General features: G+C 69.4%; 47 protein-coding genes (1 of these 47 only partly in view). 38 read left to right on the forward strand and 9 right to left on the reverse strand.

Annotation, left to right across the window (positions count from 1 at the left end; genetic code table 11):
• The first annotated feature begins 8 nt into the window (after positions 1–8).
• The 13 genes from AC3WQY_RS17955 (at position 9) to AC3WQY_RS18015 (ending at position 21,239) form a co-directional block, all read left to right on the forward strand.
• A complete protein-coding gene (locus tag AC3WQY_RS17955) occupies positions 9–2,897 on the forward strand; it encodes an adenosylcobalamin-dependent ribonucleoside-diphosphate reductase (protein ID WP_492709917.1) in 2,889 nt (962 codons plus the stop codon).
• 67 nt (positions 2,898–2,964) lie between these two features.
• The gene (locus AC3WQY_RS17960) at positions 2,965–3,570 is read left to right on the forward strand and encodes a YdeI/OmpD-associated family protein (RefSeq protein WP_492709877.1); all 606 of its coding nucleotides are present in this window, start codon (positions 2,965–2,967) and stop codon (positions 3,568–3,570) included.
• A 389-nt stretch (positions 3,571–3,959) separates the two neighbouring features.
• Positions 3,960–5,177 (forward strand): saccharopine dehydrogenase family protein, encoded by a 1,218-nt coding sequence (locus tag AC3WQY_RS17965; RefSeq protein ID WP_492709878.1) that lies wholly within the window; start codon positions 3,960–3,962, stop codon positions 5,175–5,177.
• Positions 5,178–5,182: 5 nt separating this feature from the next.
• The gene (locus AC3WQY_RS17970) at positions 5,183–6,703 is read left to right on the forward strand and encodes an aldehyde dehydrogenase family protein (protein WP_492709879.1); all 1,521 of its coding nucleotides are present in this window, start codon (positions 5,183–5,185) and stop codon (positions 6,701–6,703) included.
• Between the two features lie 14 nt (positions 6,704–6,717).
• Positions 6,718–8,115 carry a DUF1329 domain-containing protein gene (locus AC3WQY_RS17975; RefSeq protein ID WP_492709880.1) on the forward strand — a complete coding sequence of 466 codons (1,398 nt, stop codon included), beginning with the start codon at positions 6,718–6,720 and terminating at the stop codon, positions 8,113–8,115.
• A 31-nt stretch (positions 8,116–8,146) separates the two neighbouring features.
• On the forward strand, positions 8,147–9,781 hold the full coding sequence (locus AC3WQY_RS17980; protein WP_492709918.1) for a DUF1302 domain-containing protein: 1,635 nt from the start codon (positions 8,147–8,149) through the stop codon (positions 9,779–9,781).
• A gap of 14 nt (positions 9,782–9,795) precedes the next feature.
• The gene (locus AC3WQY_RS17985) at positions 9,796–12,189 is read left to right on the forward strand and encodes an efflux RND transporter permease subunit (protein ID WP_492709881.1); all 2,394 of its coding nucleotides are present in this window, start codon (positions 9,796–9,798) and stop codon (positions 12,187–12,189) included.
• A 14-nt stretch (positions 12,190–12,203) separates the two neighbouring features.
• Positions 12,204–13,181 carry a WD40/YVTN/BNR-like repeat-containing protein gene (locus AC3WQY_RS17990; RefSeq protein WP_492709882.1) on the forward strand — a complete coding sequence of 326 codons (978 nt, stop codon included), beginning with the start codon at positions 12,204–12,206 and terminating at the stop codon, positions 13,179–13,181.
• Positions 13,182–13,212: 31 nt separating this feature from the next.
• The gene (locus AC3WQY_RS17995) at positions 13,213–14,616 is read left to right on the forward strand and encodes an amidase (protein ID WP_285233697.1); all 1,404 of its coding nucleotides are present in this window, start codon (positions 13,213–13,215) and stop codon (positions 14,614–14,616) included.
• Positions 14,617–14,664: 48 nt separating this feature from the next.
• The gene (locus tag AC3WQY_RS18000; RefSeq protein WP_285233696.1) at positions 14,665–16,017 is read left to right on the forward strand and encodes an APC family permease; all 1,353 of its coding nucleotides are present in this window, start codon (positions 14,665–14,667) and stop codon (positions 16,015–16,017) included.
• A gap of 12 nt (positions 16,018–16,029) precedes the next feature.
• The gene (locus AC3WQY_RS18005) at positions 16,030–17,592 is read left to right on the forward strand and encodes a flavin monoamine oxidase family protein (protein ID WP_285233695.1); all 1,563 of its coding nucleotides are present in this window, start codon (positions 16,030–16,032) and stop codon (positions 17,590–17,592) included.
• A 6-nt stretch (positions 17,593–17,598) separates the two neighbouring features.
• Positions 17,599–19,119, forward strand: a complete 1,521-nt coding sequence (locus AC3WQY_RS18010) for an aldehyde dehydrogenase family protein (protein WP_492709883.1) — start codon at positions 17,599–17,601, stop codon at positions 19,117–19,119.
• A gap of 692 nt (positions 19,120–19,811) precedes the next feature.
• A complete protein-coding gene (locus AC3WQY_RS18015; RefSeq protein WP_492709884.1) occupies positions 19,812–21,239 on the forward strand; it encodes an amidase in 1,428 nt (475 codons plus the stop codon).
• Between the two features lie 3 nt (positions 21,240–21,242).
• On the opposite strand, the gene AC3WQY_RS18020 is transcribed toward AC3WQY_RS18015, so the two are convergent.
• Positions 21,243–21,917 carry a TetR/AcrR family transcriptional regulator gene (locus AC3WQY_RS18020; protein ID WP_285233692.1) on the reverse strand — a complete coding sequence of 225 codons (675 nt, stop codon included), beginning with the start codon at positions 21,915–21,917 and terminating at the stop codon, positions 21,243–21,245.
• A 52-nt stretch (positions 21,918–21,969) separates the two neighbouring features.
• Between AC3WQY_RS18020 and AC3WQY_RS18025 the strand changes: the two genes are divergently transcribed.
• Together AC3WQY_RS18025 and AC3WQY_RS18030 are read left to right on the forward strand one after the other, a co-directional pair.
• Positions 21,970–23,310 carry a glutamine synthetase family protein gene (locus AC3WQY_RS18025; protein WP_492709885.1) on the forward strand — a complete coding sequence of 447 codons (1,341 nt, stop codon included), beginning with the start codon at positions 21,970–21,972 and terminating at the stop codon, positions 23,308–23,310.
• 10 nt (positions 23,311–23,320) lie between these two features.
• Entirely contained in the window at positions 23,321–24,607 is a 1,287-nt protein-coding gene (locus AC3WQY_RS18030) for an NAD(P)/FAD-dependent oxidoreductase (protein WP_285233690.1), read from the forward strand.
• A gap of 17 nt (positions 24,608–24,624) precedes the next feature.
• Here the strand turns inward: AC3WQY_RS18030 and AC3WQY_RS18035 are convergent, their stop codons facing one another.
• The 4 genes from AC3WQY_RS18035 to AC3WQY_RS18050 are packed head-to-tail and all read right to left on the reverse strand — an operon-like array spanning position 24,625 to position 27,786.
• Positions 24,625–25,398 (reverse strand): LytR/AlgR family response regulator transcription factor, encoded by a 774-nt coding sequence (locus AC3WQY_RS18035; RefSeq protein ID WP_285233689.1) that lies wholly within the window; start codon positions 25,396–25,398, stop codon positions 24,625–24,627.
• Complete coding sequence (locus AC3WQY_RS18040; RefSeq protein ID WP_285233688.1) at positions 25,395–26,495, reverse strand: sensor histidine kinase; 1,101 nt, start codon at positions 26,493–26,495, stop codon at positions 25,395–25,397. The genes AC3WQY_RS18035 and AC3WQY_RS18040 overlap by 4 nt, the downstream gene beginning before the upstream one ends.
• A 57-nt stretch (positions 26,496–26,552) precedes the next feature.
• A complete protein-coding gene (locus AC3WQY_RS18045) occupies positions 26,553–26,750 on the reverse strand; it encodes a hypothetical protein (RefSeq protein WP_285233687.1) in 198 nt (65 codons plus the stop codon).
• A gap of 22 nt (positions 26,751–26,772) precedes the next feature.
• Positions 26,773–27,786, reverse strand: coding sequence for a tetratricopeptide repeat protein (locus AC3WQY_RS18050; RefSeq protein WP_285233686.1), 1,014 nt, complete (start codon positions 27,784–27,786; stop codon positions 26,773–26,775).
• Between the two features lie 246 nt (positions 27,787–28,032).
• Between AC3WQY_RS18050 and AC3WQY_RS18055 the strand changes: the two genes are divergently transcribed.
• On the forward strand, positions 28,033–29,016 hold the full coding sequence (locus tag AC3WQY_RS18055) for an extracellular catalytic domain type 1 short-chain-length polyhydroxyalkanoate depolymerase (RefSeq protein WP_492709886.1): 984 nt from the start codon (positions 28,033–28,035) through the stop codon (positions 29,014–29,016).
• Positions 29,017–29,023: 7 nt separating this feature from the next.
• Here AC3WQY_RS18055 and AC3WQY_RS18060 read toward each other — a convergent pair whose 3' ends face one another.
• From AC3WQY_RS18060 to AC3WQY_RS18070, 3 genes are read right to left on the reverse strand one after another with little or no spacing between them, the layout of a single operon-like run.
• A complete protein-coding gene (locus tag AC3WQY_RS18060) occupies positions 29,024–29,890 on the reverse strand; it encodes a cupin domain-containing protein (RefSeq protein ID WP_285233684.1) in 867 nt (288 codons plus the stop codon).
• Positions 29,891–29,899: 9 nt separating this feature from the next.
• Positions 29,900–30,658 carry a sigma-70 family RNA polymerase sigma factor gene (locus AC3WQY_RS18065; protein WP_285233683.1) on the reverse strand — a complete coding sequence of 253 codons (759 nt, stop codon included), beginning with the start codon at positions 30,656–30,658 and terminating at the stop codon, positions 29,900–29,902.
• Between the two features lie 7 nt (positions 30,659–30,665).
• A complete protein-coding gene (locus AC3WQY_RS18070) occupies positions 30,666–31,067 on the reverse strand; it encodes a cupin domain-containing protein (RefSeq protein WP_285233682.1) in 402 nt (133 codons plus the stop codon).
• 100 nt (positions 31,068–31,167) lie between these two features.
• On the opposite strand from AC3WQY_RS18070, the gene AC3WQY_RS18075 reads away from it, so the two are divergent.
• Both AC3WQY_RS18075 and AC3WQY_RS18080 read left to right on the forward strand, forming a co-directional pair.
• On the forward strand, positions 31,168–31,644 hold the full coding sequence (locus AC3WQY_RS18075) for an SRPBCC family protein (RefSeq protein ID WP_285233681.1): 477 nt from the start codon (positions 31,168–31,170) through the stop codon (positions 31,642–31,644).
• 66 nt (positions 31,645–31,710) lie between these two features.
• Entirely contained in the window at positions 31,711–32,115 is a 405-nt protein-coding gene (locus AC3WQY_RS18080; RefSeq protein ID WP_285233680.1) for a nuclear transport factor 2 family protein, read from the forward strand.
• Here AC3WQY_RS18080 and AC3WQY_RS18085 read toward each other — a convergent pair.
• Entirely contained in the window at positions 32,101–33,003 is a 903-nt protein-coding gene (locus AC3WQY_RS18085; RefSeq protein ID WP_285233679.1) for a LysR substrate-binding domain-containing protein, read from the reverse strand. The two genes, AC3WQY_RS18080 and AC3WQY_RS18085, sit on opposite strands and share 15 nt — an antisense overlap.
• Before the next feature lie 129 nt (positions 33,004–33,132).
• Here AC3WQY_RS18085 and gcvPA point away from each other — a divergent pair, with 129 nt between their 5' ends.
• From gcvPA to AC3WQY_RS18185, 20 genes are all read left to right on the forward strand, one after another.
• A complete protein-coding gene (gcvPA, locus tag AC3WQY_RS18090; protein ID WP_492709887.1) occupies positions 33,133–34,524 on the forward strand; it encodes an aminomethyl-transferring glycine dehydrogenase subunit GcvPA in 1,392 nt (463 codons plus the stop codon).
• Positions 34,525–34,532: 8 nt separating this feature from the next.
• Complete coding sequence (gene gcvPB, locus AC3WQY_RS18095) at positions 34,533–36,131, forward strand: aminomethyl-transferring glycine dehydrogenase subunit GcvPB (protein WP_492709888.1); 1,599 nt, start codon at positions 34,533–34,535, stop codon at positions 36,129–36,131.
• Between the two features lie 7 nt (positions 36,132–36,138).
• On the forward strand, positions 36,139–37,230 hold the full coding sequence (locus AC3WQY_RS18100; protein ID WP_492709889.1) for an ATP-NAD kinase family protein: 1,092 nt from the start codon (positions 36,139–36,141) through the stop codon (positions 37,228–37,230).
• A 22-nt stretch (positions 37,231–37,252) separates the two neighbouring features.
• Positions 37,253–38,032, forward strand: coding sequence for an SDR family NAD(P)-dependent oxidoreductase (locus tag AC3WQY_RS18105; RefSeq protein WP_492709890.1), 780 nt, complete (start codon positions 37,253–37,255; stop codon positions 38,030–38,032).
• 85 nt (positions 38,033–38,117) lie between these two features.
• Entirely contained in the window at positions 38,118–40,154 is a 2,037-nt protein-coding gene (locus AC3WQY_RS18110) for an aldo/keto reductase (RefSeq protein ID WP_492709891.1), read from the forward strand.
• The gene (locus tag AC3WQY_RS18115; RefSeq protein WP_492709892.1) at positions 40,151–41,257 is read left to right on the forward strand and encodes a Gfo/Idh/MocA family protein; all 1,107 of its coding nucleotides are present in this window, start codon (positions 40,151–40,153) and stop codon (positions 41,255–41,257) included. The genes AC3WQY_RS18110 and AC3WQY_RS18115 overlap by 4 nt, the downstream gene beginning before the upstream one ends.
• Positions 41,254–42,009: a sugar phosphate isomerase/epimerase family protein gene (locus AC3WQY_RS18120; RefSeq protein ID WP_492709893.1), complete on the forward strand. Its 756-nt coding sequence runs from the start codon at positions 41,254–41,256 to the stop codon at positions 42,007–42,009. Before AC3WQY_RS18115 ends, AC3WQY_RS18120 begins: the two co-directional genes overlap by 4 nt.
• Before the next feature lies 1 nt (position 42,010).
• Positions 42,011–43,063, forward strand: a complete 1,053-nt coding sequence (locus tag AC3WQY_RS18125; RefSeq protein WP_492709894.1) for an ABC transporter ATP-binding protein — start codon at positions 42,011–42,013, stop codon at positions 43,061–43,063.
• The gene (locus tag AC3WQY_RS18130) at positions 43,060–44,268 is read left to right on the forward strand and encodes an ABC transporter substrate-binding protein (RefSeq protein WP_492709895.1); all 1,209 of its coding nucleotides are present in this window, start codon (positions 43,060–43,062) and stop codon (positions 44,266–44,268) included. The genes AC3WQY_RS18125 and AC3WQY_RS18130 overlap by 4 nt, the downstream gene beginning before the upstream one ends.
• Positions 44,265–45,254, forward strand: coding sequence for a carbohydrate ABC transporter permease (locus tag AC3WQY_RS18135; RefSeq protein ID WP_492709896.1), 990 nt, complete (start codon positions 44,265–44,267; stop codon positions 45,252–45,254). Before AC3WQY_RS18130 ends, AC3WQY_RS18135 begins: the two co-directional genes overlap by 4 nt.
• Entirely contained in the window at positions 45,251–46,081 is an 831-nt protein-coding gene (locus AC3WQY_RS18140) for a carbohydrate ABC transporter permease (protein WP_492709897.1), read from the forward strand. Before AC3WQY_RS18135 ends, AC3WQY_RS18140 begins: the two co-directional genes overlap by 4 nt.
• Positions 46,081–47,796, forward strand: coding sequence for an amylo-alpha-1,6-glucosidase (locus AC3WQY_RS18145; RefSeq protein ID WP_492709899.1), 1,716 nt, complete (start codon positions 46,081–46,083; stop codon positions 47,794–47,796). The genes AC3WQY_RS18140 and AC3WQY_RS18145 overlap by 1 nt, the downstream gene beginning before the upstream one ends.
• 392 nt (positions 47,797–48,188) lie before the next feature.
• Positions 48,189–49,235 (forward strand): LacI family transcriptional regulator, encoded by a 1,047-nt coding sequence (locus AC3WQY_RS18150; protein WP_492709900.1) that lies wholly within the window; start codon positions 48,189–48,191, stop codon positions 49,233–49,235.
• On the forward strand, positions 49,232–50,302 hold the full coding sequence (locus AC3WQY_RS18155) for a sugar phosphate isomerase/epimerase family protein (RefSeq protein WP_492709901.1): 1,071 nt from the start codon (positions 49,232–49,234) through the stop codon (positions 50,300–50,302). The genes AC3WQY_RS18150 and AC3WQY_RS18155 overlap by 4 nt, the downstream gene beginning before the upstream one ends.
• Positions 50,299–51,483, forward strand: a complete 1,185-nt coding sequence (locus AC3WQY_RS18160) for a Gfo/Idh/MocA family protein (RefSeq protein WP_492709902.1) — start codon at positions 50,299–50,301, stop codon at positions 51,481–51,483. Before AC3WQY_RS18155 ends, AC3WQY_RS18160 begins: the two co-directional genes overlap by 4 nt.
• Complete coding sequence (glk, locus tag AC3WQY_RS18165; protein WP_492709904.1) at positions 51,480–52,466, forward strand: glucokinase; 987 nt, start codon at positions 51,480–51,482, stop codon at positions 52,464–52,466. Before AC3WQY_RS18160 ends, glk begins: the two co-directional genes overlap by 4 nt.
• 154 nt (positions 52,467–52,620) lie before the next feature.
• On the forward strand, positions 52,621–55,230 hold the full coding sequence (locus AC3WQY_RS18170; protein WP_492709905.1) for a TonB-dependent receptor domain-containing protein: 2,610 nt from the start codon (positions 52,621–52,623) through the stop codon (positions 55,228–55,230).
• A gap of 11 nt (positions 55,231–55,241) precedes the next feature.
• On the forward strand, positions 55,242–55,616 hold the full coding sequence (locus AC3WQY_RS18175; RefSeq protein WP_492709906.1) for a cupin domain-containing protein: 375 nt from the start codon (positions 55,242–55,244) through the stop codon (positions 55,614–55,616).
• A 66-nt stretch (positions 55,617–55,682) separates the two neighbouring features.
• Positions 55,683–56,870, forward strand: a complete 1,188-nt coding sequence (locus AC3WQY_RS18180; RefSeq protein WP_492709907.1) for a TIGR04552 family protein — start codon at positions 55,683–55,685, stop codon at positions 56,868–56,870.
• 33 nt (positions 56,871–56,903) lie between these two features.
• Positions 56,904–57,408, forward strand: the 5' portion of a protein-coding gene (locus AC3WQY_RS18185) for a hypothetical protein (RefSeq protein WP_285233660.1). It continues 68 nt past the right edge of the window; only the first 505 of its 573 coding nucleotides appear in the window; the start codon lies at positions 56,904–56,906; its stop codon lies beyond the right edge, outside the window.

Raw genomic sequence — 57,408 nt, forward strand, 5'->3', positions numbered from 1 at the left:
GCACCGCCCTGGCCCCCGCCTCGGCCCTGCCGGCCCAGGACATCAGTGCCGAAGTGCTGCTGGAAAAATACGCCAAGGGCGATGAACAGACCCTGGACGAGTTGCGCCAGCGCGTCGCGCGCGCGCTCGCCGAGGCCGAGGCGCCCGAGGCCCGGGCGCATTGGGAAGCCAGATTCCTGGACGCGCAGCGCCGCGGCTTCGTGCCTGCCGGCCGCATCAATTCCGCCGCCGGCACCGAGCTCACCGCCACCCTGATCAACTGCTTTGTGCAGCCGGTGGGCGACTCCATCGCCTCCGTCGACGATGGCCATCCCGGCATCTATACCGCCCTGACCGAGGCCGCCGAGACGATGCGCCGCGGCGGCGGCGTGGGCTACGACTTCTCGCGCATCCGCCCGCGCGGCGCCTGGGTCGGCTCCACGCAGAGCAGCGCCTCGGGCCCGGTCAGCTATATGCGCGTGTTCGACCGCAGCTGCGAGACGGTGGAGTCCGCCGGCAGCCGCCGCGGCGCCCAGATGGGCGTGCTGCGCTGCGACCATCCCGACATCGAGGAGTTCATCCACGCCAAGGACCATGGCGACCTGAAGAACTTCAATGTTTCGGTGGGCGTGACCGATGTGTTCATGCAGGCCATCGAGGCCGATGCCGAGGTGGAGCTCACGCACAAGGCGGAGCCCGGCGCCAAGCAGCGCGCCGCCGGTGCCTACCAGCGCGGCGACGGCCTGTGGGTCTACCGCAAGCTCAAGGCCCGCTCGCTGTGGGACCAGGTGATGCGCAGCACCTACGACCATGCCGAGCCCGGCGTGCTGTTCCTGGACCGCATCAACGCCGACAACAACCTGCATTACTGCGAATCGATCGCCGCCACCAACCCTTGCGCCGAGCAGCCGCTGCCGCCCTATGGCTGCTGCTGCCTGGGCTCGGTGAACCTGACGATCTTCGTGCGCGACCCCTTCGGCCCCAACGCCAGCTTCGATGAGGAGGGCTTTGCCGAGGTCTGCAAGGTGGCCACCCGCATGCTGGACAACGTGCTGGACGTGACCCCCTGGCCGCTGCCCGCGCAGCAGCAGGAGGCGCGCAACAAGCGCCGCGTCGGCCTCGGCTTCACCGGCCTGGGCGACACCCTGGTGATGCTGAACCAGCGCTACGACACCGAGGCCGCGCGCGATGTGGCGCGCCGCATCAGCGAGGTGATGCGCAATGCCGCCTACGAGGCCAGCGCCGACCTGGCGGTGGAGCGCGGTGCCTTTCCGCTCTTCAATGCCGATCTCTACCTCTCCGGTGGCAACTTCGCCTCGCGCCTGCCGCAGGGCCTGAAGGACAAGATCCGCGCCCAGGGCCTGCGCAACTCGCACCTGCTCTCGATCGCGCCCACCGGCACCATCAGCCTGGCCTTCGCCGACAACGCCAGCAACGGCATCGAGCCCGCCTTCAGCTGGAGCTACACGCGCAAGAAGCGCATGCCCGACGGCAGCTTCAAGGAATATGCGGTCGAGGACCATGCCTGGCGCCTGTACCGCCACATGTTCGGCAGCGATGCACCGCTGTCCGATGCCTTCGTGACGGCGCTGGAACTCTCCGCCGCCGATCATGCCTCGATGGTGGCCGCGGTGGCGCCCTTCGTCGACACCTCGATCTCCAAGACGGTGAACGTGCCGGCGGACTATCCCTATGCGGATTTCCAGGATCTCTACACCCAGGCCTGGAAGGCCGGGCTGAAGGGCCTGGCCACCTACCGGCCCAACAACATCCTCGGCTCGGTGCTGAGCGTCGAGCCCACCGCCACGCCCGAGCCGCTCAAGCCGGTGACGGCCGACGGCACTAACCAGCGCCTGCGCGTCGAGCGCCTGCCCACCGCGGTGCTGGCCTCGCTGCGCTGGCCCAGCCGGCCCGAGCTGCCCGGCGGCAACCCGGCCTGGAGCTACATGATCCGCCACCCGCATGGCGACTTCGCGCTCTTCGTCGGTGAGCTGCCGGCCGAGGGGCCGGATGCCGGCCTGTTCGGCAAGAACCTGCCCTTCGAGGTGTGGGTGAACGGCGCCGAACAGCCGCGCGGCCTGGCCGCCGTGGCCAAGACGCTCTCGATGGACCTGCGCACCAATGATGCGGCCTGGCTGCGCCTCAAGCTCGACGCGCTGGCCACCGTGGCCGAGGAGCGCGCCTTCGAGATGCCGATGCCGCCGAACGGCGAGTCGCGCCTGTTCCCCGGCGTGGTCTCGGCCACCGCCGCGGTGATCCGCTCGCGCTGCGAGCAGCTCGGCGCGCTGCAGGAGGGCGGCCCGACGCCGGTGCTGGACGCGATGTTCAGCCGCGAGGAGCCGCGCACCAGCACCATGGGCACGCTGGCCTGGGCGGTGGATGTGGACAACCCCGCCACCGGCGAGCAGTTCACCCTCACGCTCAAGGAAGTCAGCCTGCCGGCGCCGGATGGCGGCCACATCACGCGCCCCTGCGCGATGGGCTTCTCGGGCAACTACCCCAAGGCCCTGGACGGCATGGCGCGCCTGCTCTCGCTGGACATGCGCGTGATGGACCCGGCCTGGATCGGCATGAAGCTGCGCAAGCTGCTCAACGTGGGTGAACCGCTGGGCCACTTCATGGCGCCGGTGCCTACCCTCTCGGGTGAGCGTCGCCAGCAGATCTGGCCCTCCACCGTGGCCTATGTGGCGCGCCTCATCATTCACCGTTATGCCATGCTGGGTGTGCTGGACGAGCAGGGCCTGCCGCTGGTGGAGATGGGCCTGCTGCAGGCGCCCGTGGGCAAGTCGGTTTCGACCAGCGCCAGCCTGCAGGTGCAGGCCGGCAAGCCCTGCCCGGAATGCGGCAACGCCACCATGATCCACAAGGACGGCTGCGATTTCTGCACCGCCTGCGGTTATGTGGGGCAGTGCGGCTGAGGCGATGGCCTGAACGGGCGCGCAGCCTGTCGTAACGCACAGCTGGAGTTGCGGCAGACTGCGCGGTATGGACGCCCCTCAAGTCACCCCGGATGTAAAGCCATTCAAGTCCGCACAGGCTTTTGAGGCCTGGCTGCGCAAGCATCACGCGAGCTCCGATGGCTTGTGGCTCAAAATCGCCAAGAAAGGGGTCGGCGTCCCCAGCGTCACGTACCTCGAAGCGGTGGAGATCGCGCTGTGTTGGGGCTGGATCGATGGGCAGAAGAAGGGCCTCGATGAGCAGCACTTCCTGCAGCGTTTCACCCCGCGCCGGCCGCGCAGCGTCTGGTCGAAGACGAATGTGACCAAGGTCGCTGCGCTCATCGAAGCAGGGCGGATGCAGCCCGCCGGGCAGGCCCAGGTCGATGCCGCCAAAGCCGACGGCCGCTGGGAGCGCGCCTACGATGGCGCGCGCACGGCCACCGTGCCGGAAGACCTGCAGGCCGCGCTGGTCCAGTGCCCGCCGGCGCAGGCCTTCTTCGCGACCATCAACGCCAGCAACCGCTACGCCGTGCTCTGGCGTGTGCAGACCGCGGTGAGGCCACAGACCCGCGCCGCGCGGATCGCGCAGCTGGTCGAGATGTTGGCGCGGGGCGAGGTCTTGCATCTCTTCAAGCCGAAGCCCCGGGGCTGAGCCCTCCCGAATCCGTCGTCCGGCGCTGAATTCACGGCGACCGCCGCTGCCGGTAGGGCTGCCTCGCAGGGTCGACCGACCGCAAACGCTGCAGCAGCCTCAGCCACCGGCTGATTGAGCTTGTACTCGGTATCGGACGGCTCACCAAACAGTTAGGCAAAGCCCGGCCATTGTCCTTGGCGCTGTCCGCTCGATCGATCGGACGCTGACCAGGCGCGACTCCCCCTTACTCCAAAAAGTCCGAAACATAAGTCAGTTTGCGAGGCCAGGCTGCCACCGTGACTTCGTTTGTCCAGGTTGATCATTCCCTTCTTCCGCTGGAAAACCCCCATAAACCGACTAATCGATCGGTTTTAGACTGGCTCCGCAGTGGAAGCAAGGAAGCTGGAATGAGCAACAAGGACAAGAAGGTGCGCATCGCCCTGTTGGGCGGCGCCGGCATGATGGGGCAGGGCATCGTTCGCGACCTGCTGTCGGATCGGGCCATCGTCGACATCGCGGAACTCAAGCTTTTTGACTCGAGCCGCGAGCGCATGCGGGCGCTGGGCGAGGCGATGAACAACGACGCGCGTCTGAGCCTGCACGAGCTGGATGTGAGCGATGCGCAGGCGCTGCGGCGTGCGCTCGACGGGGTCGACATCTGCGTCAACGCGGTGCCGACCCTGGCCGGCCATCAGATGGCCATCTTTGCCGCCGCGCTGGACGCCAGGGCGGACTATGTGGACCTGGGCGGGCTGGGCACCTACACGGTCAAGCAACTGGAGTGGCACGAGCGCTTCCGCGCCGCCGGCGTGGTGGCGGTGCTGGGCGTCGGCGCCGACCCGGGCATGTCGAATGTGATCTGCCGCGCCGTGGCCGACCAGCTCGACGAGATTGACAGCATCCACCTCTACTGGGCCGCCACCCTGAGCGGCGCGGAGAACCCGGTGCTGGTGCCGCCCTACAGCGTCTCGACCGTGCTGGCCGAGTACGCCCACCCCTGCGTACAGTTCCTCGGCGGCCGCCATGTCGAATGCGCGCCGCAGACCGGCAAGGAAGTGATCGACCTGCCCGAGCCCTGGGGGCGCTGCGAGTTCATGTACTCGATCCATTCCGAGCAGCTGACCGTGCCGCTGGCCGATGGCATCCGCCAGAAGGGCATCCAGGAGTTCACCTGGAAGCTGCATCTGCCCAAGCGCGAGCACGAGGCCTGGGTGGGGCTGGTGAAGGCGGGCTTCGGCGACTTCGACCGCCCGGTGGACGTCAACGGCACGCCGGTGCGGCCGCTGGACCTGCTGAACGCCGTCATCAACCGCAATATCGCCGAGAACGCCCAGCGCATCCCCGCGCAGCAGAGCAGCGAGATCCACTTCGCGATCGGCCGCGGGCGGGTCGGCGACCAGCCGGCCACGGCGCGCTGCGAGGTCATCGTGCGCGCCCATCCGATGTACGAGGGTTATGTCGACGCGGCCACCTCGATGAATGCCTCGATCGCCGTGCAGCTGATGCTGCGCGAACCGCGCCGGCCCGGCGTCTACGCGCCCGAGGCCTATTTCGATGCCAAGTCCTACTTCGTGGAAGCCGAGAAGCGCCAGTTCGCGATCTCGCTGACGCGCCAGATCGGCTGAGCAGCATGCTGGAGCGGCTTCTCTACATCGACGGCGCCTTCGTGCCCGCGGCCCGCGGTGGCACGCTGGACGTGCAGGACCCGGCCCGCGAGGAGGTCTTTGCCCGCGCCGCCGCCGGCACGGCCGCCGATGTGGACGCGGCCGTCGCCGCGGCGCGCCGCGCCTTCGACCAGGGGCCCTGGCCGCGCCTGCGCGCCGCCGAGCGCGCGGCCCTGCTGCGCCAGGTGGCGGCCGCCCTGCGCGCCGAGCAGGAGCAGCTGGCGCGGCTGGAGCAGCGCGACAACGGCAAGCCGCTCAAGGAAGCGCGCTGGGACGTGGCCGACGCCGCCTTCTGCTTCGACTACTACGCCGACCTGGCCGAGCAGATCGAGGCCGAGGGCGAGGCCGCGGTGGATGTGGGCGACGCGCGTTTTGACTGCCGCATCCGCAGGGAGCCGGTGGGTGTGGTGGGCGCCATCACGCCCTGGAACTTCCCGCTGCTGATGGCGGCCTGGAAGGTGGCGCCGGCGCTCGCCGCGGGTTGCTGCGTGGTGCTCAAGCCCTCCGAGTTGTGTCTGCTGAGCTGCACGGAACTGGCGCGTTATCTGCACGAGGCGGGGCTGCCCGCCGGCGCCTTCAATCTGGTGACCGGGCTGGGTGCCGAAGCCGGCGCGCCGCTGGCCGAGCATCCCGGCGTCGACAAGCTGGCCTTCACCGGCTCGCTGGCCACCGGTGCCAAGGTGATGGCCGCGGCCGCGCGCGAGAGCCGCAACGTCAGCCTGGAACTGGGCGGCAAGTCGCCGCTGATCATCTTTGCCGACAGCGATCTCGACAAGGCCGTGCAGTGGCTGCAGTTCGGCGTGTTCTGGAACCAGGGCCAGGTCTGCTCGGCCACCTCGCGCGTGCTGGTGCAGCGCCCGCTCTACGCGGCCCTGCTGGCGCACCTGAAGGCGGCCGCCGAGGCGATCCGCATCGGTCCCGGCGACGCCGAGGGCGTGCAGATGGGCCCCCTGGTGTCGGCCGCCCAGCATGCCAAGGTGCTGGAGGCGATTGCGCGGGCCCGCGAGGGCGGCGCCCGCCTGGTCAGCGGCGGCGGCCGCCCCGTCGGCCTGGAACGCGGCCATTTCCTGCAGCCCACCGTGTTCGCCGACGTGCCGACCGACAGCCTCATCTGGCGCGAGGAGGTGTTCGGGCCGGTGGTCTGCGTGAACCCGTTCGACAGCGAAGCCGAAGCGATCGCGCTGGCCAACGACAGCCGCTACGGCCTGGCCGGCGCGGTGATGTCGGCCGACGCGGCGCGCTGCGAGCGCGTGGCCCGCGCCCTGCGTGCGGGCGTGGTGTGGATCAACTGCTCCCAGCCCACCTTCACCCAGCTGCCCTGGGGCGGCATGAAGGCCTCGGGCATCGGCCGCGAGCTGGGTCGCCAAGGCTACGAAGCCTTCCTGGAGCTCAAGCAGATCACCCGCTTTGATGAGCGCGAAGACTGGAACTGGTACCCGGCCGACACCGTGCCGAAGGCGCCAGCAACCGAACCATCCACGACTTGACTGGAGACTTAGAAATGGCTGATCCGATTTCCAAGCGTCGATTCCATGCGGCCCTGTTGGCCGCGGCCTGCCTGGCCTTGGCGGGCCCCAACAACGCCATCGCGGCCGACGCCAGCCAACTCGGCGGCAAGCTGACCCCGCTGGGCGGCGACGCGGCCGCCAGCAAGGATGGCCGCATCCCGGCCTGGACGAATGAGGCGCAGGCCAGCGAGGGTTGGGCCTACGGCAAGCTGCGCAAGGATTTCTGGAAGTACAAGGCCGACAAGCCGCTGCACTCGATCACCGCCGCCAATGCCGCCGAGCATGCCGAGCAGCTGAGCCCTGGCCAGCTGGCCCTGCTGAAGCAGAACCCCGGCTTCCAGATGGACGTCTACCCGACGCGGCGCAGCTGCGGCGCGCCGGACTTCGTGGCCGAGAACACCAAGAAAAACGTCAGCGCCGCCAAGATGGGCGAGGACGGCTGGAGCCTCAAGTCGGCCGCGGTGCCGGGCATTCCCTTCCCGCTGCCCAGCACCGGCGCGCAGGCCATGATGAATTTCAAGATGCGCTACCACGGGGTGGGCACGGACTTCCCCAACGGCTTCACCTTCGTCTCGCCGCGCCGCGGCAGCGAGGACTGGATCCAGGCCGGCTTCGAGCAGACCATGTTCTACCCCTGGGGCAAGAAGGGCTCGGCCAAGCTCTCGGACGTCGGCAATATCGAGTACTTCACCTACTTCAGCTACAAGTCGCCGGCGGCGCTGGCCGGCCAGGCGCTGGCGGCCAATGTCCTGCTGGACAACCCCAGCGGCGAGACCTTCTACTACTTCCCCGGCCAGCGCCGCGTGCGTCGCCTGCCGGCCTATGCCTACGACGCGCCGCAGATCGGTTTCGAGAACCAGTACCTGCTGGACGAGACCATCATGTTCACCGGCACGCTGGACCGTTTCGACTGGAAGCTGGTCGGCAAGAAGGAACTGCTGGTGCCCTACAACGCGTTGGGCGTTTACGACTTCAAGGCCAAGGTGTCGGACCTGGTGCAGAAGAACGCGCTGGCCGCGAGCGCGCGCCGCTACGAGCTGCACCGCGTCTGGGTGGTCGAGGCCAGCGTCAAGAAGGGCGCGCGCCATGTCTCGCCCAAGCGCACCTACTACCTCGACGAGGACAGCTGGAACGCCGTGCTGGCCGAGGACTACGACATGCAGGGCGCGCTCTGGAAGGTGCGCGAGGGCTACCTGATCCCGGTCTACGAGACCGGCAGCTGCGACGTGGCCGCCTTCAGCCAATACAACCTGCCCGAGGGCCGCTACATCTTCGACTTCAGCACCGTGGGTGCGGGCGTCGACGTCCGGTGGCTGACCGAACCGAGCGGCGAGCGCATGAAGGCGCCCTTCTACACCTCGGACAACCTGCGTGCCATCAGCGATCGCTGATCCGCCTCGACACCACTAGGAGAGCTTCGTGATCAACAAGCCCCAACTCGCGGCGCGCGCCGTCGCGGCCGCCACGGCCATCGTCTGCGCTGGCGCCAGCGCCGAAACCTTCAACACCGAGTTCGTCTCGGGCAGCTTCGATTCGACCCTCAGCGTCGGTACCGGCATACGTACCAATGCCCCGGATGGCGGCCGCGTCATCGAGGGCAACAGCGGCGGGCCGGCCGGCCGCCTGGCCTGGACCAGCGGCCTGGGCGACCAGGGCGACCTCAACTACGCCAAGGGCGATGCCTTCACCACCTACCTCAAGGGCTCGCACGAGCTGCTGCTGAAGTTTCCCGAGAGTGTCACCGCGATGGCGCGGGTGAGCTGGCTGCGCGACTTCTCGGCCACCCGCACCACCGGCTGGAGCAGTGCCACCACGCCGCCGGGCCTGGACGGCAACCTGGCCGATGACGCACGCCGCGACCTGCGCTTCAAGGCGCGCGTGCTGGACCTCTGGGTCAGCAAGAAGTTCGACTTTGAGGACCAGTCCGTGCGCGTGCGCGCCGGCAACCAGGTGATCAGCTGGGGCGAGAGCCTGTTCATCCCGGGCGGCATCAACGTCACCAACGCGGTCGACGTGATGCGCCTCTCGCAGCCCGGCACCCAGCTCAAGGAGGCCATCCTGCCCGCGCCCATCGTCAGCGCCGCCGCCGGCCTGGGCCATGGCCTGAACATCGAGGGCTATGTGCAGCTGGGCTGGAACGCCAACTACATGCCACCCACCGGCAGCTTCTGGTCCAGCTTCAACGGCCTGGGCGCCGGCCACGGCGCCTATGGCTATCCGGAAACCAAGGCGAAAAACAGCGGCCAGTGGGGCGTGTCGCTGCGCTACCAGCCGCAGGGCACGCAGCTGAACCTGGGCGCCTACGCGATCAACTACCACGACAAGTCGCCGTCCTTCACCTTCAACGACCCGAACGGCGGCATGGGCTGGGTGTACGGCGAGAACCGCAAGCTCTACGGCCTGTCGGCCAACTTCCCGCTGGGCGACTGGGCCATCGGCGCCGAGTTCTCCTACCGCCCCAAGGACGCGGCCACCATCAACGCCGCCACCACCGGCTGCGCCTCGCAGAACGGCAACTGCTGGGTCGATACCGCGCGCATGCAGCTGGCGCTCACCGCGCTGTTCAGCCTGACGCCGGACTCGGCCCCCGGGCTGCTGAATCTGCTGGGCGCGCAGACCGGCACCCTGCTGGCCGAGGCGGTGGCGATACGCTTCCCGCGCCTGCAGCAGCAGTACGGCGATGACCTGATCTCGGCCGGCGGCTGGGGCTGGGGCCAGCAGACCTCGGCCAGCGGCACGCCGGTGGCAGTGGGCACCAAGAACTCGGCGGGCATCAACTTCGACTTCAGCTGGGTCTACGACGGCTCGCTGATCCCGGGCTGGCAGGTGGTGCCGGAGCTCTACTACTTCCGCGCGCTGAGCGGCCGCACGCCCAATGGCGCTGCCACCTTCATGAAGGGCGCGCATTCGGCCAACTTCATCGTCAGCTTCATCCAGAACCCGGCGCGCTGGCAGTTTGCCGTCAACTACGCCCGCTTCATGGGTGGCGAGACGGCGGTCGACCAGCCCTACCGCGACCGCAGCTTCATCGGCCTCAACGCCTCGCGCAACTTCTGAGGGGTGTGACGGCGATGACGCAGCGTTTCCTGGATCGCCTCGAGGCCTTCTGCTTCGGGCGGCGCAAGCTGGTGATGGCGGCGCTGCTGCTGCTGACGCTGGTGATGGGCTACTTCGGCTCGCGGCTGCGCATGGAGGCCGGCTTCGAGAAGCACCTGCCCAGCAACCATCCCTATGTGGCGACCTTCCACGCCTACCGCAACGATGTGATGGGCGCGAACCGCCTCAACATCGTGGTGCGGGCGCGCCAGGGCACGATCTGGACCGCGGCGGCCTTGAGCCGGCTCTACCAGGTGACGCAGGCGGTGACCTTTCTGCCGAATGTCGAGCGCCTGGGCGTGCAATCGCTGTGGACGCCCAACAGCTTCGTCAACGAGATCACCGAGGAGGGCTTTCGCGCCGATCCGCTCATCGACGGCAGCGTCACGCCCGAGAGCCTGGACGAGGCGAGCATCGCCAAGATCCGCGCGGCGGCGCTGCAGGGCGGCTTCGTCGGCACCCTGGTCTCGCGCGGGCAGGACAGCGCCATGATCAGCGCCGAGCTGATCGAGACCGGCGCCGACGGCCGCCAGCTCGACTATGTGGCCTACAACCGCATCCTCGAGCAGCAGCTGCGCCAGCGCTTCGAGGACCAGGACTTCGCGATCGAGATCATCGGCTTCGCCAAGCAGGTGGGCGAGATCGCCGACGCCGCCGGTTCGGTGCTGGCCTATTTCGGCCTGGCCCTGCTGCTCACCGCCGCGGCGGTCTACTGGTATTGCCGCTCGCTGCTGTTCACGCTGCTGCCCATCCTGTGCTCCTTCACCTCGCTGGTATGGCAGTTCGGTGCGCTGCAGCTGCTGGGCTTCGGCCTGGACCCGCTGGCGGTGCTGGTGCCTTTTCTCGTCTTCGCGATCGGCGTTTCGCATGGCGTGCAGCAGATCAACTTCATCGTGCGCGAGGTCTCGCTGGGCCGGAGCTGCGAGGCCGCCTGCCGCGCCAGCCTCACGGGCCTGCTGATCCCGGGCACGCTGGCGCTGGCGACCGCCTTTGTCTCCTTCATCACCCTCTTGCTGATCCCGATCCCGATGGTGCGCGAGCTGGCGATCGCGGCCTCGCTGGGCGTGGCCTTCAAGATCGTCACCAACCTGCTGATGCTGCCGGTGGCGGCCTCCTTCTTCCGCGTCGAGCGCAGCTATGCCGATGCCGCGATGGCGCTGCGCGAGGCGCGCGCCGATTGGCTGCGCCTGCTGGCCCGCATCGCGCGGCCGCGCAACGCCGCCGCCTGCCTGGCCATCGTCGGCGCGGTGTTCGGCCTGGCCGTCTGGCAAAGCCATGGCCGCGTGGTCGGCACGGTGGAGCCGGGCGCGCCCGAGCTGCGCCCGGATGCGCGCTTCAACCGCGACGCCGTGTCGATCGCCGCCAACTACGACACCGGCCTGGACTGGCTGACCGTGATCTTCGAGGCCAGCGCGGCCCCAGGCGCTCCCGCCACCCAGGACGGCATCGGCTTCTGCGGCAACGTCAACATCGGCCTGTTCCAGGACCGCTTCGTCTGGGCCATGCAGCCGGTGCCCGGCGTGCTGTCCGTCAGCGCCTTCTCCGACCAGATGAAGCAGTACAACCTCGGCTACAACGAGGGCAACCCGAAGATGGAAGCGGTGCCCCTGGACGCCGCCAACTTCGCGGCCCTGGCCACCGAGATCGCCCGCACCCGCGGCACCATGCGCAAGGACTGCAGCATGACCGCCGTGCACCTCTACCTGACCGACCACAAGGCGGTCACCATCCAGCGCGTCATCGAGGCCGTCAAGGCCTTCGCCGCCGGCCATGCCGAGGCGGGCGTGCAGATCCGCCTGGCCTCGGGCAATGCCGGCGTGCTGGCAGCGGTGAACGAGACGCTGGAGGCCAGCGAGCTGCCGATGATGCTGTACGTCTATGCCGCCATCGTGCTGCTGGTGTTCGCGACCTACCGCGACTTCCGGGCCGTGCTGGCCTGCTGCCTGCCGCTCACCATCGGCACCTTCATCGGCTACTGGTTCATGAAGGAGCTGCAGATCGGCCTCACCGTGGCCACCCTGCCGGTGATGGTGCTGGCGGTGGGCATCGGTGTCGACTACGCCTTCTACATCTACAACCGCCTGCAGCTGCATCTGGCCAGGGGCCAGTCCATCGTGCAGGCGCTCGAGCAGGCGATCCTGGAGGTCGGCACGGCCACCATCTTCACCGCCATCACGCTGGCCCTGGGCGTGGCCACCTGGTCGTTCTCGGCGCTCAAGTTCCAGGCCGATATGGGCAAGCTGCTGGCCTTCATGTTCATGGTGAACATGGTGATGGCGATGACGGCGCTGCCCGCCTTCGCGGTATGGCTGGAGCGCCTGCTGCCGCGCCGCCGGCCCGCCCGCGTGCCCGGCCTGATGCTGCATTGACGAGGCCAGCCACCATGATGAAGACACTCTGCAAACGCGCCGCCACCCTGCTACTGGGCCTGGCCCTGGCGGTCGATGGCCGCGCCGTGACCCTGCAGCCGGCCGAGCGCGTGGCACATGCGAGCCAGGCGCCCATGCTGGCGGCCGCCTGGGCGGGCGCGGAGAAAAAGCGTGCGGTGGCGGTCGGTGCGCATGGCGTGGTGCTGCTGTCGGACGACCACGGCGCCAGCTGGCGCCAGGCCCGCACCGTGCCGGTGGACGTGACGCTCACCGGCGTTGCCTTCGCCAACGAGCGCGAGGGCTGGGCGGTGGGCCATGCCGGCGTGGTGCTGCACAGCGCCGATGGCGGCGACAGCTGGACGCTGCAGCGCAGCGCGCCGCAGGAAGACCGGCCGCTGTTCGCCGTGCACTTCTTCGACCGCGAGCATGGCGTGGCCGTGGGCCTGTGGTCGCTGGTGCTGCTGACCCGCGATGGCGGCCGCCATTGGCAGGCGCAGCAGCTGCCCGCACCGCCCGGTGCCAAGCGCGCCGACCTGAATCTCTACGGCCTGTTCGCGGGCCCCGACGGCACGCTCTATGCCGCGGCCGAGAAGGGCTATCTGCTGCATTCGGCCGATGGCGGCCAGCAGTGGAGCTATCTCGCCACCGGCTACCGCGGCTCCTTCTGGGCCGGCGCCGCGCTGGCGGATGGCGTGCTGCTGGCGGGCGGCCTGCGCGGCGCGCTCTACCGCAGCGCCGATGCGGGCCGCAGCTGGGGCCGCATCGAGGCCGGCACCAACACATCGATTGCGGGCCTCGTCAGGCTGGGCGAGCGCGGCGCGCTGGCCGTCAGCCAGGACGGCCAGCTGCTGCGCAGCGACGACGCCGGCGCCAGCTTCCATCCTCAGGCCCAGCCGCAGCGCCCGCGCCTGGCCGCGCTGCTCGCGGATGACGCGAACCGCGCGCCGCTGCTGTTCTCGAACCAGGGCCCCCTGCCCATCGACTCGCACTGAGTCACCCGACCCGAACTCTCTTCATCCATCCATGCCCATCCCATCCGAATCCAACGAGCTCTGCTACCTGAGCGCCAGCGCGGCGCTGCAACTGTTCCGCCAGCGCGAGCTCTCGCCGGTCGAGCTGCTGAACGCCCAGCTGGCGCAGGCGGAAAAGCTGGAGCCGCAGCTGAATGCCTTCAGCGCCCAGCGCCTGGAGCTGGCCATGCAGGCGGCACGCGAGGCCGAGCAGCGCTATGCCCGCGGCGGTGCCCCGCTGCGCGCGCTGGAAGGCATTCCGGTGGCGCTGAAGAACGAGCACACCCTGTGCGGCTGGGTCACCACCAAGGGCTCCTGGCTGCAGGGCAACCAGCCCGACACCGTCAACGCGCCGATCACCCAGCGCCTGCTCGATGCCGGCGCCGTCATCCATGCCCAGACCAATGTGCCGGAGTTCTACATGGCCGGCTTCACCCGCTCGGTGCGGCATGGCGTGACCCGCAATCCCTGGAACCTGGCGATGACCCCGGGCGGCTCCAGCGGCGGCAGCGGCGCGGCGCTGGCGGCCGGCATGACCACGCTGGCCTCGGGCTCGGACATCGGCGGTTCGATCCGCATCCCCGCCAGCTACTGCGGCGTGGTCGGGCTCAAGCCCAGCTATGGCCGGGTGCCGGTGACGCCGATCGGCTATGCCCTGCACACCATGAACCATATCGGCCCGATGGCGCGCACGGTGGCCGATTGCGCGCTGATGTTCAATGTGGTGAACGGCCCGCATCCGGCCGACCCCGCCACCGTCAGCCCCAAGCTGGAGGTGCCGCTGGCGTTCGCGCCCGTCAAGGGCCTGCGCATCGCGCTCTCCTACGACCTCAACTTCTACCGCGTGCACGAGGATGTGCGGCGCGCGCTCGAGCAGGTGGCCCAGGCCTTGCGCGAGCAGGGCGCGATCGTCGAGCCGGTGGCGCTGGACTGGGATGAGCGCGCCGCCGACGCCGTGCTGCAGCGCCTGGGCTACGAGACCGGGCGCGAGTTCGCCAGCCGCATCCTGCTGCAGGACGCGCCCACCAGCGACTACATCCGCCAGTTCGCCGCCGACGGCCTGAAGGTCAGCGGCGAGCAGTACCTGGCCACCAACGAGGTGATCGGGCGCATGTACGACTCGATGGCGCGCCTGATGGCCAGCCACGACGCGCTGATCTGCCCCACCATGGCCAGCATCGGCAGCTCGGCCGAGGGCGAGAGCGACAGCAGCGCGATCCTGCGCAGCGATGCCATGACCTATCCCTTCAATCTGCTGAGCCGGCATCCGGTGCTTAGCGTGCCCGCGGGTGTGGCCAGCAATGGCGTGCCGATCGGCGTGCAGGTGGTCGGCCGCACGCTCGACGAGGGCAGCGTGTTCCGCATCGGCGCGGCGATCGAGGCCGCCTGCTGGGCGGGCCGGCGCCCGGCACTCTGAGACGATCGCCATGCCTGCCCACCTTCATCAAACCCGAGAACTCACCCCATGAGCACCGATCAACAAGGCCAGCTCAAGCGCGCCCTGAGCTACCGCGACCTGGTCTTCTACGGCCTGGCCTATACCGCGCCGGTCACGCCGCTGACCATGGCCGGCTTTGTCTGGGAGGAGTCGCATGGCCTGATCGCGCTGGCCTTCCTGCTGGGCGCGCTGTGCGTCTACTTCACCGCCAGCAGCTATGCGGTGATGACGCGCGAGCTGCCCAGCGCCGGTTCCGTCTACGGTTTCGCCAGCCACACCATGGGGCCCTTCGCGGGCTTTCTAGCCGGCTGGATGATCCTGCTCGACTACCTGCTGGTGCCGGCCTTCATCTATGCCATGTGTGCGGTCGGCCTGGAGACGCTGATGCCGGGCGTCGGCCGTGCCGGCTGGGTGCTGATCTCGGTCGGGGTCACCGTCGTCGTCAACTGGTATGGCATCACGGTCACCTCGCGGGTCAGCATGCTGTCGGTGTTGCTGCAACTGCTGCTGGTCGGCGGCGTGACCTTGCTGGGCCTGTGGGCCTTGCAGGGCGGCCGGGGCAGCGGGGCCTTGAGCCTGGCGCCGCTGCTGCCGGCGGGACCATGGGACGGCAGCGCCGTGCTGGCCGCCACCTCGATCTGCGTGATGAGCTATCTGGGCTTCGACGCGGTGTCGACGCTGGCCGAGGAGGTCAGGGATGGCGAAACGCGCCTGGTCGGCCGGGCCATCCTGACGAACCTGGCCATCACCGGCAGCCTGTGCGTGGGGGTGTCCTGGGTGATGGGCAATCTGCTGGCCGGCTTCACGGTGCACGACCCGGCCCTGGTGATCTACGAGCTGCTGGACCAGCTGGCCGGCCCGGGGGCCGGGGTCGCGCTGGCCTGGTTCCTGACCATCGTGGTGGGCGTGCCCAATGTGCTGCCGATGCAGGTGGGCGTGGCCCGCGTGCTGTTCGCGATGGGGCGCGACCGCACCCTGCCGGCGGTGCTGGCCAAGGTGAACCGCCGCCATGGCAACCCCTGGGTGGCGATGGTCGTCTCGACCGCGGTGTCGCTGGGCATCGCGCTGGCGATGCGCAACCGCATCAGCGAGCTCGCCATCTTCATCAGCGTCGGCGCGCTGACCGGTTTCATGGCCGTGCATCTGTCGGTGCTGGTCCGTTTCGGTCGCCGGGCCGGCCGCCGCTGGTGGAGCCACCTGCTGGCACCGCTGATGGGCATCGCCGTGATCCTGACGATCCTGAGCCATCTCAGCGCCATGGCGCTGGCCGTCGGCGGCGGCTGGCTGCTGGCCGGCCTGGCCTATCGACTGCTGTCCCGGGGCGGGCCGTCCGGGATGCCCGCAGAACCTCCCTCCCAGCCCGCGCACAAAAACATTTAGGAGACAGACAAGATGGCTCGCACTCCCCTGATGAAGGTCCTGGCCGGCGTGATGGACGTGGCACGCTTGCGCAACGAACATGAACACCTGTCCAACGACGCCGCGCTGGCCCTGCTGCGCGAACGCCGCAAGCTGCTGCAGGCGGCGGGTTCGGCCGCTGCGCTGGGTTCGACGCCGCTGCTGGCGGCCGCCGCCAAGCCGCGCGGGAAGGCCGGTACCAACACCCGTACGGTGATCGTGGGCGCGGGCCTGGCCGGCCTGGCCTGTGCCTATGAGCTGAAGAAGGCCGGCGTCATCGCCACCGTCTACGAGGCCTCCGAGCGCCTGGGCGGCCGCTGCTGGTCCAACACCACGGCCTTCCCGGGCCAGGTGGCCGAGAACGGCGGCGAGCTGATCGACACCGGCCACCGCGAGCTGCGCGAGCTGGCGCGCGAACTCGATCTGGTGCTGGACGACCTGGCCGCCTACGACAGCGCGGCGGGCGGCCAGATCACCTTCTGGATCGCCGGCGCCCGCTATACCTGGGACGAGCAGGTGAACGACTTTGCCGCGGTGCAGGCGCAGTTCGACGCCGACAACCGCGCCGCGCCCTGGCCGCAGACCTATGACAACTACACGCAGCGCGGCTGGGAGCTGGACCACCTGTCGGTGACCGACTACATCGCCCGCACCATCCCCGGCGGCCTGAACTCGCGCCTCGGCCAGCTGCTCAAGCTGCTGATGGATGCCTCGGCCGGCGTGGCCGCCAGCGAGGCCAGCGCGCTGGATCTGGTGGGCTTCTTCGCGCCGCGCGGTTCGGACGAGCGTTATCACATCCGCGGCGGCAATGACCAGCTCGTCAAGGGCATGGCCCAGCGCCTGGATGCCGGCCAGATCATCAGGAGCCATGCGCTGACGAAGCTGGTGCGCAACGCCGACCAGAGCTACACGCTGAGTTTCAGCTGCGCCGGCCAGAGCGTCGAGGTGCAGGCCGACCATGTGGTGCTGGCGCTGCCCTTCTCGGTGCTGCAGAGCTCGGTGGACTATGCCCGCGCCGGCTTCGACAGCATGAAGCTCGCGACCATCCAGAACTTCCGCATGGGCATGCACACCAAGTTCCAGTTGCAGTTCAAGCGCCGCCTCTGGCGCGAGCAGGGCTACAACGGCCTGACCGACAACGATACGGGTGGCTACCAGATCAGCTGGGAGGTCACGCGGGCCCAGCCGGGCACCGAGGGCATCCTGACCAGCTTCACCGGCGACCGCGCCGCGCTGGCGATGAACGACCGCCCCATCAACCAGAAGGCCGCCGACATGCTGGACAGCCTGGAACTCGTATTCCCCGGCATCAAGCCGCTCTGGAACGGCCGCGCGCTCCTGAACTACTGGCCCGGCAATGCCTGGAGCAGGGGTGCTTACACGGCCCATCCGGTGGGCAGCTACACCGCCTATTACGGCTACCAGGGCGTGCGGCAACAGAACTGCCATTTCGCCGGCGAGCATGCCTCGCTGCTGCACTCGGGCTTCCTGAATGGTGCGGTCGAGTCCGGCCAGCGCTGCGCCCGCGAGGTGCTGATGGACCTGCGCGGAGCCTGATGAGCCATGCATAGCACCCGATTCGACCCGCAGGAACCCCAGCTCTTCCTCGATGGCGGCTATGTGCCGCCGCTCGCTGAAGCGCACAAGGCCTCCATCAACCCGGCCACGCTGGCGCCGGTCGGGCGTTATCCGATCTGCGCCGAGGCCGATGTGGCGCGCGCCGTGGCCAGCGCCCATTTGGCGCAGCGGCTGTGGAAGCGCACCGACACGCAAACCCGCGCAGGCCTGCTGCATGGCGTGGCGCAGGCGATCGAGCAATCACCGCTGCGCGACGAGCTCGCCCAGCTGCTGTGCCGCGAGATGGGCAAGCCCTATCCGGATGCGGTGGGCGAGCTCTCGATCTGCGCCTCGGTGTTCCGCTACTACGCCGAGCTGGCGCGCGACGACGGCGGCAAGGTGGCCGGCAGCAACCAGGCCGGCTCCTTCCAGTACATGCGCTACGAGCCCTATGGCGTCTCGGTGCACATCCTGCCCTTCAACTACCCCATCCTGCTGCTGTGCTGGACCGTGGCGGCCTCGCTGGCGGCCGGCAATGCCTGCATCGTCAAGCCGGCCGAGGCCACCTCGCTGTGCACGCTGCAGTTCATGCAGCACTTTGCCGGCCTGCCGGCGGGGCTGTTGGCCTGCCTGCCCGGCGATGCGCAGACGGCCCAGCTGCTGATCCAGCACCCCGGCACCCATGCGGTGGCCTTCACCGGCAGCGTGGCGGCGGCGCGCGCGGTGGGCGTGGCCTGCGCCGATCGCATGAAGCCCTGCGTGCTGGAGGCGGGCGGCAGCGATCCGATGATCATCTCGCGCCACGCCCCGATCGAGATCGCGGCGGCCGGCTGCGTCAACTCGGCCTTCCTGCTGACCGGGCAGGTGTGCACCTCGTCGGAGCGTTTCTTCGTGGTGGACGAGGTGCACGACGCCTTCGTCGCCGAGTTCGCGCGCCGCACCCGGCAGCTGCGCGTGGGCGATGGCATGGGCATGGCCGAGATCGGCCCGCTGGTGAGCCGTGCCGCGCGCGACAAGGTGGCACGCCTGGTGGCCGAGGCCGTGGCCCAGGGCGCCACCCTGGTCTGCGGCGGCCGCGTGCCGCCGCATTGCGAGCAGGCGGGCTGGTTCTACGAGCCCACCATACTCACCGGCGTCACGCCGCAGATGGCCATCATGCGCGAGGAATGCTTCGGCCCGGTGGCGGCGATCTGCCGCGTGGCCGATTTCGACGCGGCGCTGCGCCTGGCCAACGACACCGAGTTCGGCCTCGGCGCCTCGGTCTACACCACCGACCTGGCCGAGGCCATGGAGGCGGCTGAGGCCTTGGAGTCCGGCATGGTGTGGGTCAACAACCCCTTGATCGACAACGACGCGCTGCCCTTCTCGGGCGCCAAGATGTCCGGCCTCGGCTGCGAACTCGGCCGCTTCGGCCTCGACGCCTTCCGCCGCACCAAGATGGTCGTCCTCGACCACCAGCCGCGCATGCATGAATGGTGGTTGCCGCGCCCGGACTCGGCCTTCTATCCCGGCGCGACGGGCCCATGAAGTCGCTGATGCATTTGGCGCCTTGCCCGGTTCGCGCGCGCCGCGGCCCAGGCCGGCAGGCACTCGGCCCCAGAGGCGGAGGCCTTCACTGCGTTCAGGCTCCCCTCGCTGCTCACCAAACCGGGTCTCGCGCAGAACTCGCCCTCGCACCCCTGCGGGCCGTTGTCCGCCTGCGGCGGCCAACTGTGCTCGGTGCTCAGACAAGCTGCGCTCGACGCATCGCCCGGAGCGATGCGCAACCCGGTTTGGCTGCGCGGCTCGGCACCGCCAATGGGGCCTCGCACCTGCCGGCCTGGGCCGCTCGAAGCACGCTCGGAGCACGAAGGTGCGCACAAGCAGCGGTGTTGGCAAAGCTCTGGGTGGGTGGTTGCGGCGGCCCTTTTGCGCTGCCGAGGAGCACAGGACCTTGTGGCCGCGCGCGACCTCGCGCGCTTCAAGCACTGGATTGGCGCACTTTGTTTGAACGGAGCGAGCTGCAGGTGAGCGCAGAGAGTTGTGCGCCAGGCCGCAAGGGCCGAGCACCGCAGGGGAGCCCGAGCTCCGCGAGGGCCTGCGCATCCGGGCCGCAGCGGCCACCCGCCCAGGGCTTTGCCATCAGCCCGGCCCGGGTAGTTCTGAGATGCCGAATCGTGGGTTGAGAGTTCCGGCCCCACATCGGCGAAGAAACGAGCACTTCAACGAACGAGCAAATAATGAACGACAACACCTACCTTTCCGCCAGCGAGCTGCTGACGCGCTTCCGTGCCGGCAGCCTGGACCCGGCCGACTACCTCGAAACCCTGCTGGCCACGGCCCAGCGCCAGCAGGCCACGGTGAACTGCGCGGCCGGCATCTTTGCCGATGAGGCGCGTGAGCGGGCGCGCGAGTCGGGGCGGCGCTGGCGCGAGGGCAGGGCGCGTGCGCTCGAGGGCGTGCCGGTCATCATCAAGGAGGAGACGGCGGTGAAGGGCTGGCCGCGGCCGCTGGCCTCGCTGGTCTTCAAGGACAAGGTCGCGGCCGAGAACCACCCCATCGTCGACAAGCTGCTGGAGGCGGGCGCGATTCCCTACTTCCAGGCCACCAACCCCGAGTTCTGCGTGCTCGGCCATACCTGGAGCAAGCTCTACGGCGTGACCGGCAACCCCTGGTCGCTGGCGCATTCCTGCGGCGGCAGCAGCGGCGGCTCGGGTGCGGCGCTGGCCGCCGGCGTGGCGCCGCTGGCCACCGGCAGCGATATGGCGGGCTCGATCCGCATCCCGTCCTCGCTGTGCGGCGTGTACGGCTACAAGCCGCCCTTCGGCCGCCTGGCCTGCACGCCCACCGACGAATACTTCGCCCAGGCGGTGGAGGGGCCGATGGCGCGCAGCTTCGACGATCTGGTGCTGATGCAGAACGTGCTGGCCGGCCCGCACCCCAACTCCTACACGACCCTGCCGTTCACGCCGCTGCCCACCGAGTATGGCGATCTGCAGGGCATGCGCATCGCCTACAGCCCGGCCCTGGGCCATGCGGCGCTGGCCCCGGACGTGCAGCGCAACCTGTTGCGCGCGCTGGAGGGCCTGCGCGGCCGCGGCGCGGTGGTCGAGGAGGTCGACATCCGCTGGGATCTGGAGCAGATCAACAAGGTGCTGCTGGACGGCCTGCGTGCGATCTTCGTCGATGAGTTCATGAACGACATCCCGGATGCGGATGCCGACAAACTCTGCAGTTATGTCCGGCATCTGCGCGACCAGGCCAAGGATGCGCCCGTCTCCATCATGCCCAGCGCCCTGCTGGCCCAGCAGCTGCACCGCGAGATGCAGGCCAAGGTCTGGGGCCGGGGCTATGCCGCCTTCATCTGCGCCACCCTGGTGAGCACCCAGCTGCCGGCCGACCAGGACCCGGTTGCGCAGGCGATGCTGGAGCTCGATGGCCAGCCGGTCGAGGCCTATCTGGGCTGGTGCCTGACCCCGGCCTTCAACCTGCTCAACCGCTACCCGGTGCTGGCGGCGCCGACCGGCCTGTCGGATATCGGCGTGCCCACCGGCATGCAGATCGTCGCCAACGCCTATGACGACGAGACGGTGTTCCGCGTCGCCGCCAACCATGCGCGCGCCGGCAGCTCGCGCCTGTTCGTCGATCAGTTCCCGCCGGCCTGCTGAGCCTCAGGGCTGCTTGGCAAGGGCGGCCGCGCGCGCCCGCTCGTTCATCAGCATCAGGTTGGTGGCGAGGGCGTACTGGCAGACGCGGTGGTGCTCGTCGTAGAGCGCCGCGTTGGCGGGGTCGCGCAGGATGGCCTCGATCAGCAGGTAATGGTCCAGGATGGTGAGCGCGCGCGCCATCGTCATGCATTGCGCGGCGTCCACATGGGGCACCAGGCTGGCGATGGCATCGGCCAGCAGGCCGTTGACCTGCACGTCGATCTCGTCCTCCAGCGCCTGCAGTTCGGGCACCGAGGAGAGCACCGAGATCAGGCCGCTCACGCCGGGCACCTGCTGGTAATGCGGCTTGACCGCCTCGAACACCATGGTGAGGTAGCGCACCAGATCCTGGCAGCCGGTCTTGGCCGGATGCACCGCGGCGATCGCGTCCTTGATCTGTTCCAGCCAGCGGCTGGCCAGGGCATGGACCACCGCTTCCTTGTTGGGGAAGTACTCGTAGAGCCCGCCCACCGAGAGCCCGGCCGCGGTGGCGATGCGCTTGGTGGTGAGCTTGGCGAGGCCGCCGCGCTCGATCTCCTGGCCGGCCGCCTGCAGGATCACCTCGATGGTCTTGACGCCGCGCTCCTGCTGCGGAACACGGCGCGTGCCGGCGGGTTTGAGGGCGCTCTTTGACGACATATGTGGCGCGGATTCTGCCATGTGCAGACCGCTTGAAAGGAAGCAGAAGATCATGGATGAAAGACCAGGCACCACGCTCAGCAGGGAACTGCTGGAACGCGAGCCCTATGTGCGCTTTGCCGTCACCGACATCGACGGCGTGTGCCGCGGCAAGCACCTCAGCGGCGAGAAGATCGCCAGCATGCTGGAGACGGGCGGCAGCATCGCCAGCGCGCTGTTCGGCTGGGACATCCAGGACCGGCTCTACGAGCAGGTCTCGTTCACCGGCTTCCACACCGGCTTCCCCGACATCGGCCTCAGGCTCGACGCCAGCACCGCGCGCCGGCTGCCCTGGGACGAGGGGCGCTGGCTGATCCTCGGCGAGCATGTGAAGCCCGATGGCACGCCGCTGCCCATCTGCCCGCGCCAGCTGCTCAGGAAGGTGCTGGCCAAGGCGGCGAGCATGGGCTTCACGGCGCAGATCGGCGTCGAGTTCGAATGGTTTCTGCTGGCCGAGAGCGAGGTCTCGGTGCGCGCCAAGGGCTACCGCGGCCTGCAGACGGCCACCCAGGGCCTGACGAACTACTCGCCCCTGCGCATCGATGCCCAGCATGCCTTCGTGCGCGATCTGTTCAGCCAGCTGAACGCCATCGACGTGCCGCTGGAGGCCCTGCACACCGAGGCCGGCCCCGGCAATTTCGAGGCCGCGATCCGCTACACCGAGGCGCTGCGCGCGGCCGACCGCGCGGTGCTGTTCAAGCAGGCGGTGCGCGAGATCGGGCGCCGCCATGGCCTCCTGAGCACCTTCATGGCCAAGTACTCGACGGCTTATGCCGGCTGTGGCCAGCATCTGCACCAGAGCCTGTGGCGCGACGGGCGCAACTGCTTCCACGATGAGCGCGGCGCCCACCAGATGAGCGACACGCTGCGCCACTTCATGGCCGGCCAGCTGCACGCGCTGCCGCAGCTGCTGCCCATGTACGCCCCCTTCGTGAACAGCTACAAGCGCCTGGTGGACCGCAACCTCGCGCCGGTGCGGCCGAACTGGGCGGTCGACAACCGCAATGCCTCGCTGCGCGTGATCCCCGGCAGTGCGGCATCGATGCGGCTGGAGACGCGCAGCGCCGGCGCCGATGCGAATCCCTATCTGGCCATCGCCGCCGCGCTGGCCTCGGGCCTCTACGGCATCGAGCACCGGCTGGCGCTGCCGCCGGCCGGCGACACGCCATCGCTGCCGCGCCTGCCGTCCACCCTGGCCGAGGCCACCGCGGCGATGGCGCGCTCCGAACTGGCGCGCGAGCTGCTGGGCGAGGAGTTCGTGCGCCATTTCGTCGAGACGCGCGCCTGGGAGGTGGCGCGCTTCGATGAGGCGGTGACGGACTGGGAACTCGAGCGCTATCTCGAGCTGGTCTGAGGGCGGACGCATGGACGACAGCATCCGCTCCTACTACAACGCCACCCGTAACAGCGCGCAGCGCTATCCGCGCCTGGAGGGCGAGCAGCGCGTCGACGTGGCCGTGATCGGCGGCGGCTTCACCGGCCTGGCCAGCGCCCTGGAGCTGGCCGAGCGCGGCGTCAGGGTGGCGCTGGTGGAGGCGCAGCGCATCGGCTGGGGCCAGTCGGGCCGCAACGGCGGCCAGGTGACGGGCAGCCTCTCGGGCGACGCCGCGATGCGCCGCCAGCTGGCGCGCCAGATCGGCGCCGAGGCCGCCGACGACTTCATCTGGATGCTGCGCTGGCGCGGGCACGACATCATCCGCCGCCGCATCGAGCGCTATGGCATCGCCTGCGACCTCAAGCTGGGCCATCTGCACGCCGCCTACAGCGCCGGCCATATGCGCGACATGCGCCAGGCCCATGCGGAGATGGTCGAGCGCGGCCTGGGCGCCGATGTCGAGCTGGTCGAGGCCAAGGAGATGGGGCGTTATCTCGACACACCGCTCTACCACGGCGGCATCGTCAACCGCCGCAATATGCACCTGCATCCGCTCAATCTCTGCCTGGGCGAGGCGCGCGCGCTGGCGGGCCTGGGCGGGCTGCTGTTCGAGGACTCACCGGTGCTGGAGATCGAGCACGGGCCCACGCCGTCGATACGCACGCCGCAGGGGCGCGTGGTGGCCGACCAGGTGCTGCTGGCGGGCGATGTCTACCACCGGCTGGAGCCGCGCAAGCTGGGCGGCATGATCTTCCCCGCGGCCGGCGGCATCGTCGCAACCGAGCCGCTGGGTGCGCTGGCGCGCCAGCTCAACCCGCTGGACCTGGCCGTCTACGACAGCCGCTTCGTGCTGGACTATTACCGCATGACGGCCGATGGCCGGCTGCTGTTCGGCGGCGGCGCCAACTACTCGGGCGCGGCCTCGCGCGACATCGCCGCCGAGCTGCGGCCCGCCATCGAGCGCACCTTCCCGCAGCTGCGCGGCGTGGGCATTGCCTTCCAATGGCATTGCCATATGGGCATCGTCATCAACCGCATCCCCCAGCTCGGCAAGCTCTCGCCCCGGGTCTGGTACGCGCAGGGCTATTCCGGCCATGGGCTGGCCACCTCGCACATCGTCGGCGAGGTGATGGCGGCCGCCTTGCTGGGCAGCCCGCGCGGCTTCGAGCTGTTCCAGCGCTTTCGCCACCGGCGCGTGCCGGTGGGCGACTGGCTGGGCCAGCGCATGCTGGCCCTGGGCATGTGGTACTACCTGCAGCTGGAGCGCTGGCGCTGAGGGCGCGCGGCGCCCGCCTACATCTCCTTGAACATCGGCAGGTAGCTGCGGCTCACCGGCAGACGTTCGCTGCGGCCCTTGAGCTCGATCTCGCCGGTCTCGTTGTCGCCGCGGGTGAGGCGCCGGATCGAGCGCAGATTCACCACCACCGAGCGGTGCACCTGGCTGAAGTGCGCGGGGTCGAGCTGCGCCAGCAGGTCCTTCAGCGGCATGCGTATCAGCGCCTCGGCGGCCTGGCCCTCGTCGCGGTAGGCCACCAGGGTGTACTTGGTGTCACTCTTGAGATAGTCGATATCGTCCACCGGAATCATGCGCAGTGAGGCGCCCACCGAGGCGCGCACCCAGCGCAGCGGCTCGGGCTGATTCAGCTTGAGCCGCTGCGCCAGTTGCACAAGCAAGGCCTCGCTGTGCACCGCCGGTTGGGCCTGTGAGAGGCGCGCCTTCAGGCGCTCCACCGTCTCGCCCAGGCGCGCCGCCGCGACCGGCTTGACCAGATAGTCCAGCACGCCCTGCTCGAAGGCTTCCAGCGCGTATTGATCGAAAGCGGTGACAAACACCAGATGGGCGCGTTTGCCTATATGGCGCGCCACCTCCACCCCGCTCAGGCCCGGCATGTGCACGTCCAGAAAGCAGATCGTCGGCTGGTGTTGTTCGAACAGTTCGATGGCCTGGCGGCCGTTGCGCGCCTGGGCCACGATCTGCAGTTCGGGCCAGGCGGCGGCAAGGCGTGCTTCGAGAATCTCGCGCAGCAGGGGCTCATCGTCGGCGATCAGGGCGGTGGCCTGCATCATTCAGATTCCTTACGGGCGAACTCTATCCTTGCTTGCACGCCATGCGGCGCCACCTCGCTCAAGTCCAGGCTGGCGCTGCCGCCATAGGCCCAGAGCAGGCGTTCGCGCAGCGCCGCCAGGCCGGTGCCCAGGCCGCCGCCCGTGGCCTGCAGCCCCACGCCGGTGTCCACCACGCGCAGGCGGCAGCGCCCGCCCTCCAGCAGCTCGGCATGCACGTCGATGCGGCCGCCTTCCTCGCTCGGGTCGATGCCATGCTGCACCGCATTTTCCACCAGCGTCAGCAGGGTCATGGGTGGGCAGGGCAGCAGATGCACGCCGGCACCGATATGCAGGGCAAAGGCCAGGCGGTCGGGCATGCGCATCTGCATCAGCTCCAGATAGGCGCGCACCAGCTCCAGCTCCTGGCCCAGGGTGTTGGCCGAGCCATCCAGGCGCGGCACGGCGGCGCGCAGGTAATCCGTCAGGCTTTGCAGCAGCCGGGGCGCGCGCGGCGAGCCGGCCTCCACCAGGGCCTGCACATTGGCCAGGGTGTTGAACAGGAAATGCGGCTGGGCCTGGGCGCTGAGCAAGCGCATGCGCGCGTCCAGCGCCTGGCGGGCCATCTCGCTGCGCTCCAGCTCGAAGTCGATGGCCTGCTTCTCCACCTTGGCCTCGCGCTGGCGCAGCAGGGCCGTCAGCGCCGTCCAGGGCGCCACCAGCATGCCCAGAAAGGTGAAGGTCATGAAGCCCTCCAGGCGCTTGGGCTCATGCCAGAACATCGGCGCGCCCGGCGCCGTGCTCAAGAGGTAGGCCATGAACATGGCGACGGGGACGGTCACGCCGACCGCCGCCACCTGCAGGGCCCAGCGCGCCAGCCAGCCGGGCAGCCGGCGCGGCCATTGCTCGAACAGGCCGAACACCAGCAGCAAGCTCAGGCCAACGCCGAAGATCCTTGTCACCAGCACCCACATACCTGCCTTCCAGCCAAAGCTGAAGAGCAGCACGAAGAGCGCGCAGATGATGGCGACGGTGCGCAGGCGGCGCCAGCCGAACAGGGCACGCCAGCCGGGCGGCGCGAGCCGCTCGCTGAAGCTGATGGAAGCAGGGGGGGTTGGCATCACGGCAGAATACCTTTGAGTGCGAGGACCGATGGTGGGCAGCTGCGGGTGCGTCGACTAACGCCAGCGCTCAGCGGTCTTGCGGAAGTAGTGATGCGCGATATGGCGCCAGGGCAGCACCAGCGGCGTCAGCACCACACCCATCAGGCAGGCAAAGGCGCTCTCTCGCACATTCGGCGTCATCGCCCCGGCCCGCCACAGCGGGTAGGCGCGCGGCAGGTGCAGGCGCCAGAGCGGGATTTGCTCGTTCGTCACGGTCTTTTCCTTCTCTCCACCATCAGCCCAGCTTGGCCAGGCTCTTGCGCGCGTCTTCGGCATTGGCCGGGTTCGCGCGCTTGTTGGCCAGGAAACGCTCGTAGGCCGCCTTGGCCTGCGCCTTGTCGCCCTTGGCGAGATAGGCATCGCCCAGGCGATGGTCGATGGGATAGTCCTCGGCGCCGCTCAGGATCCTGGCGCGCTCCAGTGAGCGAATCGCCTCGTCGGTCTGACCCTGTGCCGCGTGGACCCGGCCCATGCCGTAAAAGCCGCCGGCCTTGTTGGGCTGCTCGCGTTGCAGGCCCTCATACAGGCCGCGGGCCTTGGCCAGGTCCTTGCCGTCCTTCAGATAGTTCAGCGCCAGCAGCATGGTGGCCTCGCGCACCTCGTCCTGCAGGGCGGCGTCCTTGCCGGCTTTAATCGCCAGCAACTCGCTCTCCATCTCGCCCCAATTCTTGGCCTCGGCGGCGATGAAGACGCGGATGATGCGCGCGGTGTCGGGCTGGCTGCTGCGCACCGCGGCTTCCAGCTCGCGGGCCTTGGAGACGCTGCCGCCCATGATGCCGGGCACGGTCAGCAAAAGCCTGGCAAGCTGCACGCGGGCAGTGAAGCTGCTGGGCTCCAGCTCCAGCGTGCGGATCCAGACATCCTTCAGGCTGCCCACGCTGCGCATGGCCCGGGCCATGCCCATGCCCAGCATTTGCATGCTCAGGTTCTGAGCCGTCGCCAGATGGCAGACCGCCACCATGGGGTGCTGATCGGTACAGAGTTTGGCCTGCCTGGCGCCGGCCTCCAGCCGCTTGGGGTCGGCGGCGTCGGCAAAGGTCAGCGCCAGGGTCAGGGCTGCGCTGGCCTCGGCATCGGCCGCGTTGGTCTTCAGGCGGGCCTGCGCCAGCTGTTCGAGTTCGGCGTATTTGCCGCCCTCTTGCAGGGCTTGCAGCTGCGCGTCCTTGAAGATGACGGCAGCCTGGGCCGTGCCCAGCGAGATCAACAAGGCTGTGCTGGCCAGGGCCTTGGCAATGAAGGGAGTGGTCATGGTCGGCTGTGATGATTGAAGTGGGACAGGGCGATTGTTTGGATATGCCGGCGCGAGCGCAGCGGCGCTCGGACGGCCCACGCCCCGCGGGTTTCCGGGCACGCCCTGGCGGGACGAATGGTCCGGCGTTGCCGGTCGTGGCCGGGCGTCGTTCGTCCCGACGCCGGCGTCGCCGATCCGGCGGGTGCCTTGCCGGGCAGGCGATGCGGGCACATTAGCGGCACTGACTCCATCGCCTGCATCGCCATGAAAAGAACAGTTCTGCGTTTCCTCAAGCTTGGCTTGCTTGGCCTGCTTGCCTTGCTGACGCTGTTGGCCGGCTTGTTTGGCTACTTCGTCTACGCCCCCGAGCCCGCGCCGCCGCAACTCTCCGGCACGCTGCGCAAGGCGTCCATCGAGGTGGCCGGCCTGACGCGCAGCTACCGCGTCTACACACCCAAGGGCCTGCCCAAGGGTGCCCCCCTGGTGCTGGTGATGCATGGCTCGGGCGAAGGCCCGCAGCGCATACGCATGGGCACTGGCTATGGCTTTGAACGTCTGGCCGACGCGTATGGCTTTGCGGTCGCCTACCCCAAGGCCTATGCCTCCGATTGGAACGACTGCAGTGTGATTGGCGACAAAAAGGTGGACGGCGCCCGCGCCGACGATGCGGGCTTCCTGGCCGCCATGGTGGACAAGCTGGTGGCCGAGCATGGGCTCGATCCGGCGCGCGTGTTTGCCGCCGGCGTCTCCAATGGCGGCTCCATGGCCATGCGTCTGGCGCTGGAGCAGCCCGGCCGCTATCGGGCGGTGGCGGCGGTGGTGGCCAATGTGCCGGCGCCGCAGAACTTCCAATGCAAGCCCTCGGCCCAGAGCACCTCGGTGATGATCATGAATGGCACCCTGGATCCGCTGGTGCCCTATGCAGGCGGGGAGATCAGCCTGCTGGGCCTGTTTTACAAAGGCGGGCCGATCATTTCCTCGCGCGCCTCGGCCCAGTATTTCGCCGATTGGAATCACCTGAGCGCTGCGCCCCAGACCAGCCGCATGGATGTGCCCGGGGGCTTCAGCGTCGAGCAGAACCGCTGGCGCAATGAGGGCAGGACCGAGGTCGAGCTGGTGACCATCCATGGCGGCGGCCATGGCCTGCCGCAAGCCTACGCGCAGCGGCCCCGGCTGCTGGGCCCCTCACCGATGGCGCCCGACGGGCCGGCCATGATCTGGGACTTCTTTGCGAGGCAGGCGCGCTGACAAGGCTTCAGCCTACAAACTGCAGATCCAGGTCGCCATGCGCATAGATCACCACGCCGGTGTCGGTCTCGGTGATCTGGTGGCCGCTGCCGGCGGGGGCGAGCTGGTAGTCGCCGGCCTGCAGCAGCAGATCGTCGAGGAAGAGCTCGCCCTCCAGCATCAGGCATTCCTCGTCGTGGCCATGGCGGTGCTGGGGCACCTGGGCGCCCGGCTGGGCGCGGTAGAGCAGGGCAGCCTGGCCGTCGCGTTGCCACAGCACGCGGCGCTGGATGCCGGGCGCGTAGTCGGGCCAGGCGGCGGCCTGGTCGTGCACGGTGCAGGGCTGGTCCCCCGGCCGTGCCGGCAGGGCGCTCTCGCGCAGGAAGAGCAGGGCGCCGGCCGCGCTGTGCAGCGCCAGGGCGGGCGTACCGGCGGGCTGGAGGTGGTAGTCACGCGGCGCCAGGTGGAGCCGCTCGCCCAGCGTCACCGCGCCGCTCAGCAGCAGCCATTCGCGGTGCAGATGGGCATGCGGCAGGGCCGGCAGGCGCGCGCCCGCGGCCAGCTCCAGCAGGCAGGCCCGCAGGGGCTCGCCGGGGCGCGCCGCATGCGCGGCATGCGCGGTGTCAGCACGGTAGAGGCTGCGCAGCTGCACGCCGGGCGCGACCGTCTGGGCGGGCAGGCGCAGGCGCCGCGCCGTCACCATGGGGCGGCTCGCGGCCTGCGACGCGGCCAGGCGGCCGAGCAGGCGGCCGCGCACGGCCGCCAGCGCCGGGTTATTGGCGCCGGGCTGCGCCGGCCAGCTGTTGGCCAGGGGCTCGCTGAGCAGCGCAGCGAATTCCTGCTCGGTGTGGCTGGCCGCTGCGGCCGGGCGGGTTTCGGGCTTGGGGGTGCTCATATGCTGCCTTCAGGAAGCCAATGCCGGCAGGCCGGTCTCGCCCAGGACCTGCCTGAGGGTGATGAGGGCGCGGCGTATCTGTGATTTGACGGTGCCCAGCGGCAGGCGCGTCTGCAGCGCAATCTCCTCATGGCTGAGGCCGCGGAAGAAGGCCAGCGACACCAGCTGGCGTGGCTGCGCACCCAGTTGCAGCAGGGCGCGGTGCAGGTCCGCATGGTGGCGCGCCAGCTCCAGCAGCTCGTCGCTGCCGGCGTTGCCGTCGTAGGCGTCGGTGGCCTGATCGTCCAGGCTGGCATGCTGGAAGCGCGCCTCGCGGCGCAGCGCGTCGATGGCGCGCGAGCGCGCGATGGCCAGCAGCCAGCTGATGGCGCAACCGCGCGTCGGGTCGAAGCGCGGCGCCTGGCGCCAGACCTGGAAGTAGCTGTCTTCCACCACCTCCTCGGCCAGCGCCTCGCGGCGCACGATGCGTTGCACCAGGCTGTAGAGGCGGGTGAAGGTGGCGTCGTAGAGGGCGGCCAGGGCCTGCTCGTCACGCGCCACCACGGCATCGATCCAGGCCGCCAGTTGCGCGTCGCTCACTCGCTGCAGCGCCGGGCCGGCGCTGTGGTCGGCATGCGGGTCGGCATGCTGGTCGGCATAGGGGCCGGCATAGGGGCCGGCGGGCGCGGCATCCGGCGCGTCGTCCGGCTCCTCGTGCTCGTCCAGCAGCGGCTCGGGCCAGCCGGGCTCGCCGGGGTCTGGAAGCTGCAGATGTGAGGCATTGTTCATGCTTGTCCTAGCGCAGCGCTTGGGCCGCCTCCGGAATCGCACCGCGCAAGAAGATGGTTGCGCCGGCGACGGTGCTGATGGTCGCATGCAGGGCACCCTGGTGGGCCAGATGGTAGCCGCCGGGGCCCAGTTCGATCTGCGTGCCGACCCTCAGCCAGCCCTCCAGCACCAGGCATTCCTCGTCGAGCGGATGGCGGTGCGGCGGCAGGCTGGCGCCCGGCGCCAGGCGCAGCAGATAGGAGAGCACGCCGCCCTGCTCGCGCAGCGGCCTGATGCTGACGCCCTCGCCAAAGGGCTGCCAGCCGGGCGCGTCGGCGGCAATGGTGAGGTGGCTGGCGTCGGCATCGGCGACGCGCTCCATCAGCTTGCGCCGTATCGCGCGCGCCTGGGCGGGGGTGGGGCTCTCCATGGCATGCTCTACGCGGCCGGCGGGCGCTTGGATGCAAACACCCCGACGGGCGCGAGGTCGGGGCCTGCATCCAAGGCCGCGCCGCCTTCGTAAGCAGGGTATGTCACGGCCGCCCAGTCACCATTTCGATCTCGTCAGCCATTGGCGCTTTGCCGCGCCGCGCGAGCAGGTCTGGTCGGCGCTCAGCCAGCCCGAGAGCTGGCCGCGCTGGTGGCCCTATGTGCGCGAGGTGCAGACCCTGCGCGCCGGCGACGGCCAGGGCCTGGGCAGCCTGCGCCGCTTCCGCTGGGCCACGCGCCTGCCCTACGAGATCCTGATCGAGGTCGAGGCGGTGGAGATCCTGACGCATGAGCGCATCCGCGGCCGCTCGCGTGGCCAACTGCAGGGCGAGGGCATCTGGCTCTTGCATGAAGAGGGCGGTTGTACCGACGTCACCTATGTCTGGCGGGTTCAGCTGGTCAAACCCTGGATGCGCTGGCTGGCGCCCCTGCTGGCGCCGCTGTTCCGCTGGAACCACCAGGGCGTGATGCGCGCGGGTGCGCGCGGCTTGAGTGAATTCCTGGCCGCGGGTGGCTGAGTGCTGCATCCGGCCGCTGCGCCGGTACGTAGACAGGGCTCCACACACCACTCTTTGGAGTGCCCCATGAGCAACCCTGTCGAGATCGTGCAAGCCGCCTATGCCGCCTTCGGGCGTGGCGACATCCCGGGCCTGTTGAACTACCTCAGCGATGACGTCGAATGGACCTTCGACGGCAGCAGCGGCGAGGCCTATCTGCGCACGGCGCGCGGCAAGGACGATGTGATGAAGTGGTTCGGCCAGGTGCTTGCGGTGGACGGCATCCAGGCCTTCGAGCCGCGCCAGTTCCTGGCCGGGCCCGACCATGTCACCGTGCTGGGCTGGGAGCGCACCCAGGCCTTGCCGAACGGCGGCGTGTTCGAGAGCAACTGGGTGCATGTCTGGCAGCTGCGCGATGGCAAGCTGGCGCGCTTTTTCGGCATGTTCGATACCGCCGCGGCCGCCAAGGCGCGCGCCTCAGTGCGCGTTTGAAGCCGCGCACTCGGCCCGCATGAAGGCCGCCAGCGCCTGGAAGCGCGGCTGCGCGGCCAGGGCCGGCGCGGCCAGCAGCCAGTAGGCACCCTCGGCCTCGATACTGAGCGCGAAGGGCCTCAGCAGCCGGCCCGCGCGCAGGTCTTCCTCTATCAGGGCCAGGCGGCCCAGCGCCAGGCCGCGGCCGGCCATCGCGGCCATCAGCAGGGCATTGCTGTCGTCGATCAACTGGCCCTGGCGCACCGCCACCTCGGGCTCGCCGGCGGCGCGCAACCAGCGCGCCCAGTCCGCGAAGCTGTCTTCGTGCAGCAGCGGGTAATGGCGCAGCGCGGCCGGGCTGTCCAGCGGTTGCGCCTGGCGCGGCAGGGCGGGCGAACACACGGGCGTGAGTGCGGTGCCGAACAGGCGCTGCGCCCAAACGCGTGCCGGGGGCTCCTGTGTCCACACCACCGCCGCCTCGGCCGTGCCGCGGCTGAGTGCATCGCCCTGGGTGCTGTGGTGCAGGTGCAGCTCGATCTCGGGGTGGGCATCCCAGAAGCGCGGCAGGCGCGGCATCAGCCAGCGGCTGGAGAAGCTGGGCGTCACCGCCAGCTGCAGGCTTTGCTGCGCCTGGCGCTCGCTCTGCTTCAGCTGGCCCAGCAGCTCGTCGATGCGATCGAAGCTGCTGGAGAGCACACCCACCAAGCGCTCGCCCGCGGCGGTGAGCCGCACCTGGCGCGGCCGGCGCTCGAACAGCGGCTGGCCCAGCGCCTGTTCCAGCGCGCGTACCTGGTGGCTCACCGCCGCCTGGGTGACGTGCAGCTCCGCCGCCGCCTGGGTGAAGGAGAGCAGACGGGCGGCCGCCTCGAAGCAGCGCAGCGCGTTCAGGTGGTGCAGATGGCGTCGCATGAGGCGCGATGCTAAGCCCTGCTTGGATTAGTTCCACTTATGCATGAGGCAAATATTTCTCGTTTGTGCAATCCGCTGCTTGCCATTGAAATAGCGTCATCGAAACGTTTCAAATGACGTGCAGGGCTCATGAATAAAACCAAGGTTTACCCCTACATCCCGAACTCGGTGCCGGCGGTCAAGGCGGCCATGCTGGCGGCCACCGGTGCGGCCTCGGTGGAGGAGTTCTATGCCGACATCCCGGCCGCGCTGCGCCTGCCGCGCGCCCTGAATCTGCCCGAGCCGCTGCTCTCGGAAGCCAGGCTCAAGCGCCATGTGCAGGGCCTGCTGGCCAGGAACACGCACTGCGGCGAGGTGCTGAGCTTTCTGGGCGGCGGCTGCTACCAGCACCATGTGCCGGCACTGTGCGATGAGATCAACGGCCGCAGCGAATTCCTCACCGCCTACGCCGGCGAGCCCTATGACGACCACGGCCGCTTCCAGGCGCTGTGGGAGTACTGCTCGATGATGGGCGAGCTGCTCAACCTCGAGGTGGTGAGCGTGCCCACCTACGACGGCTACCAGGCCGCCGCCACCGCCTGCTGCATGGCGGCCAGACACACGGCGCGCCGCCAGGTGCTGGTGGCCGCCAATGTGAACCCCGACAAGCGCTCGCATATGCAGACCTACGGGCGCAGCGAGATCGAGTTCATCGAGGTGGCCTTCGACGCGGCCTCCGGCCTGGTGGACCGCGCCGATCTGCAGGCCAAGCTGGGCCTGCAGGTGGCGGCCTTCTATGTGGACATACCCAATTACTTCGGCGGCATCGACGAAGGCGCGGCGCTGGCCAAGCTGGTGCAGGACGCCGGCGCGCTGCTGGTGGTGGGGGTGGACCCGAGCTCGCTGGGCGTGCTGACCCCGCCGGGCGACTATGGCGCGGCCATCGTCTGCGGCGACATCCAGCCCCTGGGCATGCACATGAGCTACGGCGGCGGCCACGGCGGCTTCATCGCCAGCCGGGATGACGAGGCCCTGGTGCTGCAATACCCCTCGCGCCTCTTTGGCATCGCGCCCACCTCGGTGCCGGGCCAGTACGGCTTTGGCGATGTGGCCTATCACCGCACCTCCTTCGACCAGCGCGAGAACGGCAACGAGTTCGTCGGCACCGCCGCCGCGCTCTGGGGCATCACCGCCGGCGTGTATCTGGCCAGCATGGGGCCGCAGGGCATGGTGGAGCTGGGCGAGGGCATCCTGCGGCGCGTCGCCTATGCGCGCCAGCAGCTGGCCAGCGTGCCGGGCCTGCGCCTGGCGCATGAGGGTACGGCGCATTTCAAGGAGTTCGTGCTGGACTTCAATGCCAGCGGCTTGAGCGTCGCGCAGATCAACGCCGCCCTGCGCCAGCGCGGCATCTTCGGCGGCCATGATCTCTCGGCCGCCTTCCCCGCCCTGGGCCAGAGCGCCCTCTACGCCTTCACCGAGCTGCACAGCCAGGCCGACATCGATGCCCTGGTGACGGCTTTGCGCGAGCTGCTGACCCAATGAGTGCCACCATGGAAAACATCTCCGCCCACCGCTTCACCGATGGCAAGCCCAATCTGCGCCGCTACCAGCAGGCGCGCTGGGACGAGCCGCTGATCTTCGAACTCAGCCAGCCCGGCGAGCGCGCCATCCTGCTGCCCGAGCTGGAGCCCGGCATCGAGAGCGCTACGCAGGATGCCTTGCAGCAGCTGCCCGCCGGCATGCGCCGCGTGAAGGCGCCGGCCCTGCCCGAGCTGAGTCAGAACCGCGTGCTACGCCACTATCTGCGGCTCTCGCAGGAGAACCTGGGCGCCGACCTGAATGTGGATGTGGGGCAGGGCACCTGCACCATGAAGTACAACCCCAAGATCAACGAGCAGCTGGCGCGCGACGCGCGCATGAGCGAGCTGCACCCGCTGCAGGACGAGTCCACGGTGCAGGGCATCCTCCATGTGATGCACCAGATGGAGCAGGTGATCTGCGAGGTCTCGGGCATGGACGCGGTGAGCCTGCAGCCGCGCTCGGGCTCGCAGGCGATCTACGCGAATATCGCGATGATGCGGGCCTGGTTCGAGAGCCGCGGCGAGGGCGAGCAGCGCGACGAGATCATCACGACGATCTTCTCCCACCCCTCGGATGCTGCCTGCGCCAAGGTGCTGGGCTACAAGGTCATCACCCTCTACCCGGATGCCGATGGCTATCCGGACCTGGAGGCGATGCAGGCGGCCGTGAGCCCGCGTACCGCCGCGCTGATCATCACCAACCCCGAGGACACCGGCATCTTCAACCCCAGGATCGCCGAGTTCGTGGCCGCGGCGCATGCGGTGGGCGCGCTCGCCTGCTATGACCAGGCGAATGCCAACGGCCTCTTGGGCATCACCCGGGCGCGCGAGGCCGGTTTTGATCTCTGCCACTTCAATCTGCACAAGACCTTTGCCACCCCGCATGCCTGCGGCGGTCCGGCGGTGGGCGCCTGTGCAGTGACGGCCGAACTGGCACCGTTCCTGCCGCGGCCCCGCATCGTGAAAGAGGCGGGCGAGCGCTACCGCATCGACGCGGGCGAGACGCAGTCGATCGGCAAGGTGGCGGCCTTCATGGGCACGGCCAGCATCGTGCTGCGCGCCTACGCCTGGGTGATGAACCTGGGGGCCGAAGGCCTGCGCGAGGTGGCCGAGATCGCGGTGTTGAACAACAACTACATGATGAGCCAGCTGCTCGAGAAGATCGAAGGCCTCTCCGCGCCCTATGCCGCGGGCAAGCGCCGCATCGAGCAGGTGCGCTACAGCTGGGCCGAGCTGTGCGCGGCCACCGGGGTGAGCTCGGGCGATATCGGCCTGCGCGCCGCCGACTATGGCACCCATTACTGGACCAGCCACCACCCCTATGTGGTGCCCGAGCCGGCCACCATCGAGCCCACCGAGGCCTACTCGCGCGCCGACCTGGACGAGTTCGTGCAGATCATGGCCCGGGTGGCGCAGGAGGCACGCAGCACGCCCGAGCTGGTGCGCAGTGCGCCACACCACTGCCCGACGAAGCGGGTGCAGGACGAGTACCTCGAAGACCCGAAACGCTGGGCCATCACCTGGCGTGCCTGGCAGCGCAAGCTGGCCGAGCACGGCAGCGCCGCCTGAGCCCAGCATGCGCGTCGGCCTCATCATCAACCCCATCGCCGGTGCCGGCGGGCCCCTGGCCCTGCACGGCAGCGACGCCTACCAGGCGGGCGCCGAGTTGCCGGCCTGGGCAGCGCAACGGGCCGAGGAGGCGCTGCGGGTGCTGCTGGCGAGCTGCCGGCCCGAGTGGGTATGCGGGGCCGGCGCGCTGGGTGAGGACCTCTTGTACGCCCTGGGCATCAAGCCAAAGGTGCTGGGGCGGCGCTGCTGGCCCAGCAGCGCGGCGCAGACCCGCGAGATCGCCGCGCAGATGCTGGCGCAAGACCTGACCCTCTTGCTCTTCGTCGGCGGCGACGGCACCGCGCGCGATGTGCTCGACGCCGTGGGCGAGGCCCTGCCGGTGCTGGGAATTCCGGCGGGCGTGAAGCTGCAATCGGCCTGCTTCGGTGTGAGCCCGCGGGCTGCAGGCGCCCTGGCGGCGTCATACCTGAGCAGCCACGCCCGCGTCATCGAAGCCCGCGAGGTGCTGGACCTGGACGAGGCCGCGCTGGGCCAGGGCCGGGTGCAGGCCCAGCTGTATGGCCAGCTGCGCGTGCCGGTGGATGCGCGCCTGCTGCAGGGCCGCAAGTCGCGCAGCGAGGCCGGCGATGCCGTGGATGCCGCGCAGCTGGCGGCCAGCCTTCTACCGCAGCTGCGGCAGGGCCTGCACCTGATCGGCCCGGGCTCGACCACCTGGGCGCTGAAGCAGGCGCTCGGGGTGAACGGCAGCCTGATCGGCGTCGATGTGGTGGCCGATGGCGCGCTTTGGCTGCGCGATGCCACCGAGGCGCAGCTGTGGGAGCTGGCGCGGCAGCGTCAGCCCAGGCTCTGGCTCACCGCCATCGGCGGCCAGGGCCATGTGCTGGGCCGTGGCAATGCGCCGCTCAGCCCGCGCGTGCTGCAGGCCCTGGGCCGCGCCGCGCTGACGCTGCTGATCACGCCGCGCAAGCTGCAGGCCCTGGGCGCCGTGCCCCTGCGCGTGGACTGCGGATCGGCCGAGGTGGATGCGCTCTTTGCCGGCTCGGTGCGGGCGCTGACGGGGCCCAGGGAACAAGCGATGCTGCGACTCGTCGCGGCCTGATATCGATGGAGATGGAGACAGCATGAACGACAAACGCGAACTCACCGGCAAGGTGGCCCTGATCACCGGCGCCGGCTCCGGCATCGGCCGCGCCACCGCCCAGCTCTTTGCCCGCGAGGGTGCCCGGGTGGTGGTGTGTGACCTGAACCGCAGCGGCGGCGAGGCCACGGTGGAAGCCATCCGCGCCGCGGGCGGCCAGGCGCAATTCGTCGAGGCGAATGTGGCCCTCGCCGCCGACTGCGAGCGCTCGGTGCGCGAGACCCTGGCCGCCTTTGGCCGCCTGGATGTGCTCTTCAACAATGCCGGCATCACGCGCCGCGCCAATGTGCTTGACACCAGCGAGGCCGAGTGGGACGCGGTGATGGCGGTGAACGTCAAGTCCATCTTCCTGATGAGCAAGTTCGCGGTGCCGGTGATGGCCGAGCAGGGCGGCGGCAGCATCATCAACGCCGGCTCGGGCTGGGGCCTGGTGGGCGGCAAGGACGCCGTGGCCTACTGCGCCGCCAAGGGCGCGGTGGTGAACATGACGCGTGCCATGGCGGTGGACCATGGGCCGCAGCAGATCCGCGTCAACAGCGTCTGCCCCGGTGACACCGACACGGCGATGCTGCGCAACGAGGCGGCGCAATTGGGCCTGGCCGATACCGCGCTGGTGGAGGCCGGCAACGCGCGCCCCTTGATGCGGGTGGGTCAGGCCGAGGAGATCGCCCAGGTGGTGCTCTTTCTCGCCAGCGATCGTGCCTCCTTTGTCACCGGTTCTGCCTATGTGGTCGACGGCGGGGGCCTGGCCGGGTCCGCGTGACCTCAGGCACACCGGGTTTCCCATCTGAGGTGGCTCAGATATGGCCAATATATTTCATCGAATCAAAACGTTTCAAAAGAACATCATGCTGAACTGGGGAATCATCGGCGCCGGGAACATCTCGGGCGCATTTGCCAAGGGCCTGGCGCAGACCGACAGCGGCGGCCTGGTGGCGGTGGCCAGCCGCGACGAGGCCAAGGCGCGTGCCTTTGCCGACGCCCATGCGGCACCGGGCACGGCCGTGATTGCGCATGCCGGCTATGAAGCGCTGCTCGCCAACCCGACCGTGGACGCCGTCTACATCGGCCTGCCGCACACCGAGCACCTGCACTGGACGGTGCGCGCCCTGCGCGCCGGCAAGCATGTGCTGTGCGAGAAGCCGCTGGGCATCAACCACGCCGAGGCCATGATCGCCTACGAGGAGGCTGCAGCAGCAGGCCGTGTGCTGATGGAAGCCTTTATGTACCGCTGCCTGCCGCAGACGGCCCAGTTGCTGGCCTTGCTGAAGAGCGGCGTGATCGGCGAGCTGCGCCATATCCAGGCCTCCTTCTGCTACGCCTCCACCCCGCGCGCCGGCTCGCGCACCTGGGAGCCGGCCCTGGCCGGCGGCGGCATCCTGGACGTGGGCTGCTATCCGATGTCGATGGCACGCCTGCTGGCCGGTGCGGCGCGCGGTGAAGCCTTTGCCGAACCCCTCGAGCTGCAGGCCATGGGCCGCCTGCACGAGACCTTCGGCGTCGATGCCTGGGCGCTGGCCACGCTGCGCTTCCCGGGCGACATCACCGCGCAGCTCAGCACGGCGGTGAGCTTCGAGCAGGAAGAGTCGCTGCGCCTGGGCGGCAGCAAGGGCGCGCTGGTGCTGCCCAATCCCTGGTACGGTGCCGGCGCCCAGGCGGGCGAGAGCCGCATCGAGCTGTGGGTGGACGAGGCGCTGGCCCAAACCTGGACGATCAGCACCGACCGGGGGCTCTATGCCTACGAGGCCGATACCTTCGCCCAGGCCGTGAAGAGCGGCTGCGTGCCGCATCCGGCGATGAGCCCGGCGGACTCCCTGGGCAATCTCGCGGCCCTGGACCGCTGGCGTCAGGCCATTGGCCTGCGCTACCCACGCGAGCAGGCCCCGGCGCTGGCCGGCCGCAAGACCCTGGCCGGGCTGCCGATCGCGCGCCGCCCCGGCGCCAATATGCGCTACGGCCAGGTGCCAGGTCTTGGTAAGCCGGTCTCGCGCCTGATCATGGGCGTCGATCATCAGGAGACGCTGCCCTATGCCGCGGCCCTGTTCGACGACTATCTGGAGCGCGGCGGCAATGCCTTCGACACCGCCTGGGTCTACGACTTCGAGGGCGGCCATTGCGAGTCCATCTTTGGCGACTGGCTGAAGGCGCGCGGCGTGCGCGAGGACATCGTGCTGATCGCCAAGGGCGCCCACACGCCCAACTGCACGCCCGAGGGCATGCGGCGCGAGCTGGCCGAGAGCCTGGAACGCTTGCAGACCGACCGCGCCGATCTCTACATCCTGCACCGCGACAACCCCGAGGTGCCGGTGGGTGAGTTCATCGATGCGCTCAACGAGCAGCGCAGCAAAGGCCGCTTCCAGGCCTTTGGCGGCAGCAACTGGTCGCTGGCGCGCGTGGCCGAGGCCAATGCCTACGCGGCCAAGACCGGCCAGCAGGGCTTCTCGCTGGTGAACAACCAGCTCAGCCTGGCGCGCATGCAGGCGCCGATCTGGCGCGGCTGCGTCTCGGCGGGCGACCCCGACTCGCGCCGCTGGCTGGCCGAGCAGGGCCTGGCGCTGTTCGCCTGGTCCTCGCAGGCGCGTGGCTTCTTCGTCGATGGCCGCGCCGCGCCCGGCAAGAAGGACGACGAGGAACTGGTGCGCTGCTGGTACAGCGAGGCCAACTTCCTGCGCCTGGCGCGGGCCCGCGAGCTGGCCGCCAAGAAAGGCTGTCTGGCCATCAATATCGCGCTGGCCTGGGTGCTGGCCCAGGGCTTCAGTACCTTCAGCCTGATCGGCCCGCGCAGCATCGCCGAGACCGCCAGCTCGATGCGCGGCCTGGACATCACGCTCAGCGCCGAGGAGCTGGCCTGGCTGGACCTCGCCGATCTGGGAGCGCCGCTGTGAGTGAGAAGGCCACCAAGCTGGGCATCATCGGCGCCGGCGACATCTTCCCGGCCTATGCCAGGGGCCTGGCCGCCTTCGGAAACGTGCAGCTGATCGCGGTGGCCGATGCCCGCGCCGAAGCCGCAACAGCTCGCGCCGCAGAATTCGGCCTGCTCGCGATGACGCCAGCGGAACTGCTCGCCAGCGAGGCCGAGATCATCATCAACCTGACCCCGCCCGCCGCGCATCTGGCGGTGGGCACCGAGGTGCTGCGGGCCGGCAAGCATCTCTACACCGAGAAGCCGCTGGCGGCGAGTTACGCCGAGGGTCAGGCCCTGATGGAGGCCGCCGCGCGCAGCGGCCGCCGCATCGGCTGCGCGCCCGACACCTTTCTGGGCGGCGCCGGCCAGGCCGCGCGCGCCCTGCTGGACAGCGGCCGGCTGGGCCGCATCGTCGCCGGCCAGGCCTGCATGATGGAGCGCGGCCCGGACGACTGGCATCCCAACCCCGAGTTCTTCTACCGCCCCGGTGCCGGCCCGCTGATGGACATGGGCGTCTACTACCTCACCCAGCTGGTGCAGCTGCTGGGCCCGGTGCGGCGCGTCAGCGGCATGGCGCACAGCAGCTGGTTGCAGCGCACGGTGCCGCGCGGCCCGCGCCAGGGCCAGCGCATCGAGGTGCAGACCCCCACCCATGTGGTGGCGGGCCTGGAGTTCGAGGCCGGCGCCTTTGTGACGCTGAGCACCAGCTTCGATGTGTGGAAGCACAGGAACAGCCATATCGAGCTGTATGGCGAGCAGGGCTCGGTGGTGTTGCCGGACCCCAACCAGTTCGGCGGCGACTTGAGCGTCTGCGAGACCGACGGCGAGTGGCAAGACCTGGCCCCGCGCACCTTCACCGGCCGCCTGCGCGGCCTGGGCGTGGCCGAGATGGCCTGGGCCCTGCGCGCCGGCCAGCCGCATCGCGCCAATGGCGAGCTGGCCCTGCATGTGCTGGAGATCATGGACGCCACCCTGCGCGCGGCCGAGCAGGCCAGCCCGGTGCTGCTGGGTACGCGCTGCGAGCGGCCGGCGCCGCTGCCCCTGGGGTTCGCCCAGCAGATCGCCTGCGAGGTGAACGCATGAACAAGATCGCTCTGCAGCTCTACACCGTGCGCAGCGCCGGTGATCTGGCCCAGCGGCTGGCTTTGGCGCGCGACGCCGGCTATGCCTGGGTGGAGAGCGAGGCCTTGCACGGGCTAGCGCCCGAGGCCTTCATCGGCACGCTGCGAGCTTCCGGCCTGGGCCTGGCCTCCATGCATGTGGAGATGAGCGAGCTCGTGGCCCAGCGCCTGCCCGAGATCCTGCAGGCCCTGCGAGCGCTGGATTGCCATCAACTCGTGATGCCCTGGCTGGACGAGGGCGAGCGCCCCGCCGACCGAACCGGCTGGCTGGCCCTGGCCGCGCAGCTGCAACGGCATGCGCAAGACCTGGCCCCGCAGGGCGTGAGCCTGGCGTACCACAACCATGCCTTCGAGTTCGAGCGCCTGGATGATGGCCGCACGGTGCTGGAAACGCTGTTCGATGCCGCCCCCACGCTGCGCTGGCAGCCCGATGTGGCCTGGGTGGCTCGCGCCGGCGAAGACCCGGCGATCTGGCTGGCACACTACGCCGCGCGCCTGCAGTCGGTACACGTGAAGGACCTGGCGCCGCAGGGCCAGGGCGAGCCCGCCGAGCAGGGCTGGGCCACGCTGGGCGAGGGGCGCCTGCCCTGGGCGCAGTGGCTGCCGGGTCTGGCAACGCGGCTGCACACCTTCATCGTCGAGCACGACCACCCCAGCCAGCCGGCGCGCACCGCGCGCGTGGGCCTGCGCTATCTGAGCGAGCGCTTGAACTGATATGGCCCAGCTGAGCATCCAAGGTCTTTGCAAGCGCTTCGGCCCGGTGGAGGTGCTGCGGGACGTGAACCTCGAGATCGCCGACCGCGAGTTCGTCTGCTTCCTCGGCCCCTCGGGCTGCGGCAAGTCCACGCTCTTGCGCTGCATCGCCGGGCTGGAAGCGGTGCAGGGCGGTGAGTTGCGCCTGGACGGCCGGCGTATCAACGAGCTGCCGCCCGCCGAGCGCGATCTGGCCATGGTGTTCCAGAGTTATGCGCTCTACCCGCATATGTCGGTGCGCAAGAACCTGGCTTTCGGCCTGAGCCTGCGCGGCCGGCCCAAGGGCGAGATCGAGGCGCGCATTGCCGAGGCGGCGCGCATGCTGCAGCTGGAAGACCTGCTGGAGCGCAAGCCGCGCCAGCTCAGCGGCGGCCAGCGCCAGCGCGTGGCGATCGGCCGCGCCATCGTGCGCCAGCCGCGCATCTTTTTGTTCGACGAGCCGCTCTCCAACCTGGATGCCGCGCTGCGCGAGAACACCCGCATGGAGCTGGCGCGCCTGCACCAGAAGCTGCAGGCGACGATGATTTACGTGACCCACGACCAGGTGGAGGCCATGACCCTGGCCGACAAGGTGGTGGTGCTGAACCAGGGCCGCATCGCCCAGGTGGGCCGACCGCTGGAGCTTTACCACGCGCCGGCCGATCTCTTCGTGGCCGGCTTCATCGGCTCGCCGCGCATGAACCTGCTGCCGGCTCAAGCCCTGGCCGGCGCCGCCGCGCGCGCGGGTGCGACGACGCTGGGCATACGCCCCGAGCATCTGCGCCTGGGCGATGCCGGGGCCTTGCGCGCCGAGGTGTTGATGGTGGAGCGCCTGGGCGCGCAAAGCATGGTGCATCTGCGCCTGGGCAACGGCCATGCGCTGACGGCCGCCGTGGACGGGGCACGCGTGATTCACAAGGGCGACCATGTGGGCGTGGACGTGCCGGCCGAGCACCTGCATGCCTTCGGGGCCGATGGTCGCGCGCTGTCGCGCGTCTTGAGCGAGGCGGTGCAAGACGCACTGGCCATGGCATGAAGAAGCGCCTGCTGGTCTTGCTCACCGTGCTGTGGCCTCTGTGGGCCAGCGCCCAGCTGCTGCGCTTCGCCACCTGGGACGGCAGCGAGAACCTGGACATCCAGCGCCGCATTGCCGCGGCCTTCGAGCAGCGCCATCCCGGCGTGCGCGTGCAGGTGGAGGCTTATGGCGCGGGCTTCAACCAGAAGCTCTCGGCGGCCTTCGGGGCGCGCAACCCGCCCGACGTGATGATGATGTGGAACTTTCCGCTCTACCACCGCGTGCTGGAACCGCTCGATGCCTACCAGGCGCGCGAGCGCGCCTTCGAGGCCGCCGATCTGGTGCCGGGCCTCCTGCGCTTCGCCAGCGTGGACGGCCGCCTCTACGGTGTGCCGGCCGGCTTTACCAGCCAGGTCATCTACTACAACAAGGACATGTTCGACCGCGCCGGCCTGGCCTACCCCAAGGCCGACTGGCGCTGGGAAGACCTGCGCGCGCTCGCGCAAAAGCTCAGCCGCCCGGCGGCCAAGATCTATGGCTATGGCCTGGATGTGGCGCCCGACCCCTATGACTTCCAGGGCTATCTGTGGAGCGCCGGCGCCCGCATGCTGGCCGGCGATGGCCAGCGGCTGCGGGGCGAGCTCGATTCCGCGGCCTCGCAAGCCATGTTCAATATGTTGCTGGGCCTGCTGGACCAGGGCCTGGCCGCCACCCTGGGCGTGGGCGATGGCAAGAACCAGCGCCAGCTCTTCGTGGCCGACCGCGTCGCCATGCTGATGGACGGCGCCGCCTTCCGGCTCGAACTGGCGCAGGACGGCAAGCGCTACGGCGTGGCGCCGCTGCCCAGCTTCCAGGGCCGGCCGGCGCACAGCGTGGTGAGCGTGTCTTCGCTGGCCATCGCGCGAGATTCCAGGCAGAAGGATCTGGCCTGGCAGTTCATCCGCTTCTACAGCAGCGCCGAGGCGGTGCGCCTGCGCCAGGGCGATCTGCCGGTGCTGATGAGCGTGGCGCGTGAGCTTGCGCTGCAGGACGACCCGCTGGTCCAGCCCTTCTATGCCATGGCCCTGAGCATGCGCGACGAGGTGCCGGCCTTTCTGCTCAACCCGCGCTGGACGCGCGCCTCGGGCGTGGTGCGCGACGCGATCCAGGAGGTGTTTCTGAAGAAGGGCGATGTGGCGGCCATCCTGTCGCGTGCAGCACTCAAGGCCGAAAGGAAGCTGCAATGAGCGCCCACCTGCACGAGACCGCGCTGGACGCGGCGGCCGCGGCGCAAGACCTGGCCCCTGGCCTGGCCAAGGTGCGCCGCCTGCGCTGGCCCAGCGGCCTCACGCCCTATCTGCTGGTGGCGCCCTGGGTGCTGGGCTTCCTGGCCTTCACCCTGGGCCCCTTGCTGTACTCGCTCTACACCAGCTTCTTCGACTGGCCGCTGATGGGCGGCGAACGCTTCGTGGGCCTGGAGAACTACCGGCGCATCCTCACCAGCGACGACGATTTCTGGGATGCGCTGGCGGTCACAGGCCGCTTTGCCCTGCTCTATGTGCCCATCCACCTGGCCGGCGCCCTGGGCCTGGCTCTGCTGCTGAACCGGCGCGCCTGGGGGCAGGGCCTGTTCCGCACGCTCTTCTACCTGCCCAGCATGCTCTCGGGCGTGGCCCTGGTGACGATCTGGACCTGGATCTACAGCCAGGAATACGGCCTGCTCAACTATCTCTTGGGCCTGGCGGGCCTGGAAGGGGTGAACTGGCTGGGCAGCCCGCGCTGGGCCATGTGGTCGGTGGTGATCGCCAGCCTGTGGAGCCTGGGCGGCACCATGCTGGTGTTCCTGGCCGGGCTCAAGGGCATCCCGGTGGACCTGTACGAGGCCGCGGCGCTGGCTGGCGTCTCGCGCCTGAAGCAGTTCACCCACATCACCCTGCCGCTGCTCTCTCCGGTGCTGCTGTTCAACCTCGTCACCACGCTGATCGCGGCCTTCCAGCAGCTCACCCTGGCCCTGCTGCTCACCGAGGGTGGGCCGCTCAAGTCCACCTATATGTTGGCCATGTACATCTACGACACCGCCTTCAAGTACTTCGACATGGGCTATGCCTCGGCCCTGTCGTGGCTGCTCTTCCTCGTGATCCTGGCGCTCTCGATGAGCGTGATGCGCTTCTCCAGCCTGTGGGTGTTCTACGAGAACGAGGTGAAGCGTGGCGACGATGGAGGCAAGGTATGAGCCCCGCCCGCCATGCGCGGCGCCTGGCCTACTACACGCTGATGCTGGCCCTGGCCCTGGCCTTTGCGCTGCCGCTGTACTGGACGCTCGTCACCGCGCTGAAGGCCAAGAGCGAGCTCTACACCTGGCCCCCAGTGTGGTGGCCGGCGCTGCCGCGCTGGGCCAACTTTGCCGATGCCTGGGCCGCCCAGCCCTTTGGTCAGTTTCTGTGGAACTCGCTGCTGGTGGGCGGGCTGTCCACGCTGGGCCAGCTGTTCTCCTCGAGCCTGGTGGCCTATGGCTTTGCGCGCTTCGAGTTCCGCGGCCGCGACACGCTCTTCATGGTGATGCTGGGTTCGATGATGATCCCCTGGGACGTCACCATGATCCCGCTCTATATGCAGTTCAATTGGCTGGGCTGGATCAACACGCTCAAGCCGCTGATCGTGCCCAACTTCTTCGGCGCGGCCTTCTACATCTTCCTCTTGCGCCAGTTCATCATGAGCATCCCGCGCGAGCTCGACGAGGCGGCGCGCATGGACGGCGCCAATGCCTGGCAGATCTACTGGCGCATCCACCTGCCGCTGATGGCACCGGCCCTGGTGCTGGTGGGCACCTTCCAGTTCCTGGGCAGCTGGAACGACTACCTGGGCCCGCTGATCTTCCTCAACGACCAGAGCAGCTACACCCTGCCGCTGGGCCTGGCCCAGTTCCGCGGCCTGCATGCCAACAACCTCACCGCCATTGCCGCGATGACGGTGCTGCTGTGCCTGCCGCCGCTCTTGCTGTTCTTCCTGGCCCAGCGCCACATCATGGAGGGCGCCAGTGCGGGCGCGGTGAAGGGATGATGAGTGCAGAGAATCTGTTGTTCGACCCACAGCGCGTGCCGTTCTCGCGGCGCGAGAGCTGGTTCTGCGTGTCCTGGCTGGCGGAGGATCAGGCCTTCTGGCTGCGCCATCTGCGTGGTGGCGACGAACACACCGACCTGGGCCGCCTGTTCCGCCTGCAGCCGATCGACGCCGAGGGCGGGGCGCTGCAGGGCGCATGGACGCTGCAGCCCGATCAGCTGAGCTTCCATGCCGAGGGCGGCGGCAGCTTGCAGTTCGCCTGGGCCGATGCCGATACGCTGGCACTGCGGGGCCAGGGCCTGGGCCTGCAGCTCACCCTGCAGAGCAAGCGCTACGACTATGCCCAGCGCCTGGGCGAGCGGGTGGTGCATGTGAGCTGCGCCAGCCAGGACCTCTCGGCCCGCGTGGCCCTGGCTGAAGGCGAGCTGCTGCTGGACGCGCCCTGGCAGGGCCAGCGCGCCGAGCGTATTGCGCTGGAACTGCGGCCGGATGCCGCGGGTGCCCTGGCGGCATCGCTGCATCTGTACCGGGTGCTGCCGGCACGCGAGGATGTGGCCGGCTTTGCATCGGCAAGGGCCGCCAGCGATGCCGACTTCCAGGCCTGGCTGGCGCAGACGCTGCCCCTGCCGCAAGACCTGGCCCCGCTGCGCCGGCTGGCGGCCTACATCAGCTGGTCCTGCATGGTGCCGGCCGAGGGCATGCTGCATTACCCGGCCATGTACATGTCCAAGAACTGGATGACCAACATCTGGAGCTGGGACCATTGCTTCAATGCCCTGGCCCTGGGCGCTGGTCAGCCCGAAAGGGCCTGGCAGCAGCTGGCGGTGATGTTCGAGCTGCAGCACGAAAAAAGCGGCCGCCTGCCGGACTTCGCCAACGACCTGCAGGCCTACTGGCGTTTTACCAAGCCGCCGGTGCATGGCTGGACGGTGGCCCAGCTGCGCCGGCAGTCGGCCTGGTCGCCAGCGCGCTGCGCGCAGATGCACGACTGGCTGGCCGCCCAGGCGCGCAGCTGGCTGGCCACCGCAGCGGAGGGCGGCCTGCCCGCCTACGACCATGGCAACGATGCCGGCTGGGACAACGCCACCGTCTTTCTGCAGGGCACGCCGCTGCAAAGCCCCGACCTCAGCAGCTTTCTGGTGCTGCAGCTGGAAGAGCTGGCCGCGCTGGCCGAGCTGCTGGGCCGCCCGGACGCGGCGCTGGACTGGCGCCGCCAGGCCGATGCCTTGTTCGAGCGCCTGCTGGCCCGGCTCTGGACCGGCGAGCGTTTCGTGGCCCGGCTCGCCGATGGCCGCGCGGTGGATGGCGGGGGTGACAGCCTGATCGCCTACATCCCGCTGCTCTTGGGCCAGCGCCTGCCCGCCGCCATGCGCGAGCGGCTGCTGGCCGAGCTCTTCGAACTAGGCCGCTTCCTGAGCCCGCATGGCCTCGCCACCGAATCGCAGCGCAGCCCGCACTACCGCGCCGACGGCTACTGGCGCGGCCCGATCTGGGCGCCGACCACGCTGCTCTTCGTTGACGCCATGGACCGCTGCGGCCGCCCCGATCTGGGCGACGAGCTGGCACGGCGCTACACCGCCATGTGCGCGTGCTCCGGTCTGGCCGAAAACTACGACGCCCAGACCGGCGCGCCGCTGCGTGACCCGGCTTTTACCTGGACCTCCAGCGTAGCCCTGTTGCTGGGCAATCGCTTGTTGGGGAAGGAACTGCCATGAACGAACTGGAACGGATGTGCAGTTTGCAAAGCCCTGGGCGGGTGGCCGCTGCGGCCAGGATGCGCAGGCCTGCGTTCGTCGCAATCGCACATGTCGAGCGGCGTAGGCCGGCAGGTGCGAGGCCCCATTGGCGGTGCCGAGCCGCGCAGCCAAACCGGCTTGCGCATCGCTCCCGGCGATGCGTCGAGCGCGCCTTGTCTGAGCACCGAGCACAGTTGGCCGCCGCAGGCGGACAACGGCCCGCAGGGGTGCGAGGGCGAGTTGCGCGCGAGTGCCGGTTTGGCGAGCAGCGAGGGGAGCCTGAACGCAGTGAAGGCCTCCGCCTCTGGGGCCGAGTGCCTGCCGGCCTGTGGCGCGGCGCGTGTCGTGATGATTGATAGGAAGTCGGGAACATGAGCGAAGCTCCAAGCAAAGTCACCCTCAAGACCCTGGTGCGCCATACCGGCCTCTCGCTGGGCACGGTCTCACGCGCGCTGCAGGACGGGCCCGAGGTCAAGCTCGAGACGCGCGAGCTGGTGAAGGCCGCCGCGCGTGAGCTGGGCTACACGCCCAATCTGGCGGGCGTGAAGCTGCGCACCGGCAAGACCTACACCCTGTCCATCGTGCTGCCGGTGGAGGACAGCGAGCAGGACTTCACCGACAGCGGCTTCATGGCCCTGGTCTCGGGCCTGCATGCGGCCCTGGCCGGCACCTTCTACAGCCTGGTGGTGCAGCCCGAGCTGCCCGATGAAGACCCGGTGGCGGGCCTGCGCAAGCTGGTGGAGACGCGGCGCGTCGACGGCCTGGTGCTGACACAGACCAAACCGCAGGACGAGCGCATCCGCTACCTGCTGGAGCAGGACTTTCCCTTCGTCAGCTATGGCCGCAGCGCGCTGGCCACGCCGCATCCCTGGTACGACACCGACCACGAGGACATGGCCTACCAGGCCACGCGCCGGCTGATCGCGCGCGGCCATCGCCACATCGCCATGCTCAATCCGCCGGCCGAGCTGATGTACAGCCAGCACCGCGACGCCGGCCACCGCCGCGCGCTGCGCGAGGCCGGCATCGCGCACGACCCGGCGCTCACCCAATGCTCGGGCCTCTCGGCCGCCGATGGCCGCCGCCTGGTGCTGGATCTGGCCCGCCGCCGGCCACGCCCCAGCGCCTTCGTGTGCGCGAATGAATACGGTGCCCTGGGCGCGCTCTCGGCCTTTGCCGAGCTGGGCTGGCAGGCCGGCCGCGAGGCTTGCGTGGTGGCCACCGACGACAGCAATGTCAGCGCCTATTTCGTGCCGCCGCTCTCCACCTACTACGCCTCCCTGCATGGCGCCGGCCGCCAGCTGGGCCAGTTGCTGCTGCGCCGCCTGGAGGGCGAGCCGGTGGAGCAGCTGCGCGTGCTGGAGCAGGCGCAACTGATCGAGCGCCAGTCCGACGAACTGAAGGGGGAGCGCGCATGATGAGCACCACCCTCCGAGGCCCCGGCCTCTTCCTGGCCCAGTTCGCCGGCGACCAGCCGCCCTTCGACAGCCTGGACCACCTGGCCGCCTGGGCCGCCGGCCTGGGTTTCAAGGCCCTGCAGATCCCGAGCTGGGATGCGCGCCTCTTCGACCTGGCGCTGGCGGCCGAAAGCCAGACCTATTGCGACGAGCTGCGCGGCCGCCTGGCGGAACATGGCCTGCAGATCAGCGAACTCTCCAGCCATTTGCAGGGTCAGCTGCTGGCCGTGCACCCGGCCTACGACCGGCAGTTTGATGGCTTCGCGGCGCCGGCCGTGCGCGGCGACGCGGCCCAGCGCAGCGCCTGGGCGGCCGAGCAGCTCATGCTGGCCGCGCGCGCCTCGCAGCGCCTGGGCCTCACCGCCCATGCCACCTTCTCCGGCGCGCTGGCCTGGCCTTATCTCTACCCCTGGCCGCAGCGGCCCGCCGGTCTGATCGAGGAGGCCTTTGCCGAGCTGGCACGGCGCTGGCGGCCGGTGCTGGATGCGTTTGATGCGGCGGGCGTCGATGTCTGCTACGAGCTGCATCCCGGCGAAGACCTGTTCGACGGGCTGACGTTTGAACGCTTTCTGGACGCGGTGGGCCAGCATCCGCGCGCCAACATCCTCTATGACCCCAGCCATTTCCTCTTGCAGCAGCTCGACTACCTGGCCTTCATCGACATCTACCACGCGCGCATCCGCGCTTTTCACGTGAAGGACGCTGAGTTCCGGCCCAATGGTCGGCAGGGCGTCTATGGCGGCTATGCGCCCTGGCTGGAACGGGCCGGGCGTTTCCGTTCGCTGGGTGACGGGCAGATCGACTTCGGCGCGATCTTTTCCAAGCTCGCGCAGCACGGCTACCCGGGCTGGGCGGTGCTGGAGTGGGAATGCTGCCTCAAGCACCCTGAGGATGGTGCGCGCGAGGGCGCGGATTTCATCCAGCGCCACATCATCCGCGTGGCGGAGCGCGCCTTCGATGACTTCGCCGATGCGCGCACGCCGCGTGCCGAGCTGCGCCGGTTGCTGGGGCTGGGGGGCGAGGCATGAACAACGCGCCGCTGAAACTCGGCATGGTGGGCGGCGGGCAGGGCGCCTTCATCGGTGGCGTGCACCGCATGGCCGCGCGTCTGGATGGGCAATGGACGCTGGTGGCCGGGGCGCTGTCCAGCGACCCGGAGCGCGCCGCCGCCAGCGCCCAGGAGCTGGGCCTGGAGCCGGCGCGCAGCTATGCCAGCTGGCAGGAAATGGCGCGGCGCGAGGCGGCGCGGCCCGATGGCATCGATGCGGTCGCCATCGTCACGCCGAACCATCTGCACGCCCCGGTGGCCAGCGCCTTTCTGGAGGTCGGCATCGATGTCATCTGCGACAAACCCCTGGCCACCTCGCTGGCCGATGCGCGCGCCTTGCAGGCCCTGGCCCAGCGCCGCGAGCGCCTGCTCTGCCTCACCCACAGCTACAGCGGCTACCCGATGGTGCGGCAGGCACGGGCCCTGGTGGAGGCCGGCGAGCTGGGCGCGCTGCGCTTGATCCAGGTCGAGTACGCGCAAGACTGGTTGGCCGAGCCGATCGAGCAGCAGGGACAGAAGCAGGCAGCCTGGCGCTGCGACCCGGCCCTGGCCGGCCCGGCCGGTGCGCTGGGCGATATCGGCACCCATGCCTACCACCTGGCCTCGTTTGTGAGCGGCCTGCGGGCCGAGGCCGTGTGCGCCGAGCTCAGCAGCATGGTGGCGGGCCGGCAGCTGGACGACCATGTGCAGGCGATGCTGCGTTTCCCGGGCGGCGTGCGCGGCATGCTCTGGGCCAGCCAGGTGGCCACCGGTTGCGAGAACGCGCTGCGCCTGCGCGTCTACGGCAGCCGCGCCAGCCTGGAGTTCGCCCAGGAGCGGCCCAACGAGCTGATCGTCACGCCGCTGGGCGGCGCCGGCCAGCGCCTCACGCGCGGACGTGCCGGCACTGCCGCCCAGGCACAGGCCGCCACGCGCATCCCGGCCGGCCATCCGGAAGGTTATCTGGAGGCCTTTGCCCAGCTCTACCGCGAGGCCGCCGAGCACATCCGCGCGCGCCGCGAGGGCCGCTTGCCGGCCGAGGGCAGCCGCTGGCTCACCACGGGCGCCGACGGTGTGGCCGGCCTGGCCTTTGTGGAGGCGGTGCTCACGAGTCATCGCGCCGGCAGCGCCTGGACGCCGCTGCAGCAAGGACAACAACAATCAGGAGGGGAAGCAGCATGATCGAGATCGGAAAACGTGCGGCCGCGGGTGCACGCCTGCTCGCCGATGTGGGCGGCACCAATGTGCGCCTGGGCTGGCAGGGCGGCGCTGGCGCGGCCATCGAGCATGTGCAGACCTTGGCCTGCGATGCCCACCGCGACCTGGGGCACGCCCTGCAGCGCTATCTGCAGCACCTGGACGAGGCCGGCGCGGCCCGCCCCACGCAGGCGGCGCTGGGCGTGGCCACCGCGGTGCTGGACGACCAGATCCGCCTCACCAACCGCGACTGGGCCTTCTCGGCCCAGGCCCTGCACCGGCAGCTGGAGCTGCAGCGCCTGGTGGTGCTGAACGATTTCACCGCGCTGGCGCTGGCGATCCCGGCCCTGCCCGAGCCGGATTTCTGGCATGTGGGCGGGCCGGCCGCCGGCGCACCCGGGCCGCTGGCGGTGATCGGGCCGGGCACGGGCCTGGGCGTGTCGGGCCTGGTGCCCCAGGGAGACCGGCAGTGGATCGCCCTGCAGACCGAGGGCGGCCATGTCGGCCTGGCGCCGCAGAACGAGCGCGAGGCTGCCTTGCTGGCGCGGCTGCGCCAGCGCTTCGGCCGCGTCTCGGCCGAGCGCGTGCTCTCGGGGCCAGGTCTTGCCAATCTGCGCCAGGCCATTGCCGAGCTGGACGGCCAGGCCCTGCCCGCGCCCTGCGAGCCGGCCGCGGTCTTGCAGCAGGCCCTCGCCGGCGAGCCCGGCAGCGCCGAGGCGCTGGCGCTGTTCTGCGCCCTGCTGGGCGATGTGGCGGGCGACCTGGTGCTCTCGCTGGGTGCGCGCGGCGGTGTCTATATCGGCGGCGGCATCGTGCCGCGCCTGGGTGCCGAGCGCTTCATGCGCTCGGACTTCCGTGCCCGTTTCGACGCCAAGGGGCGCCTGGCCGGCTATATGCACGAGGTGCCCTCCTATGTGATTGCGAGCCAGGAGCCGCCGGCCCTGCTCGGAGCGAGTCGCGCGCTATGAGAAGCCGAAGCCCGCCGCCATAACCCGACAACGGCGCGCCCGGGGCTGGGCGCGACCGTCCCCATCGAAGCATGCATGCGAGGCCGATTCTTTCGGCCCTGCAGGGGCTTCGCTTTGCCCGCCATCTGATCGCTACAACAACGGAGACAAGAGCATGACGAAGAAGAGCAACGTGCGGCCGCAACGCGGCCAGGAATTGAATCGTTTCAAGCTGCGTGCCACCTGCCTGGCCGGGGCGCTGCTGCAGCTGACGATGCTGTCAGCGATGGCGCAAGGCGAGCCGGCCGCAGACAAGAAAAGCAAAGAGGAAGCCGCCAACCAGCTGGATCGCGTGGTGGTGACCGGCAGCACCGGCATCCGCACGGTGCGCGAATCCTCGGTGGCGGTGACCCTGGCCGACCGCGAGGCGCTGGACCGCAAGGCGCCGCATTCCACCGCCGAGGCGATGGAGCTGATCCCCGGCATGTATGTGGAGGCCTCGGGCGGCGAGATGTCTAACAACTACTCGGTGCGCGGCATGTCCGGCGGCAACCAGCGCTGGGTGCAGCTGCAGGAAGACGGCCTGCCGGTCTTCTACTACCCGAGCTGGACGGCCGATGGCCTCTTGCACCAGGAGCTGGGGCTGGACCGCATGGAGGCGGTGCGCGGCGGCACCTCGGCCATCCTCACCACCAACGGCGCCGGCGCCACCATCAACTTCCTGACCTATCGCAACAAGGGCGCGCCCGAGGGCGCGGCGCGCCTCACCCTGTCGGACTACAACCAGCGCCGCGTCGATCTGCGCTACGCCGGCGGGCTGGGCGACGGCTGGTTCGGCGGCGTCTCGGGCTTCTATCGCCGCGACGATGGCGTGCGCAACCCCGAGTTCACCGCCAACTTCGGCGGCACGGTGCGCGCCCATCTCGGCAAGCAGATCGACGGCGGCGAGTGGAGCGTCAACCTGAAGGCGGTGAACGACCACAACACCTTCTACCTGCCCATCCCGGTGGTGGGCAAGGACAAGCCGCGCAGCCTGCCGGGCCTGGACGCCAACTACGGCACCATGATCGGACTGGACAGCGGCGTGCAGAACGTGCGCACCTCGCTCGTGCCCGGCAGCTTCAGCCAGCTCGAGGACTCGCGCGACGGCTACCACGTCAAGGCCACGGCCATTGGCTACAGCTTCGAGAAGAACCTCGCGCCGGAGTGGAAGTTCTCGTCCAAGGGCCGCTACACCGATGCCGACGTGACCGCCAGCGTGGTGTTCTCGTCCAGCAACAACAGCCTGCGCCCCGCGGTGGACCGCCTCAACCCGGCCAAGTTCGGCTATGTGCAGGAGATGCTGGACCGCTTCGGCCCGGCCTGCGGCGGCGCCTGCACGCCGGCCATCCGCATCGTCTCCACCGGCGAGGTGCTCTCCACGCCCGCGCAGCTGAATGCGCTCAACGGCAACGGCCTGCTCTCCGACAACGTGCTGCAGGCCGACAAGCAGCTCAATCGTGAGGTGGTGAACGATATGCGCCTGAGCTGGAACACGCCCGACAACAGCCTGGCCCTGGGCCTCTTGGCCTTCAATGTGAAGAGCGAGGGCGGCAGCCCGGCCACGGCGCGCTTTGTCAGCGATGTGCGCAACCACGCGCGCCGCGTCGATCTGGTGGCGCTGGACCCCAGCGGCAAGGTGGTGGGCTCCTACACCGAGAACGGCGTACGCGAGTACTCGACCTGGGGCGATGGCCTGAGCAACGCGCGCACCCGCTCGCTCTCCTACTACCTGAACGACGAGTTCAAGCTCAGCTCCAAGCTGCGCCTGGATGCGGGCGTGCGCCTGGAGAGCTTCCGCTACCGCGGCCAGCAGGCCGGCTATGACGAGTTCACGCCCATCCCCGGCGCCTTCAAGCCCGGCTGCGACCGCGCCGCGCTGGGCGATGCGGCCTGCGATGTGGACAACATCATTGCCAACAACTATTTCGCCTATCCCACCAACGGGCAGTACACCGCCGTGCGCAACGACTGGAACGAACCCTCCTGGACCATCGGCGGCAACTACCTGCTGAACGACAACATCGCGCTCTACGGCCGCTTTGCCAAGAGTTATCAGTCCACCGGCGAGCTGCCGGTGACCAAGATCCAGTTTGCCGAACTGGGCATGCGCATGCAGGGCCGGAACTACTCGGGCACGCTGACCTTCTACAAGGCCGACTTCAAGGGCGATCCCAACGGCGCCGAGGTGGACAACGCCCAGATCGAGATGCTGCAGGGCGTGAATGCCAAGGGCCTGGAGTTCGAGCTGAGCTGGCGGCCGATCAACTGGTTCGAGTTCAACGCCACCGGCGTGGTGCAGCGATCCAAGTTCACGGTCAACAACCTGCGCGTGGTGCGCGGCTCGGGCGCCGATCTCGACGCGCTGCTGAAGGAGGCCACCGGCTGGAACGGCAACCGCCCCGAGCGCACGCCCAATCTGAACTACACCATCGCGCCCAGCGTCTACTTCAACGACAACAAGGGCGAGCTGAGCCTGGCCTGGCATTACATCGGCATGCGCTATGCCGATGTCTCCAACTCGGTGAAGCTGCCGGCCTACAAGACCATCAACCTCAGCCTGCGCTACGAGATCACGCCGCAGCTCACGCTCAACGCTGCGGTGCGCAACCTCACCAACACCATCGGCCTGACCGAGGGCAACCCACGCTCGGGCTTTGTGCAGGCGCCGGCGGGCAGCGACTATTACTACGCGCGCCCCATCCTGGGCCGCAACGCCCAGATCTCGGCCACCTACAGCTTCTGAGGAGATTGACGATGTCGCAGCAAAGTCCTATCTGGGACCACCACGTCAGCGCGCCCGGCACGCCGCCGGGCTTCACCCTGCGCACCTGCGTGCCCGCCAACCCCGACGGCGTGGAGGTGATGCTGGAGCGCTGGCAGGCCGGCAGCAGCGAGCCGCCGCACAGCCACCCCGGCCACGACATGACCGTGGTGGTGGAGGGCCGCATGCGCATCCAGTTCTACCGCCGCGAGGGCGGAGCGCTGCGGCCGGATGGCGAGCCGGTCACGCTGCAGGCCGGCCAGACCGGCTATGTGGCGGCCGGCCGCATCCATGACGCCCGCTACCTGGAGGACTGCAAGCTCGTCTATGTGCACGAGCGGGCCTTCGGCTTCGAGCCCGCGGCCTGAGTTCCGGGGGCGTGGCGGGCGCTGTGCCGCAGGCGTATGCTCGGCACAGCGCTACCACCAAGCCCCATGGACGAGTTGCAGGCCACGCTGAAGACGCAGCAGCGCTTCTCGCTGAACTGGACCTATCTGGATGCGATCACGCGTGGCGTGTCGGTGATCGATATGGGGGCCCTGGCGCTGCGCAATCTGGGGGATGCGCGCCAGTTCGCGCGCGAGTACGGCTACGACATCGACCAGCCCGGCGTGCTGGACTATCTGCGCGGCATCCAGCGCGAGGCGATCGCCTTTGTGCGGGCGCAGTTCCTCGGCCCCGATCAACAGGGGCTGCTGCCCGCCGAGCTGGAGGACGACACCGACCCGCTGCGCCTGCTGGTGCTGGCCTCGCAGCGCGCGCATCGCTTCGAGCCGACGCGGCTGTGGGCCTGCGCCCTGCTCAAGGTCATGCACGGCCTGTTCTACATCGACAACAACCTCAAGCTGCGCCACTTCAACGCGATCCGCCAGCAGGTGTTCGCCGGCCTGGACGCGGTGCTGCAGGTCGAGGGCGAGCAGCAGTACCTGACCGACGGCCTGATCTGCCTGCCCCTGCTGCATGTGGACCGCAAACGCAACAAAGGGCGCCACAGCATCCTGGTCAAGCTGCTGCAAAAGCCCGAGTACGTGGCCGCCGACATCCACGACCACCTGGGCGTGCGCCTGACACTCAACACGCGCATCGAATGCCTGCTGGCGCTGGACCTGCTGCGCCGCGCGCATCTGGTGACGCTGACCAATCTGGAGATCAGCCGCGTGCGCAACACCCTGGTCGATCTGTGCGCCGCCAAGGAGGTGTTCAACTGCCACCGCGCCGAGATCGACCGCTGCCAGGGCTATCCGCAACTGGTGCTGCAGCAGATGGACCGCGAGCTGGCGCGCATCTCGCAGCAGCAGACCCAGCGCGACAACCCGCACAGCGCGGCGGACTTCCAGAGCATCCAGCTGACGGTGCGCAAGATGATCCACCTGCCGGCGGCGGCGCTGGGCCTGCCGCCCGAGAGCAGCAGCGCCGCGGAGGAGGGCACCGAAGGCCCGATCGCCAACGGCGGCGGCACCAGCTTCTTCTTCGCCTATGAAATCCAGCTGCTGGATGGCGCCAGCTTCGAGAAGAGCCAGCAGGGCGCGGCCAGCCACGAGGCCTACAAGCGCCGCCAGGTGGAGAGCGCGCGGCGGCGCGTGCTGGGGGCCGAGTTGCTGGATTGGCTGCTGGCACACTGAGGGCTTCGCCGCCTCGGCCAGCCCATCGCCCCCATGTCCCAGCCCGATAGCCGCCTCGCCACCGCCGTGCTCGCCCTGGTGGCACAGCGCCCCGACTCCACCCAGCCCGCCAGCGCCCACCCTGCCGTGGCGGCGCGCAAGCTGGGTCAGCAGGCGGCCGCCAAGGCCGCCGCGGCCGCCGGTGCGCTGGCCCTGCCGCCCGGGCCGCTGGGCTGGCTGACCATCCTGCCCGAGATGATGGCGGTGTGGCGCATCCAGGCGCAGCTGGTGGCGGACATCGCGGCGCTGTATGGCCGTAGCGCCGAGCTGGGCCAGGCGCAGATGCTTTACTGCCTGTTCCGCCATACCGCGGCCCAAGGCCTGCGCGACCTGATCGTGCGCGTGGGCGAGCGCGTGCTGGTGCGGCCCGCCACCACGGCCGTGCTCAAGCAGATCGCCACCAGCATCGGCCTCAAGCTCAGCGAACGCGCGCTCGGCAAGAGCGTGGCGCGCTGGATGCCGTTGGTCGGGGCGGCCGGCGTGAGCGCCTATGCCTGGT

It is taken from the genome of Roseateles sp. FW301-B2 (assembly GCF_058788955.1).

Coding starts and splice junctions, on each gene's coding strand:
- AC3WQY_RS17960 (WP_492709877.1), top strand. CDS start 2,965: ATGGACGCCCCTCAAGTCACCCCGGATGTAAAGCCATTCAAGTCCGCA.
- AC3WQY_RS17965 (WP_492709878.1), top strand. CDS start 3,960: ATGAGCAACAAGGACAAGAAGGTGCGCATCGCCCTGTTGGGCGGCGCC.
- AC3WQY_RS17970 (WP_492709879.1), top strand. CDS start 5,183: ATGCTGGAGCGGCTTCTCTACATCGACGGCGCCTTCGTGCCCGCGGCC.
- AC3WQY_RS17975 (WP_492709880.1), top strand. CDS start 6,718: ATGGCTGATCCGATTTCCAAGCGTCGATTCCATGCGGCCCTGTTGGCC.
- AC3WQY_RS17985 (WP_492709881.1), top strand. CDS start 9,796: ATGACGCAGCGTTTCCTGGATCGCCTCGAGGCCTTCTGCTTCGGGCGG.
- AC3WQY_RS17990 (WP_492709882.1), top strand. CDS start 12,204: ATGATGAAGACACTCTGCAAACGCGCCGCCACCCTGCTACTGGGCCTG.
- AC3WQY_RS17995 (WP_285233697.1), top strand. CDS start 13,213: ATGCCCATCCCATCCGAATCCAACGAGCTCTGCTACCTGAGCGCCAGC.
- AC3WQY_RS18000 (WP_285233696.1), top strand. CDS start 14,665: ATGAGCACCGATCAACAAGGCCAGCTCAAGCGCGCCCTGAGCTACCGC.
- AC3WQY_RS18005 (WP_285233695.1), top strand. CDS start 16,030: ATGGCTCGCACTCCCCTGATGAAGGTCCTGGCCGGCGTGATGGACGTG.
- AC3WQY_RS18010 (WP_492709883.1), top strand. CDS start 17,599: ATGCATAGCACCCGATTCGACCCGCAGGAACCCCAGCTCTTCCTCGAT.
- AC3WQY_RS18015 (WP_492709884.1), top strand. CDS start 19,812: ATGAACGACAACACCTACCTTTCCGCCAGCGAGCTGCTGACGCGCTTC.
- AC3WQY_RS18020 (WP_285233692.1), bottom strand. CDS start 21,917: ATGTCGTCAAAGAGCGCCCTCAAACCCGCCGGCACGCGCCGTGTTCCG.
- AC3WQY_RS18025 (WP_492709885.1), top strand. CDS start 21,970: ATGGATGAAAGACCAGGCACCACGCTCAGCAGGGAACTGCTGGAACGC.
- AC3WQY_RS18030 (WP_285233690.1), top strand. CDS start 23,321: ATGGACGACAGCATCCGCTCCTACTACAACGCCACCCGTAACAGCGCG.
- AC3WQY_RS18035 (WP_285233689.1), bottom strand. CDS start 25,398: ATGATGCAGGCCACCGCCCTGATCGCCGACGATGAGCCCCTGCTGCGC.
- AC3WQY_RS18040 (WP_285233688.1), bottom strand. CDS start 26,495: ATGCCAACCCCCCCTGCTTCCATCAGCTTCAGCGAGCGGCTCGCGCCG.
- AC3WQY_RS18050 (WP_285233686.1), bottom strand. CDS start 27,786: ATGACCACTCCCTTCATTGCCAAGGCCCTGGCCAGCACAGCCTTGTTG.
- AC3WQY_RS18055 (WP_492709886.1), top strand. CDS start 28,033: ATGAAAAGAACAGTTCTGCGTTTCCTCAAGCTTGGCTTGCTTGGCCTG.
- AC3WQY_RS18060 (WP_285233684.1), bottom strand. CDS start 29,890: ATGAGCACCCCCAAGCCCGAAACCCGCCCGGCCGCAGCGGCCAGCCAC.
- AC3WQY_RS18065 (WP_285233683.1), bottom strand. CDS start 30,658: ATGAACAATGCCTCACATCTGCAGCTTCCAGACCCCGGCGAGCCCGGC.
- AC3WQY_RS18070 (WP_285233682.1), bottom strand. CDS start 31,067: ATGGAGAGCCCCACCCCCGCCCAGGCGCGCGCGATACGGCGCAAGCTG.
- AC3WQY_RS18075 (WP_285233681.1), top strand. CDS start 31,168: ATGTCACGGCCGCCCAGTCACCATTTCGATCTCGTCAGCCATTGGCGC.
- AC3WQY_RS18080 (WP_285233680.1), top strand. CDS start 31,711: ATGAGCAACCCTGTCGAGATCGTGCAAGCCGCCTATGCCGCCTTCGGG.
- AC3WQY_RS18085 (WP_285233679.1), bottom strand. CDS start 33,003: ATGCGACGCCATCTGCACCACCTGAACGCGCTGCGCTGCTTCGAGGCG.
- gcvPA (WP_492709887.1), top strand. CDS start 33,133: ATGAATAAAACCAAGGTTTACCCCTACATCCCGAACTCGGTGCCGGCG.
- gcvPB (WP_492709888.1), top strand. CDS start 34,533: ATGGAAAACATCTCCGCCCACCGCTTCACCGATGGCAAGCCCAATCTG.
- AC3WQY_RS18100 (WP_492709889.1), top strand. CDS start 36,139: ATGCGCGTCGGCCTCATCATCAACCCCATCGCCGGTGCCGGCGGGCCC.
- AC3WQY_RS18105 (WP_492709890.1), top strand. CDS start 37,253: ATGAACGACAAACGCGAACTCACCGGCAAGGTGGCCCTGATCACCGGC.
- AC3WQY_RS18110 (WP_492709891.1), top strand. CDS start 38,118: ATGCTGAACTGGGGAATCATCGGCGCCGGGAACATCTCGGGCGCATTT.
- AC3WQY_RS18120 (WP_492709893.1), top strand. CDS start 41,254: ATGAACAAGATCGCTCTGCAGCTCTACACCGTGCGCAGCGCCGGTGAT.
- AC3WQY_RS18125 (WP_492709894.1), top strand. CDS start 42,011: ATGGCCCAGCTGAGCATCCAAGGTCTTTGCAAGCGCTTCGGCCCGGTG.
- AC3WQY_RS18130 (WP_492709895.1), top strand. CDS start 43,060: ATGAAGAAGCGCCTGCTGGTCTTGCTCACCGTGCTGTGGCCTCTGTGG.
- AC3WQY_RS18135 (WP_492709896.1), top strand. CDS start 44,265: ATGAGCGCCCACCTGCACGAGACCGCGCTGGACGCGGCGGCCGCGGCG.
- AC3WQY_RS18140 (WP_492709897.1), top strand. CDS start 45,251: ATGAGCCCCGCCCGCCATGCGCGGCGCCTGGCCTACTACACGCTGATG.
- AC3WQY_RS18145 (WP_492709899.1), top strand. CDS start 46,081: ATGAGTGCAGAGAATCTGTTGTTCGACCCACAGCGCGTGCCGTTCTCG.
- AC3WQY_RS18150 (WP_492709900.1), top strand. CDS start 48,189: ATGAGCGAAGCTCCAAGCAAAGTCACCCTCAAGACCCTGGTGCGCCAT.
- AC3WQY_RS18155 (WP_492709901.1), top strand. CDS start 49,232: ATGATGAGCACCACCCTCCGAGGCCCCGGCCTCTTCCTGGCCCAGTTC.
- AC3WQY_RS18160 (WP_492709902.1), top strand. CDS start 50,299: ATGAACAACGCGCCGCTGAAACTCGGCATGGTGGGCGGCGGGCAGGGC.
- glk (WP_492709904.1), top strand. CDS start 51,480: ATGATCGAGATCGGAAAACGTGCGGCCGCGGGTGCACGCCTGCTCGCC.
- AC3WQY_RS18170 (WP_492709905.1), top strand. CDS start 52,621: ATGACGAAGAAGAGCAACGTGCGGCCGCAACGCGGCCAGGAATTGAAT.
- AC3WQY_RS18175 (WP_492709906.1), top strand. CDS start 55,242: ATGTCGCAGCAAAGTCCTATCTGGGACCACCACGTCAGCGCGCCCGGC.
- AC3WQY_RS18180 (WP_492709907.1), top strand. CDS start 55,683: ATGGACGAGTTGCAGGCCACGCTGAAGACGCAGCAGCGCTTCTCGCTG.